The sequence below is a fragment of the Butyrivibrio sp. XBB1001 genome, from assembly GCF_000424505.1.
Lineage (GTDB): Bacteria > Bacillota > Clostridia > Lachnospirales > Lachnospiraceae > Butyrivibrio.
This window is the reverse complement of record NZ_AUKA01000014.1, coordinates 1-57,671: the sequence shown is the minus strand read 5'-3', so window position 1 is coordinate 57,671 and position 57,671 is coordinate 1. Positions and strand designations below refer to the sequence as shown.

42 protein-coding genes and 1 pseudogene (1 of these 43 running past the window's edge) are annotated in these 57,671 nt (G+C 40.9%); 30 read left to right on the top strand and 13 right to left on the bottom strand.

Annotated elements, in window-relative coordinates:
- Positions 1-1,442: the 3' portion of a sensor domain-containing diguanylate cyclase gene (locus G631_RS0112070; protein ID WP_026489667.1), read on the top strand. 358 nt of this gene lie to the left of the window's left edge; the window shows 1,442 of its 1,800 coding nt (coding positions 359-1,800); the start codon falls outside the window, past its left edge; the stop codon is at positions 1,440-1,442.
- Position 1,443: 1 nt separating this feature from the next.
- On the opposite strand, the gene G631_RS0112065 is transcribed toward G631_RS0112070, so the two are convergent.
- Both G631_RS0112065 and pta read right to left on the bottom strand, forming a co-directional pair.
- Positions 1,444-2,799 carry an MATE family efflux transporter gene (locus G631_RS0112065; RefSeq protein WP_026489666.1) on the bottom strand — a complete coding sequence of 452 codons (1,356 nt, stop codon included), beginning with the start codon at positions 2,797-2,799 and terminating at the stop codon, positions 1,444-1,446.
- Positions 2,800-2,946: 147 nt separating this feature from the next.
- Positions 2,947-3,930 (bottom strand): phosphate acetyltransferase, encoded by a 984-nt coding sequence (gene pta / locus G631_RS0112060; RefSeq protein ID WP_026489665.1) that lies wholly within the window; start codon positions 3,928-3,930, stop codon positions 2,947-2,949.
- Positions 3,931-4,129: 199 nt separating this feature from the next.
- Here pta and G631_RS0112055 point away from each other — a divergent pair, with 199 nt between their 5' ends.
- Entirely contained in the window at positions 4,130-4,369 is a 240-nt protein-coding gene (locus tag G631_RS0112055; protein WP_026489664.1) for a hypothetical protein, read from the top strand.
- 107 nt (positions 4,370-4,476) lie between these two features.
- Here the strand turns inward: G631_RS0112055 and G631_RS0112050 are convergent, their stop codons facing one another.
- Complete coding sequence (locus G631_RS0112050) at positions 4,477-5,085, bottom strand: YgjV family protein (RefSeq protein WP_026489663.1); 609 nt, start codon at positions 5,083-5,085, stop codon at positions 4,477-4,479.
- A 215-nt stretch (positions 5,086-5,300) separates the two neighbouring features.
- On the opposite strand from G631_RS0112050, the gene G631_RS0112045 reads away from it, so the two are divergent.
- The 7 genes from G631_RS0112045 to G631_RS0112010 all read left to right on the top strand — a co-directional run bounded on the left by G631_RS0112045 (position 5,301) and on the right by G631_RS0112010 (position 20,013).
- Entirely contained in the window at positions 5,301-6,830 is a 1,530-nt protein-coding gene (locus G631_RS0112045; RefSeq protein ID WP_026489662.1) for a flotillin family protein, read from the top strand.
- Between the two features lie 228 nt (positions 6,831-7,058).
- On the top strand, positions 7,059-8,537 hold the full coding sequence (locus tag G631_RS0112035) for an alpha-L-fucosidase (protein WP_026489660.1): 1,479 nt from the start codon (positions 7,059-7,061) through the stop codon (positions 8,535-8,537).
- Between the two features lie 57 nt (positions 8,538-8,594).
- Positions 8,595-11,864: an alpha-mannosidase gene (locus tag G631_RS0112030; protein WP_026489659.1), complete on the top strand. Its 3,270-nt coding sequence runs from the start codon at positions 8,595-8,597 to the stop codon at positions 11,862-11,864.
- Positions 11,865-12,160: 296 nt separating this feature from the next.
- Positions 12,161-15,880, top strand: a complete 3,720-nt coding sequence (locus G631_RS20965) for a hypothetical protein (RefSeq protein WP_051197209.1) — start codon at positions 12,161-12,163, stop codon at positions 15,878-15,880.
- A gap of 129 nt (positions 15,881-16,009) precedes the next feature.
- Entirely contained in the window at positions 16,010-16,807 is a 798-nt protein-coding gene (locus tag G631_RS19085) for a LytR/AlgR family response regulator transcription factor (protein WP_035789774.1), read from the top strand.
- Positions 16,795-18,108, top strand: a complete 1,314-nt coding sequence (locus G631_RS20300) for a sensor histidine kinase (protein WP_051197207.1) — start codon at positions 16,795-16,797, stop codon at positions 18,106-18,108. The genes G631_RS19085 and G631_RS20300 overlap by 13 nt, the downstream gene beginning before the upstream one ends.
- A gap of 177 nt (positions 18,109-18,285) precedes the next feature.
- Complete coding sequence (locus tag G631_RS0112010; RefSeq protein ID WP_026489658.1) at positions 18,286-20,013, top strand: CehA/McbA family metallohydrolase; 1,728 nt, start codon at positions 18,286-18,288, stop codon at positions 20,011-20,013.
- Positions 20,014-20,028: 15 nt separating this feature from the next.
- Here the strand turns inward: G631_RS0112010 and G631_RS0112005 are convergent, their stop codons facing one another.
- Entirely contained in the window at positions 20,029-20,931 is a 903-nt protein-coding gene (locus tag G631_RS0112005) for a helix-turn-helix transcriptional regulator (protein WP_026489657.1), read from the bottom strand.
- 35 nt (positions 20,932-20,966) lie between these two features.
- On the opposite strand from G631_RS0112005, the gene bglB reads away from it, so the two are divergent.
- The 9 genes from bglB (at position 20,967) to nagB (ending at position 32,115) form a co-directional block, all read left to right on the top strand.
- Positions 20,967-22,058, top strand: a complete 1,092-nt coding sequence (gene bglB / locus G631_RS0112000; RefSeq protein ID WP_026489656.1) for a beta-galactosidase BglB — start codon at positions 20,967-20,969, stop codon at positions 22,056-22,058.
- A gap of 9 nt (positions 22,059-22,067) precedes the next feature.
- The gene (locus tag G631_RS0111995) at positions 22,068-23,039 is read left to right on the top strand and encodes an ROK family protein (protein ID WP_026489655.1); all 972 of its coding nucleotides are present in this window, start codon (positions 22,068-22,070) and stop codon (positions 23,037-23,039) included.
- Between the two features lie 25 nt (positions 23,040-23,064).
- The gene (locus tag G631_RS0111990; protein WP_026489654.1) at positions 23,065-24,729 is read left to right on the top strand and encodes a hypothetical protein; all 1,665 of its coding nucleotides are present in this window, start codon (positions 23,065-23,067) and stop codon (positions 24,727-24,729) included.
- A gap of 126 nt (positions 24,730-24,855) precedes the next feature.
- Positions 24,856-26,937, top strand: a complete 2,082-nt coding sequence (locus tag G631_RS0111985) for an ABC transporter substrate-binding protein (protein ID WP_026489653.1) — start codon at positions 24,856-24,858, stop codon at positions 26,935-26,937.
- Positions 26,938-27,040: 103 nt separating this feature from the next.
- Positions 27,041-28,141, top strand: coding sequence for an ABC transporter permease (locus tag G631_RS0111980; protein ID WP_196803861.1), 1,101 nt, complete (start codon positions 27,041-27,043; stop codon positions 28,139-28,141).
- Positions 28,141-29,259, top strand: coding sequence for an ABC transporter permease (locus G631_RS0111975; protein WP_026489651.1), 1,119 nt, complete (start codon positions 28,141-28,143; stop codon positions 29,257-29,259). The genes G631_RS0111980 and G631_RS0111975 overlap by 1 nt, the downstream gene beginning before the upstream one ends.
- A 17-nt stretch (positions 29,260-29,276) precedes the next feature.
- Positions 29,277-30,371, top strand: a complete 1,095-nt coding sequence (locus tag G631_RS0111970) for an ABC transporter ATP-binding protein (protein WP_026489650.1) — start codon at positions 29,277-29,279, stop codon at positions 30,369-30,371.
- Positions 30,358-31,356, top strand: a complete 999-nt coding sequence (locus G631_RS0111965) for an ABC transporter ATP-binding protein (protein ID WP_026489649.1) — start codon at positions 30,358-30,360, stop codon at positions 31,354-31,356. Before G631_RS0111970 ends, G631_RS0111965 begins: the two co-directional genes overlap by 14 nt.
- A 27-nt stretch (positions 31,357-31,383) precedes the next feature.
- Positions 31,384-32,115, top strand: coding sequence for a glucosamine-6-phosphate deaminase (gene nagB / locus G631_RS0111960; protein WP_026489648.1), 732 nt, complete (start codon positions 31,384-31,386; stop codon positions 32,113-32,115).
- Between the two features lie 27 nt (positions 32,116-32,142).
- On the opposite strand, the gene pbp4b is transcribed toward nagB, so the two are convergent.
- The 3 genes from pbp4b to G631_RS0111945 are packed head-to-tail and all read right to left on the bottom strand — an operon-like array spanning position 32,143 to position 37,195.
- Positions 32,143-33,732: a penicillin binding protein PBP4B gene (gene pbp4b / locus G631_RS19075; RefSeq protein ID WP_051197203.1), complete on the bottom strand. Its 1,590-nt coding sequence runs from the start codon at positions 33,730-33,732 to the stop codon at positions 32,143-32,145.
- A gap of 26 nt (positions 33,733-33,758) precedes the next feature.
- Positions 33,759-35,399 carry an ABC transporter ATP-binding protein gene (locus G631_RS19070; RefSeq protein ID WP_035789784.1) on the bottom strand — a complete coding sequence of 547 codons (1,641 nt, stop codon included), beginning with the start codon at positions 35,397-35,399 and terminating at the stop codon, positions 33,759-33,761.
- Between the two features lie 17 nt (positions 35,400-35,416).
- A complete protein-coding gene (locus G631_RS0111945) occupies positions 35,417-37,195 on the bottom strand; it encodes an ABC transporter ATP-binding protein (RefSeq protein WP_026489647.1) in 1,779 nt (592 codons plus the stop codon).
- Positions 37,196-37,336: 141 nt separating this feature from the next.
- On the opposite strand from G631_RS0111945, the gene nikA reads away from it, so the two are divergent.
- The 9 genes from nikA (at position 37,337) to G631_RS0111900 (ending at position 49,643) form a co-directional block, all read left to right on the top strand.
- On the top strand, positions 37,337-38,983 hold the full coding sequence (gene nikA / locus G631_RS19065) for a nickel ABC transporter substrate-binding protein (protein WP_051197201.1): 1,647 nt from the start codon (positions 37,337-37,339) through the stop codon (positions 38,981-38,983).
- Positions 38,980-39,924 carry an ABC transporter permease gene (locus G631_RS0111935; RefSeq protein WP_026489646.1) on the top strand — a complete coding sequence of 315 codons (945 nt, stop codon included), beginning with the start codon at positions 38,980-38,982 and terminating at the stop codon, positions 39,922-39,924. Before nikA ends, G631_RS0111935 begins: the two co-directional genes overlap by 4 nt.
- Positions 39,921-40,769, top strand: a complete 849-nt coding sequence (locus G631_RS19060) for an ABC transporter permease (protein ID WP_051197199.1) — start codon at positions 39,921-39,923, stop codon at positions 40,767-40,769. Before G631_RS0111935 ends, G631_RS19060 begins: the two co-directional genes overlap by 4 nt.
- A complete protein-coding gene (locus G631_RS0111925) occupies positions 40,753-41,730 on the top strand; it encodes an ABC transporter ATP-binding protein (protein ID WP_026489645.1) in 978 nt (325 codons plus the stop codon). The genes G631_RS19060 and G631_RS0111925 overlap by 17 nt, the downstream gene beginning before the upstream one ends.
- The gene (locus tag G631_RS0111920; protein WP_026489644.1) at positions 41,717-42,628 is read left to right on the top strand and encodes an ATP-binding cassette domain-containing protein; all 912 of its coding nucleotides are present in this window, start codon (positions 41,717-41,719) and stop codon (positions 42,626-42,628) included. The genes G631_RS0111925 and G631_RS0111920 overlap by 14 nt, the downstream gene beginning before the upstream one ends.
- Positions 42,629-42,635: 7 nt before the next feature.
- A complete protein-coding gene (locus tag G631_RS19055; protein WP_255345415.1) occupies positions 42,636-43,430 on the top strand; it encodes a class I SAM-dependent methyltransferase in 795 nt (264 codons plus the stop codon).
- Positions 43,431-43,505: 75 nt separating this feature from the next.
- Positions 43,506-46,229: a type I pullulanase gene (gene pulA, locus G631_RS19050; RefSeq protein ID WP_035789773.1), complete on the top strand. Its 2,724-nt coding sequence runs from the start codon at positions 43,506-43,508 to the stop codon at positions 46,227-46,229.
- Between the two features lie 104 nt (positions 46,230-46,333).
- Complete coding sequence (locus G631_RS0111905) at positions 46,334-47,050, top strand: anaerobic ribonucleoside-triphosphate reductase activating protein (protein ID WP_026489643.1); 717 nt, start codon at positions 46,334-46,336, stop codon at positions 47,048-47,050.
- A 169-nt stretch (positions 47,051-47,219) separates the two neighbouring features.
- Complete coding sequence (locus G631_RS0111900; protein ID WP_026489642.1) at positions 47,220-49,643, top strand: ribonucleoside triphosphate reductase; 2,424 nt, start codon at positions 47,220-47,222, stop codon at positions 49,641-49,643.
- A 55-nt stretch (positions 49,644-49,698) separates the two neighbouring features.
- On the opposite strand, the gene trxA is transcribed toward G631_RS0111900, so the two are convergent.
- The 4 genes from trxA to G631_RS0111880 form a co-directional block, all read right to left on the bottom strand.
- Entirely contained in the window at positions 49,699-50,016 is a 318-nt protein-coding gene (gene trxA / locus G631_RS0111895; protein ID WP_026489641.1) for a thioredoxin, read from the bottom strand.
- Positions 50,017-50,173: 157 nt separating this feature from the next.
- Positions 50,174-51,931 carry a flavocytochrome c gene (locus G631_RS0111890; RefSeq protein WP_035789772.1) on the bottom strand — a complete coding sequence of 586 codons (1,758 nt, stop codon included), beginning with the start codon at positions 51,929-51,931 and terminating at the stop codon, positions 50,174-50,176.
- A gap of 131 nt (positions 51,932-52,062) precedes the next feature.
- Complete coding sequence (locus G631_RS0111885) at positions 52,063-53,523, bottom strand: serpin family protein (protein ID WP_026489639.1); 1,461 nt, start codon at positions 53,521-53,523, stop codon at positions 52,063-52,065.
- Entirely contained in the window at positions 53,520-54,080 is a 561-nt protein-coding gene (locus G631_RS0111880; protein ID WP_026489638.1) for an RNA polymerase sigma factor, read from the bottom strand. Before G631_RS0111880 ends, G631_RS0111885 begins: the two co-directional genes overlap by 4 nt.
- A 172-nt stretch (positions 54,081-54,252) precedes the next feature.
- On the opposite strand from G631_RS0111880, the gene G631_RS19045 reads away from it, so the two are divergent.
- From G631_RS19045 to G631_RS20295, 3 genes are all read left to right on the top strand, one after another.
- Positions 54,253-55,224, top strand: coding sequence for a pectinesterase family protein (locus tag G631_RS19045; RefSeq protein ID WP_051197193.1), 972 nt, complete (start codon positions 54,253-54,255; stop codon positions 55,222-55,224).
- Between the two features lie 129 nt (positions 55,225-55,353).
- Positions 55,354-55,638 (top strand): hypothetical protein, encoded by a 285-nt coding sequence (locus G631_RS0111870; RefSeq protein WP_081671344.1) that lies wholly within the window; start codon positions 55,354-55,356, stop codon positions 55,636-55,638.
- Positions 55,628-56,161, top strand: coding sequence for a DUF4299 family protein (locus tag G631_RS20295; RefSeq protein WP_026489636.1), 534 nt, complete (start codon positions 55,628-55,630; stop codon positions 56,159-56,161). Before G631_RS0111870 ends, G631_RS20295 begins: the two co-directional genes overlap by 11 nt.
- 162 nt (positions 56,162-56,323) lie before the next feature.
- On the opposite strand, the gene G631_RS21525 is transcribed toward G631_RS20295, so the two are convergent.
- Both G631_RS21525 and G631_RS21165 read right to left on the bottom strand, forming a co-directional pair.
- Entirely contained in the window at positions 56,324-57,223 is a 900-nt protein-coding gene (locus tag G631_RS21525; RefSeq protein ID WP_081671343.1) for a GNAT family N-acetyltransferase, read from the bottom strand.
- A 146-nt stretch (positions 57,224-57,369) separates the two neighbouring features.
- Positions 57,370-57,671 (bottom strand): annotated as a pseudogene (locus tag G631_RS21165) (RNA-guided endonuclease InsQ/TnpB family protein); the annotation flags it as partial.

Genomic DNA, 57,671 nt, shown 5'->3' with positions numbered 1-57,671 from the left:
TTATGAAGCCCACTGGAACGGCTGATAATATATATTTATCATGTGTAAGGGATGTGGACACGGAAACAGAGCATATCCTGATTAAAAACGATTATGTAAGGCTGTTTAATGATCTGCCACTTGCATATGCTGTAATTCAGATAGATGCTAAAAGTCCCGAAGATATTAAAGAAATGAGTGTACTTTACGCCAGTAATAGACTCGCCAAGATGATGGGAGTGGATTCAGGAGAAATAGTCGGAACGGATATATTTGGTACTTTTTCTAAGGATCTTTTAGAAGTAAGAAAGGTCATGTATGATGCTGCGTATAAGGGCATAAATGGTAGATTGATCTTTTATTCAAAATCGGCAGAAAAATGGCTCAATATAGTAGCGGACAGGGCAGCCTCTACAGGAAGATGCGCTATTATTCTAGAGGATGTAACAAAAGAGCATCTTACCACAGAATTTATAGATAGAGAGTGGCATACAGACGATTTGATCATTAGCTGCACCAAGATACTTCATAGTGGTCTTCCTCATGAAGAGGCTATCAATCGGCTGATCAAGCAGGTCGGAGAGGCTATTAGGGCAGATAAGATTTATATTATTGAGAATGTTTATGACGGCGTTTACAGGGTATCTTTCGAATGGTGCAACGATGGGATACCATCGTTTAAAGATAAACTTCAACACATAGAGGGCCAAGATTTCTGGAACTGGGAAGCAGAGTTTCCTGGTGCATTCAGCCTGGTCATTGACAATGTTGAAAGTATAAAGGATTCCCATCCAAAATTATATTCCAACCTTGTTAAGTACGGTACACGATCAATTGTGGAAATACCTATTCGTGATGACGGAAAGCTTATAGGCTATTTTGGGTGCAGCAATTTCGTTAAGATCAAGAATATCGATATAAAAGAGCTGATGGAAACAGTTTCGTATTTTCTTTCTTCTGAATTTAGCAGGCGTAGACTGATTGAGGAGCTTGAAAATAAAAGCGTATACGATGGGTTGTGTGGTATAAAGAACCGAAGCGCAATGGAAATGTCCATCAAGATGTACAAGAAGAGAAGTTTTACAGTAGGCGTTTTATATGCTGATGCAAACGGACTTAAGGTTTTAAATGATACAAAAGGCCATGAAGCAGGAGACGAGCTGCTAAAGGAAATTTGCATTATCATGAAACGCAGATTTAACAGAGATTATGTATACCGTGCAGGTGGCGATGAATTTGTTGTAATAGTACCCAAAATGGAAAAAAAGGATTTTTGTGATGCCTGTGAGGCTCTGATACAGGACTTTGAACAGGCACCTGGAATATCTATAGCAGTGGGCTACGAATGGGGAGCCAATTCTTCTGATGTAGATACTATCATGAAAGCTGCCGACACAAAGATGTATGAAGATAAGGCAAATTACTACAGAAAGAACAATAGAAGAAGGTCGGCAGATATCTGATTTACTGGTAGGAAGCGTTTACCTTGCGCTCCCAACCACTATTTTTAAAGTAGATCAGCATAATGATACTGCAGACGAGCCAGCCCATAGGGTATGCAATGGATATTGGATATATTGAGGTTGTCAGGTGAGATACAATAAAGAGATATATCTGCCTGAATACTACAAAAGAGCTCAACATGATATACATAGGAGCTTTGGCGTCTCCAACACCTCTAAGAGCGCCAGCATGCGTTTGATTACTACAGCACAAAATATCAAAGAAACAGTTCATTCTGATAAAGATAGTTCCAAATCTTACGACTTCAGGATCTGAATTGAAAAGGGATACAATCTTGGGAGCAGCAATAAACTCAGGAATAACAAGAGCCAGAGTGCATAAAGCTGCAAGGAAAAGAGATTCGCGTATTCCTTTTTTTATTCTGTCTACATTGCCTGCTCCGGCATTTTGTCCAACAAAAGTTGTTGCTGTAAGAGCAATACTCTGCATGGGAAGCATAACAAATGCATCTATTCTGCCATAAGCTCCCCAACCAGCAGTACTGCTTTCTCCAAATCTGTTGATATAGCTTTGAACAAATAGATTAGAGAATGAAATAACAGCTGATTGTATTCCGGCAGGCATTCCTATAGTGATAATCTGAGACAAAATAGATTTATCTATAGCCATTTCTTTTAATCTGAGGTTATAACATTCCTTGTTGAAAAAGAGCACAGCGATGGTTAGAATCGCAGAAATAAACTGTGAAATGATAGTTGCATAGGCTGCACCAGCAACACCCAAATGAAGGTTAATAACAAAGAAAAGATCAAGGAATATATTTAGTATAGATGTTATGATTAGGAAAATAAGAGGCCTTACAGAGTCTCCTACAGCACGTAATATAGCTGAGCCTATGTTATACATCATAAGGCCGGTAATACCCAGAAAATATATTTGCAGATATTGTGTAGCAAGAGGCATTACAGACTCAGGAGTAGACATAAATACCAAAAGAGGAGGAGTAAGGAAAAAGCCTACTATCATAAGAAAAAGACTCAGGATAAAGGTACATATCACTGAGGTATGAACTGCTCTTCTAAGACCAGGAATATTCTTGGCACCAAAATAATGGCTGATAACAACGCTAGAACCTGCGGAAAAGCCCATAAAGAAGCCTACAAGTGTGTTAATTGCAGGCGCAACACTAGTGACAGCTCCAAGTCCATCCGGACCTACGACCTGTCCTACAATAATACTGTCTATGGTGTTATATAGCTGCTGAAAGACATTTCCGGCAAGAAGGGGAATAGCAAAAAGAATCATCTCTTTCCTGATATTTCCCACTGTCATGTCCATTGTTGATGTTTTAGCCATGAAGTAACCTTACTTTCTAACATAGAATTTGAATCTCAAATTAAGCAAAATAAACCAAAAGGTCTTGAATATATTCTATCATATATTGTATGCAAAAAAATTGACCACCGCTTATTATACACGGTGGCCAAAAAGATTCAATATTTATTAAGCAAGTGATGCAGTAATGATTGACATAGAATAAACTTCTATAGCATTGCATCCACGTGAAAGATCATTGATTGGAGCGTTAAGACCAAGAAGAATAGGTCCATAAGCTTCAAAGTTGCCCATACGCTGAGCAATCTTATAACCAAGGTTACCAGCATTGATATCAGGGAAGATAAATGTGTTAGCATGACCTGCTACTGGTGAACCAGGAGCTTTCTGCTTGGCAACACGAGGAGAAACAGCTGCGTCGAACTGAAGCTCACCATCGATAGGAACCTCTGGATATCTCTCCTGAGCCTTCTTGGTTGCGTTCTGCATCTTAGTTACTGTGTCATCCTTGGCAGATCCCTTAGTTGAGAATGAAAGGAATGCAACCTTAGGCTCTACGCCAAATCTCTTAGCGCAGTTTACTGTCTCGCCACAGATTTCAACAAGTTCATCCTCGTTAGGATTGATGTTGATACCGCAGTCAGCCATAGCTATAACCTCGTTGTCCCCTGTTGCTGAAGGACGAACAAGAATAAAGCATGAAGAAACGATTGTGTTCTCAGGCTTGGTCTTGATGATCTGAAGTGCTGGACGAACAGTATCAGCTGTTGAATAAGTAGCGCCTCCAAGAAGACAGTCACCAACGCCCATCTTAACAAGCATTGTACCAAAGTAGTTTGTCTGCTTGAGCATAGGAATAGCCTTCTCAGGAGTCATTCCCTTGCTCTTTCTAAGCTCACAGAACTCAGCAACCATCTCGTCGAACTTGTCATAGTTCTCAGGGTCGATGATCTGTGCGCCTCTGATATTGTAGCCAGCATCTTCTGCTGACTTATTGATAACGTCTGGGTTACCTAAAAGAATTGGCTTAAGGAAATTACCAGCAAGAAGTCTTGATGCTGCCTCGAGAATTCTAGGGTCTTCTCCCTCAGGGAAAACGATAGTCTTAGGGTTCTCCTTAAGTTTCTGGATCATATCTCCAAATCCGTACATATATTTTTCCTCCTTGTATGTTTAAACAAGATATTATATTTATGTAAGCGCATACATTTAGTATGCAATTGGCATTATAGTCCCTTAAAAATCAAAAGAATTTGATTTCAGTCAAAAATTCCTGTCTATTTTTTAACTAACTATTTTCCTATGTTTATGGTAGAATGACTTTATTATTTAGGGAAAGGAACAAAGTACAATGAACATGAATCCAATGCTGCTAATGCAGCTTCAGCAGAGATTTGGCCTTTTTCAGCAGGATCATCCCAAGGTACTTCCCTTTATGCAGGCAGTTGGCAACAACGCTGTAACAGAAGGCACAGTATTTGCAGTTAAGGTCACAACACCAGATGGAAAGGTCCTTGAATCTAATATCAAGCTGACAGCCAACGATATTGAAACCATCAATATGATGAAGAATGTTAATCCACAGCAGTAAAATCAAGAGAAAAAGAGGCGACTTTGAATATCATATGATATCTAAAGCCGCCTCTTACTATATTCTCGTTAAAACAGTGCTGATCAGATACGGAATTAGAATCTTGATCAAAAAGTTTTTTCGTAGTAGCCACCCATGTTTACAAAGCCTGTCTTAGTAAGATAAGCCTTGTGGTTTTCGTCTGAACCCCTGTAAGTAAGAGATTTGATACCGTCTTCAGGGAGTTTCGAGAACAGGAACTGACCAATTGAGAAGTCTCTGTACTCTGGAATTGAGTAGTCAAGTAAAACCTCCATAACACCATCTTTGAGTTCACCCAGCATTATTCCTGCAGGTTTGCCGTTATGGCAAACAACATATCCAGAATTAGCAGTTGCAAAATCCATATTGATACCAGGGAAACACTTGATGATATCTTCTTTATACTTATCAATTGTGTATTTAAGAAGAGAGTCATCAGTACCAGATTTTACCAGGTCATAGTTCTTCTTGGTATTGCTCATTTTGATCAGATAATAAATATTTATCATAACCAGACAGGCATTCATGATCGCAGTAGGGTATGAATGAATGATAAAGGCATATATAGTGAAAATAATACTTCCGATGGAATTAACCACACGGAGCTTAAACACTGATACCATTAAAAATGAAACCAAAACCAGTGCAGATCCTAAGTATCCAAAAGCTTCGATCAATATTTTACTTGTTTCCATCTTGTTACCTCTTTTGATTGTTATTTCCGACAATAATATGGTAACAAAATAATGGTATTAAAGCAAACTTATATGATTTTTGCAAAAATTGAAAAATATGCTCAGTTAATCCGCAAACTCTACTAATGTACCGCCTTCAAGGGATTGGTATTATTTTCTCATAACAAATGTGTATTTCACATGTTAGGGGCCCAGCCCAGGAAAGAGAGGAAAGTATGAGTTTAGATTTTTTGCAGTTAATTCCAGTTTTTGCAATCATTTTGATTGTAATAATGGTGATAGTAGCGGGGTATGTAAAAGCGCCTCCAGATAGAGCATTTATTATTTCAGGTATCAGAAGGAAGCCAAGGATACTGATTGGACGCGCAGGCATAAAGGTTCCATTCTTTGAGAGAGTCGACAAATTATATCTTGGACAGATGACTGTTGATATTAAGACAGAACAGTCAGTTCCAACAAATGATTTCATCAATGTTAATGTAGACGCTGTTGCGAAGGTAAGAATTGGTACAAGCCCTGAATCAATACAGCTTGCTGCCAAGAACTTCCTTAACAAGAATCCAGAGCAGATCACAGAAGATCTTCAGGATTCATTACAGGGTAACATGCGTGAGATCATTGGTACACTTGCTCTTAAGACAATCAATACTGACAGAGACAGCTTCTCTGATCAGGTTATGGAAAAAGCTTCAAGAGATATGAGTAAGCTTGGTATCGAGATTTTATCCTGTAACATCCAGAATGTAACTGATGAAAATGGTCTTATCAGTGATCTTGGTATGGATAACACTGCAAAGATCAAAAAAGATGCTGCAATTGCTAAGGCACAGGCAGACAGAGACGTTGCAATTGCCAAGGCAGAGGCAGATAAGGCTGCTAATGATGCGAGAGTTCTTGCACAGACAGAAATCGCTGAAAAGAACAACGCTCTTGCAATCAAGCAGGCAGAGCTTAAGCAGCAGGCTGACACTGCAAACGCTATTGCAGACGCTGCATATGCTATTCAGCAGCAGGAACAGCAGAAATCTATTGCTACAGCTACAGTTAATGCTCAGATTGCAAAGGCAGAGCGTGAGACAGAACTTAAGCAGAAAGAAGTACTTGTAAAACAGCAGGAACTTGCTGCTGAGATTGAGAAAAAGGCTGATGCTGAGAAGTATCAGGCTGAGAAGAAGGCTGAGGCAGAGCTTATACAGCGTCAGAGAAAGGCTGAGGCTGCCAAGTACGAGCAGGAGAGAGAAGCTGATGCCAAGAAGGCAAAAGCTGAGGCTGAGAAATATGCTCTTGAGCAGCAAGCAGCAGGTATTAAAGCTAAATATGATGCTGAGGCAGCTGGTATTGCTGCAACAGGTCGTGCTGAAGCGGAAGCTATAAAGGCGAAAGGTCTTGCTGAGGCTGAAGCAATGGAGAAAAAGGCAGAAGCTTATAGAAAGTACAATGGCGCTGCTATGGCAGAAATGATGATCAAGGTAATGCCTCAGATTGCTGCTGAGATTGCAAAACCTCTTTCACAGATTGATAAGATTAACATCTATGAGACTGGTGAAGGCGGCGAAAGTGGTGCAGCCAGAATCTCTGGAAATATGCCAATTGTCATGAAGCAGGTATTTGATACAATGAGCGAAGCAACAGGTGTTGATTTTGCTGAGATCATGAGAGCTAACACTTATGACGCTAAGGTAAATAAGAATGTAAATATCAGTGGAGCAGAAGTAACTGTTGCTACTGAAGCAAAAGAAAAGTAAATATATAAAATATATAACATATATGTTACTACAGCCCACTACCTGGGATCATTTTTCCGGGTGGTGGGCTCTTATATTGCAAAGCGCTTTACTCGTTTGGATAGAAAGTGACATTTTCCTGTTAAAAATGAGCAAAATATGCGTACATTTCGTAGAAGGAGCCATTGTATAATGATTGATAGTGAAATGTATAAATTTATTTAAAAATTTTTTCAGAGGGTATAGCAGATGACAAAAGACGAATATTTAAAGGAAATTGAAAGGGTAGTTGAAAACGGAAAATTTAGAGCAGATTGGGGGTCACTTTCAGCCCATGAAACACCAAAGTGGTTTAAGAATGCCAAGTTTGGTATTTTCATTCATTATGGAATCTATAGTGTGCCAGGATATGGCAATGAATGGTATTCCAGAAATATGTATAACAGAGAGAGCAGAGAGTTTAAGCATCACGTAGAAACTTATGGAACACAGGATAAGTTTGGCTATAAGGATTTTATCCCTATGTTCAAGGCAGAGAAATTTGATGCGCACAAATGGATTGAAACTTTCAAAAAAGCAGGCGCCAAGTATGTAGTTCCTGTTATGGAGCACCATGATGGCTTTGCTATGTATGATACTGAATTTAATAGGTGGAATGCGGCAAACATGGGGCCTAAAAAGAATATAGTTGGAGAATTAAGAGAAGAGTGTGAGAGGCAGGGCCTTACTTTCTGTGGCTCTTCTCACAGAGCAGAGCACTACTTCTTTATGAATCTGGGACGCGAGTTTGACAGCGATGTAAATGACGAGAAATACAGCGACTTTTATGGGCCAGCAGTTCTTTGCCCAGAGTGGCAGAATGAGCAGTTTACAGCTAGTACTGAGAATCCGGATTCAAAGGGCGCAAGCAAGGAGTGGCTTGATGACTGGATTGTGAGAACTGCAGAGATCATCGACAGATATCAGCCTTCTATGCTTTATTTTGACTGGTGGATCCAGAATATATCCTTTAAGCCTTACCTTAAGAAGCTGGCTGCATATTATTACAACCGTGCTGCAGAGTGGGGAAAAGAAGTAACAATTTGCTATAAGCACAATGCTTTCCCACCAGATGTTGCTACTTTTGACATGGAAAGAGGCGCACTTTCAGAGATTTCACCTAGATACTGGCAGACAGATACAGCAATAGGGAACAGATCCTGGGGATATATAAAGGACAACGAGTACAAGAGTGGATACAAGCTTGTATGCGACCTAATCGATGCAGTTAGTAAAAATGGTAATTTCCTTCTGAATCTTGGACCAAAGCCAGATGGAAGTTTCACTGAGGAAGATGAGAGGGCACTTTCTGAGATGGGACAGTGGCTTTCTACAAATGGAGAGGGTATCTATGAGACCAGTTACTGGAGACAGTACAAGGAAGGTGATAGCGTGATCGCAAGCGGCACTTTTGCAGACGCTGGAGAGGTGCAGTATACAGCTTCTGACTTCAGATTTACATATAAGGGTGGCTATGTATATGCTTACTGGATGCGCCCTGCAGTTCAGGATGCCAAGATCAAGGCCTTTAGGACAGAGCCTATGAGAGGGCTTTTGGTGGATGAGGTAACTCTTTTATCAACAGGAGAAAAGCTCTCATTTGAAAGAAATGAAGAGGAAATGATAATTAAGGCGTCAGAGACCTTTAAGTCTGATATGCCGATATGCTTTAAGATAAAGCTTATGTGATCTTTAGACGAATAAAAGCCTTTGGACAAGTCAGGGGATAAGAGTGAGGGTAATCCCATGAACAGAGATGTTTACGAGCAAGATATGAATAAAAGACTGGAGCTTGTGGAGAATACTGCTAACAGACTAAAAAGTCAGATGTTTGGCAGGAAAATAGACATAACAAGTGTTATGAATCCTGCAGGAATACGGCACAAAAAAGTAGGCTATGGCCAGCGAAAAGAGCTATTTGGAAACTATCTGGAATGGGATAAATTTCAAAATGGTGATCTCTGGGGAGAACCTGATGGTCATGATCTTTTCAGAGTAAAAGTAACTATTCCAGAGGAATTTTCAGGCAGAGAGGTTTTCTTTTTCTTAAGTACTGGTGCAGATGATATCTGGAACACAGATAATCCTCAGATGCTTGTATATATAAACGGTGTAAGACGCAGCGGAATGGATATGAACCACAACTGTGTCAGTGTTTATGGAGTAAATGACTGGAAAAAAAATACTGACAGGATTGTTGATATCGCTATCTATGGCTACTCAAATTTATCCATAAATGGTAACTACCTGAAAATGGAGTTGGCAGCTTTGGACGAAGCGGCTAAGAATGCATTTTTTGACATTAGTGTCGCTTTTGACGCAGCGAAAGCAATGCTGGGATTTGACTCCAGGAAAAATGCAATTGACCTTTTAAGTGACAAAAAGGCAATAGAAAATAATCAGCCCGTAGATTCTAAGAATGCAGACAAAATTCTGAATATTTTGGTTGAAGGAAGTAGGATGCTCCAGGCCGCTGGTACAAAATACGACATTGATGCTGACTACTACACAAAAGAGTCTATGACACAAATGTCAGTTTTTCTTCATGATAATCTCTATGGCAGAGAACAATCTGCCCAAACAGTGGCCAGTACTGGGCATACACACATCGACGTTGCCTGGAAATGGCCTGTAAGACAGACCAGAGAAAAGGTTATCAGAAGCTATTCCACGGTCATGGAGCTTATGAAAAGGTATCCTGAATACCTCTTTATGGCCAGTACTCCCCAGATGTATGAATTTGTAAGGGAAGATGAGCCAGAGCTTTTTGAGGAAATCAAGGAAAGAGTAAAAGAGGGCCGTTTTGAGCCAGAAGGGGCTATGTGGCTTGAGGCTGACTGCAATCTTACAAGCGGAGAGTCCCTTGTAAGGCAGATTTTGTATGGAAAAAGATATTTTAAGGAAGTCTTTGGCGTAGATAGCAATATTTTGTGGCTTCCTGATGTGTTTGGCTATAGTGCAGCCATGCCACAGATTTTGAAAAAGAGTGGGATAAGAGCCTTTGTGACAACAAAGCTTGCCTGGAATGACACTAACAGAATGCCTCATGATCTTTTTATGTGGAAGGGGATTGATGGAACCATGATCCCTACTTATCTTATAACTACCTGCGATCTGCCAAGGGCTGACATGGTTATGAGAGAAGGCGGAATACTAAACTACACCTACAACGGTAGGCAGGATGCAAGCCAGATCATGGGAACCTGGAGAGCTTTCAGGGAAAAAGATATTACAAACGAGACACTGACAGTTTATGGCTTTGGCGATGGAGGCGGCGGTCCAACCTGGGAGATGCTGGAACAGGACAGAAGGCTTAGGGAAGGTATCCCTGGATGCCCAGTAACTGTGCAGAAATCTGTGACTGAGTTCATGGATGGACTACTGGAAAAGGTTTCAGAAAGCGATAATGTTCCTGAGTGGGAGGACGAATTATACCTAGAATTCCACAGAGGAACCTATACTTCCATGGGGAAAAATAAGCGCTACAATAGAAGGCTTGAACATCTTCTTAAGGAAGCTGAAATTCTTTTGACATATGCTCATCTGGAGGCAGGCCTTGAATATCCTGCGAAAGAGCTTATGGAAGCCTGGAAGATACTTATGCTCAACCAGTTCCATGATATTCTGCCAGGATCTTCAATTGAGGAAGTATATCAGGTTTCTGAAGAGGACTATAAGCGTGGAATTCACATTGTTGAAGAGCTAATTAAGAGAGCAATTTTGGTTTTTAATATTTCAGATAAAGAAAGTGACAAAAAGGCCGTTAAAAAATCTACTAACGGGATAATTATCAGAGGTGCTTCTGAAGGAGTCAGGGGACTAAAAATAGAAACTAACTACTATGTCATTTCTTTTGATGAAAAAGGGGAAATTATAAGCCTCTACGATAAGGAAATCGGTGGCGAGATCAGAGATATGACACAAACGTCGCTAAATAGACTCATCGCTTTTAAGGATGAACCACTTGAGTATGATGCCTGGAATATTGATGCGAATTTTGAAGACATATCTTTTGATATAACAGATTTAAGTGAGATATCTGTCTTAACATATAAGAAAGATGGCTCATTTGTGGACATTTCTGAAACAGTTTTTGGTGAGGAAAGTAGCGGCTTAGACGGGGATTTCTGTGAGCTTCACCTGAAGCTTCTGAGGAAGTTTTGCAGTTCTACGATTAGCCAGACCATAGTTATAAGAAATGATGAAAGGCGCATAGATTTTAGAACTAAAGTGGACTGGCATGAGCATCAGATCCTGCTAAAGGCGGCATTCCCTGTGAATATTGATTCTAGGGAGATTACCTGCGAGATTCAGTTTGGTGACATAAAAAGAAATCTATCAAGGGATAATAGCTGGGATAGGGCTAAATTTGAATGCTGCGCCCATAGGTGGATGGATATTTCTGATAGAAATGGAGGAAATTACGGCGTTGCTGTGCTCAACGACTGCAAATATGGATATGATGCAAAGGAAAAGATGATGCGACTTACTCTGATTAAGTCAGGAATATTCCCTAATCCTAACGCTGATCAGGGAGAGCACGAGTTTACGTATTCTCTTTTGCCACATCCAGGTGATCATAGAGAGGGCAATGTAATAGAAGAAGCAGAGGCTTTAAATGGTGAGAGCCACTATTATGTTCCTAAGAATGATCCTCTTTCTTCTATATTAAGCGAAGAAAAGAGATCTGCTTATAACCTGGTAAAAGATATAGAGAAAGCGGTAATTGATCTTGGTGATAGCCAGGGTGTGTATATTGATGCTATCAAGCTGGCAGAGGATTCTGGGGATATTATAATCAGGCTTCACGAAGGCCATGGAAGAAGCAGGCAGGTAAATGCTGTTTTGTTTTCTAATATAAGAAGAGATATTTCTATTGCAGAAGTATATGAGTGTGATCTTTTGGAAAAAAGGCTTAGTGAAGCAGCTTTGCGGTATTTTGATGCAGATAAAAAACTCAGCTTATATATGGAAGCTTATGAGATAAAGACAATAAGAATTGTCATAAATGGATAAAAATTGATAATTTCATGTCAAACAGGGGACAAAATAGAAACTGGGAATAAAAAGTATAAATCAAAAATATCACAAAATTAACTGACAATATCAAATTGTAATGCAAATATGATTGAATTATAAAACGATTCTTAAAAAGGTCAAAAACGGGTGTTTTTGGCCTTTTTTGTGACCTTTTTGTGACTATCAGGGGAGTAATGTGTTCTCAACAAGAAACACAAAACACTTTTGAAATATTGAAATTGTACAAGGTGGCTCACGGAAGAGCTTTTTGATATGAAAAGGAGATCAATATTATGAAGGAGAGAAATAATGGTAGCAAGTTAAGAAGATGGTATTACATGTTAGCAGCATCTGCTCTTTCTGTAGGACTGATGTATACAAGTTCAGTTACATCATTTGCAACAGATAATGATGATACAGAATTAAATGATGGAAACGACGGAGATACAGGTGAAAATAAAGGAAGCGGAACAGAAGGAAGCGGAAGCGGATCAGCAGGCAGTGGAGAGCAAGGCGGCACAGGCGGATCAGCAGGAAGCGGAGAGCAAGGCGGCACAGGCGGATCAGCAGGCAGTGGAGAGCAAGGCGGCACAGGCGGATCAGCAGGAAGCGGAGAACAGGGCAGTACAGGCGGATCAGCAGGTAGTGGAGAGCAAGGCAGTACAGGCGGATCAGCAGGTAGTGGAGAGCAAGGCGGAAACAACGGCGGCACAACAGCAGGAAGTGGAGAGCAAGGCGGAAGCAACGGCGGCACAACAGCAGGAAGTGGAGAGCAAGGCGGAAGCAATGGCGGCACAACAGCAGGAAGCGGAGAGCAAGGCGGAAGCAACGGCGGCACAACAGCAGGAAGTGGAGAGCAAGGCGGAAGCAACGGCGGCACAACAGCAGGAAGCGGAGAGCAAGGCGGAAGCAACGGCGGCACAACAGCAGGTAGTGGAGAGCAAGGCAGCACAGGTGGATCAGCAAATAGCGGAGCACAGCCAGGCGAAAACAGCACTCCAGCACCTAAGGTTACAATTTCTTTTGATAATTTCACAGCAGATTCTACTGCAATTAGTGATCAGACAACAGACGGAACAGGAAGACTTGCAGGATATGAGACAAGAGTTCTTCATTATATAGCAGCAGGAACTAATCAGGAAACTACTTCAATTACTTTCTGGCGTTCAGACGATAGTAAAGTAGCACTTACTATAGATGATTTTGATATTTCAGGTATTGATACTGACCTTTATGATGTTACATTTTCTCCTGAGTTTGGAATGATCAATATCACAAAAAAGGCAACATCAGCTGGAACATCTACAGGAACAGGCTCAGGAAGCGAATCCGGATCAGGAACAGATTCAGGCTCTACATCAGATGACACTACAACAACTGTATATTACAATTTTCAGCAAGTAACTACTGTTACTACAGATCAGAGTTACTATTTCGTTCCTTATACTTATGAAGATCTTGATGCAAACAGTGCAGTAATCGGAGTACCTCAGGGAACAGCAAAGCTTTCATCTCCCTCAAATTTTACTAGAAATAACAGTTATGCTTATAATCAGTTAAAAGCATATACTAATTTCTCTGGTAGTGAAAGCGATATAAAAGTAAATGTCCATGTTGATCAGGCCGGAACTGGATTTGATACTTGTAGTAACGGATCAGTTTATCAGGCTGATGGAATTAAAAATAGTACATATACACAGTTTGAAGACTATATGGCATATTGGTGCGATGCAGGTGGAGCGCAGGCTTTTACAATACCTTCTTATGGGTATCCCAATAAAGATTACATCTTTGGTAGATTATATACATATACCACAGCTCAGCTTACAGCGGCAAGCCTTCAGGCAACAGTTAATGAAGAACAGTTCGCAGGTATGAGCACAGGTTCTTTCCAGATTAGTGATTCTGATGTAGGTAAGTACCTGAACATGACAATTGATATTGGCAAAACATCATACAATGTAGGCGGATGTACATTGGTAGATAGAACATTAAATTATAGAGGTGGCGATAACACAATTTCTGTAGCATTTGGAAATACTGTAAAGACTATTACAGTTGATACAACAGGTCTTGCCAAGCAGGTTTGGCAGGAAGATAACGCAGCAATGATAAATGCTGGAACAGTTTCAAATAATGATCTTGCAAGCCTTCAGAGAGCAATTAGTGAAGGTATTGCAAACCCAGAAGTATCAGCAGAAGACGTTGCAGCTCTTAAGGATAAGCTTAATGCAGCAATTTGGCTTAAGAATAACAACGCAGCAGTTACTGCAGATCCTGACGATGTAAACAATTATGATGCAATCGTTAATGTTAATTCCAAGTATACAAAGGTTCCATCAAAGGTTCAGGCTTACATGGGAAATAACTTTGGAACAAACCTTGGAACAAAAAAGACACAGGTTACAACAAATGTAAATAACGCAGCAGATGCATTCATGAATGCACATGTAAAATTTGCTGGCGATACAAATCCTTTTGCAGACGCAACAGCAGCAAATACAGATCAGATTCTTGCAAGTGAAGAAATATATGACAATCTTGCAGACGTAGTAAAGAGATTTATCGATGAGAAGTATACAGCACAGAATACCGGAATTATGGGCGACACAGTTAATCCATGTCTCACATATGCAGATATTCTTGGCAGAGCAAAGAGCGTTAAGCAGCACGCTGACGATTTTGTAAACGAGTTCGTTTCTATTCTTGTTAGCAACGATGATGAGAACGAAGATGACGACAGACTTGTTTACGACAATACAAATAATTCAAACTATCAGCAGATCCTTAGAGGAACATATGCATGGAATAACCTGACAGAAGAAGAGCGCTTATATGTAAATAAGGCCCTTAATCTTGGACGTCAGTTAGATCCAGAAGCAGAAGGCGCAGATTTAGTAACTTTTGAAAAGCTTCTCGACAAGGCAAGATCTATTTTAGCAGCAAACACAAGACATGACGTGATTGACGAAGCCCCAGTATACCAGGGTGAAGCAAAAGAAGAAGTAGTATTTGTTAAGGCTAAAAAGACAGAGAAGAAGGCAGTAGAAGAGCCTATAGAGGAAGAAAAAGAAGTAAAGACAAAGAAGACAACTACAGCATCAACAAATAAACAGACTGGTAACAACGAAGAAGATCTTTTTGGACTTGATATCCTTCATGAGAGACAGAATAATGGCCAGTTAACAAATAAGTTGACAAATATGTACAAGACATTTGCAACAATGGCAGCTGATGTTGCTAATCCAACAGCTAAGCGCGCAACACAGACTTTTGGTGATGGTTCTATCGTCATTAAGGTTGAGTCCTGGCTTACAAACCTTATAAATGGAACTGGCGAATGGTCAACATCAAGCACAAAATATAAAGTAATATCTGACTCAGAGTCACAGATTAGCTACGAGCTTGAGAACATCAACGTTTTAGCAGCAGCTTGCCTTACAAACGCAGAACTTTACAGTGTAAATAACGGCGGCACAATGGAAATCAGACTTCGTATTACTCCTAACGAGGAGAAGGTAAGCACAGAGCATAAACAGCAGTTCGATGAGACAATAAAGTCTTTACAGGAAGCACATTCAACACTTACAAAGGGCGAGTATATAGATATTTCTCTTGAGAAGCGCTTCAATGCAGGAGAGTGGCAGTATGTGCCAGAGGCAAACAATCAGATCAAGATTACTATCGATGTTCCTTCAAACCTTAAGAAGGCTGACAGAAAGTTCTTCGTAATCAGAAATCATGACGGTGAGTGCACAGTACTCGATGACCTTGACGATGACAACACAACACTTACATTTGAGACAGATCGTTTCTCTGATTATCTCATCGTTTACGATGATAACTACAGCGAAGCAGTAGCAAATGTAGCAGTTGGAACAGTTGTAGTTCCTGAGACAGTTGAGACTGTAGAGAACGCTTATAACGTACAGAATGCACTGTACCTTATAACAATTATGATATTACTCATTATCTTTGCAATCATCGTTGATAGCAGAAGAAAGAGCAACTAATATATACTATTTTACTTTATAAAAATGTAATAATTTACAGGAGGTCAAAAACGGCCTCCTGTATTTATATGCTGCGAATTTACGGGTATAATTAAGTGGGAGTGTGTTTATAAGAGATAGGAGTAGAGGATGAATATAATTGCTGTTGACGATGAGCAATTAGCACTCGAAGGAATTGTAAATACGCTTAAAAGAATACTGCCGGATGCGACAGTAACAGGATTTTCCTATACTGATCCGGCTATTGATTATGCACTGACTAATAAAGTTCACATAGCTTTTCTAGATATAGAAATGTATGAAGTGAATGGCATAGATATAGCCAAGAAGCTTATAGAAATACATCCAGATATAAACATTATCTTTTCAACAGGATACAGAGAATACATGGAAGAAGCATTTGACATGTATGTCAGTGGATATATATTAAAACCCTGCACAGAGGGTAAAATCAGGAAAACTCTTGAAAACTTAAGACACCCGGTAAAAGACGAAAAAAGGATTGTAGATATCAAAACATTTGGATCTTTCGAGATATTTGTGGATGATATACCAATAAAATTTGGCTATAAAAAGACTAAAGAACTACTAGCTATCCTTGTAGATAAAGAGGGTAGAATGTGCACTGTTGGGGAAGCAATGAGCATTCTGTGGGAAGACGACGATGATCTGTCATCTAAATCATCGTATATGAAGAATCTTCAATCAGACTTAAGCAATACTTTTAAGAAAAACGGAATTGAAAATGTGCTTATAAAGCAGCGTGGAGCCTTGGGAATTGACGTGAGCAAGGTAAAATGTGATCTTTTCGATTTCAAAATAGGGGGGGTAGCTGCTAGAAGCGCATTTCAAGGGGAGTACATGACTCAATACAGTTGGGCTGAAAGTAGAATAGCTGCATTGGAGGAAATAAAGTGCTCGAAATAAAGTATGTTTTTAATTGCATGGAATTATGGGGAAGCTTTTTTGCTATAGTGGCTTCCATATATCTTTTTATAGGCAAGTCTGCTATCAGAGGCCAGTATAAATCCCTTGGAAGACTGGAACTTCTTGCGGGCATTATGCTTTTCTTTGATGCTTGGGCGTGGTATTTCGATGCTGTGCCTGGAGCTTTAAATCACAGTATTCTTCAAGTTTCCAACTATATATCTTTTATCTGCAATGCTCTTATTCCGGTTTTGCTGGCAGAATATGTCATTTTATCTGTTGATGAAGAAAAGAGGAGCAAAAAAGTTATTATCATTGTTTCTGTAATAGCAGTCTGCGCTGTTTTATTCCTGGCATTTTCTCAGATCAGCGGTTTTGTTTATACCATAAATCCTGAAACAAATGAATATAAGAGGGGGCTAGGCTTTGTAATCTGGACAGTGCTTGTTCTGCTGGAGGCCAATGTTGTTTTTGTCTACACGTTCCTTAAGAAGGAAAACATGGATAAAAAGAGGTTTGGCGCAATCGTTAGCTTCATTGTAATTCCTATAATCGCAACTGCAATACAGCTATTTGTTTACGGAATATCACTGTCAAATATAGCCATTATACTGGTGGCACTAGTTATGTTTGCTCAGGCTCTCGAAGACAATGCCAAAATGATTGTAGAGCAGAGGGAAAGAATAAGCAATCAGGAAAAGCAATTGCAGGATTTAAGGACAAGGATTGCAATTTCTCAGATAAAGCCTCACTTTTTATATAATGCGCTTAATTCGATCTATGTGCTGTGCGACAAGGATACCGATAAGGCAAAAGAGATGGTAAATAGCCTATCTGAGTACCTTAGAGCCAATATTGCGTCTATCGATGCAGATAAGCCGATACCTTTTGAAAAAGAATTGGAACATACAAAAGTATATCTGGAAATTGAGAAGGCAAGATTTAAAGATAGATTTAATGTAGCTTATGACATACAGGTAACTGATTTCGAGATTCCGGCACTCACAGTTCAGCCACTTGTAGAAAATGCTGTTAAACACGGACTGTGTAAAAGAAATTACGGGGCTCCAGGAACAGTTACCATAGCAACCGTAGAGGATAACGGAGTTGTAAAGGTTATTATTTCCGATAATGGTACAGGATTTGATCTTGATGAGTATAATTCCAGAGTGAGGACCGAAGGCGAACATATTGGCCTTATGAATGTCAAGAAGAGGCTGGAGATTATGGAAAATGCCAGGATGGAGATCTCTTCTAACATTGGACAGGGAACAACAGTTGAGATCACGATTCCTAGATAAAAGAGGGATGCAAAAAATGCAATGTTTTTGGAAATTTGACATAAAAACCGCGTAGATAATGCAGGTGTAAGAAAATAGAATGTATGTTATAGGACATTTGCCTATGTCATGCATTCTTTTTTGATTGGAATTGTAATGTGATTCAGGATGCGTTTTTTAGCATAAAAGGGATGAAATATGAGTAAAGAAACCAAGTTTTTGAGCATAGCGATAGGTCTTTTACAGGTGACAGATGAGTCAGTTAATGCGATGGATGCAGACAGACTCTATAGATATGTGGAATATGTTCTTAGAAAATATACAGACCCAAAGAAAAGAAGAATAAACGAGGTTGATTATTCTGACGGAAATGACAGGAACAGATTCCATCAAAATGGGATAGTAAAAGGGGAAAAACACCTTGGAAGTATTTTTATTGAAACTAGATCTGGGGGAATAGGAACTCCCGCTCAAGTTAAGTTTTTTAAGCTTCTTCCGGGCGAAGATGCAGGAGATTTTGACAGAGTAAATGGAAAGATCACCATGATCCGCGATATTACGGGATTTGATGGCTGTCTATCAAGAAAACTTCCAGTGGGCAGGTATGTGATCGAGGTGTCCAAGGGAAGCGAATACGCAATAATAACGGATGATATTGAAATTGAAGAGGATAAATATTCCAGAAAATCTTACGATTTAAGCCGATTTGTGAATATGGAGGAAATGGGGTGGATTGCAGGAGAATTGCACCACCATAGCGTATACTCAAGTCCTGTTTTTGGCGGAGATGATGATGTAGTGGATACCCCTCAGGAAATTGCTAATTCACAGATGGCAATGGGGCTTTCCTATGGAGCTTTGTCTGACCATCACATTATATTAAGTCACCCAGCCTGGAAAGCTCTAAAAAGGCATAATTTTGTGCCTATCATTTCTAAAGAGATATCTACTTCTAACGGTCATGTTATGGCTATGGGAGTCCCTATAGATGTGATATATAAGATTCCTGAGGACAAAGACAGAACTGATGAGTATCTCAGGAACGAATTTGTAAGGATCACTGATGTTATCAAGGAAAATGGAGGCCTTGCCCAGATAAATCACCCAAGAGACCTTCAGAGATCCATTTCCTGGAATCCAAATTTTAATGATATGCTGGATATTTTTGAGACCATGGAGATATGGAATGGCTCTAATCCAATGATGCCGGGAAGTACCAATGATGCAGCTATGAAGCTGTGGATGGATTGCATGAAGAGAGGACTTTTTTTACCTGCGACCACAGGAAGCGACACTCACAACATATGTGCTGATGACTACCATATTCTCTTTGACGAGGTGATGGATGTTCTAGATGCGATAAAAGCCAATGATACTACGCTTTTAAAAGAGTATCCTGAGGAAACTCATGTAATGCTTGAAATCGGGGAAAAAATTCTACCGCTATTGGAAAAATGGGCTGAGACCTGCCTTAGCAGCGGCTGTGTAAGAACCTATATAAATTTTGATGCATCTATGCCAAGGGAAGATACACATAATCCGGAGTATATTATGGACAGGCTTCGCAGAGGGAGAAGCTTTTTGACTAATGGTCCGATTCTGGTATCAAGAGTTAATGGTAAGCTCCCAGGGCACAAGGTATCGGTAAGTACAGATGGCAGAAAGAAAGGAAAAACGGGTGATTGCGGAGCTGAGCTTGAAATTGAGCTAATGATCCTTGCAAATAGAAGGCTTAAGACGCTAAAGCTGTGTACAGAGAATGGGGTATATAAAGATATTCCTCTAAAGGGCGGAAAAAAGAACGGCTTCTATGACTATAGTCAGACTATAAAAGAACCCGTTCCTGATGGCAATTACCTGTATTTCATGGTGCAGGATGACTGCACGAATCTTGCTATAACTAATCCGGTTATATTGGTACGCTAAAAAGCTAAAAAGTGCTTACTTGCCAATAGTGGAGGATTGGCGGTATTCCCTGGGGGATGCGCCGGAAATCTTATTAAAAATCCTGTTAAATTGCGAGAAGGATGAAAAACCACATTCCTCCGCTATTTGGGAAATCTTTTTATTACTGGATATAAGCTGATATTGGGCATTTTTGATCCTGGTGAGTTGGATATAGTTGGATAGGTTAAAGCCCGTAACATGCTTAAACTCTCTTGATAAGTAGCTTGAACTTATGAAAAACTGCTCAGAGAGTGCATCTAGAGATATATTCTCGTCGTAGTGGGTGTGGATGTAGGAGGATATTTCATACATCTTTTGCTGAATAGAGTTATAACTCTGATCGTTGGTGTAGATATTCTTGTTTCTCAGGTCATAGAAGGTGTACAAAAGCTCCTGAAATTTGTTGTGAATGTAGAACTCGTCGGCTGGATTTCCGTAGTAGTTGTGCTCTTTAGAAAAGATAAAGAGGTTATTTAAAATGTCTATGAGCCGTTGCTGGTCCTGAAAATCAAAGCGGTAGATAGGAAGATCAGCGTGGAAGGGCTTTAGGATTTCCTTGTAAGCATCAGCCGTTTCTGGCCTATCTAAGGGGTACATAAAGTCTATGATGACTCTTTTGCTGGGTTCACCCTTATAATAAACAGATTTATGCATAACAGAAGGCGCCAGCAACACAAAATCTCCCATGTGGATATTATAGGGAACACCTTCAATAAGGTGAGTTGCGTTGGGCGCTAGAAGAAACATCATCTCGTAATATGGATGAAGGTGCTGGAATTCCATATTTACAGAGGCATCCCTCTTGTCATAGTCAATGTAGTAATAAATGTTATTAGGGATGTTGTTGATGATTATATAGTGGTTGTCTTCGTAGTAAATATTGTCGTTTATAAGCATGAGATTAGTATAAATGAAATGGAAAGAGGTAGCAAATGAAAGTAGAAAGAGAAGAAATTCTGTCAGTTCTTGAGGTTTTGGCTCAGAGTTTTAAGAAATTTCTCTATGAAGATGATGAGAAATTTCTTGAAAACATGAAAACCAAAAACCTGGCTGGCGATGATATTTCAAGGTATCAGCACTGGGAGTGGACTCAGGGAGTGGGCCTTTATGGCCTTTATCAACTTGCCCAGGAACTTGGCAGAAAGGACTTTGTAGATTTTCTGGAGAGTTTTTATGACAAAGAAATTTCTCTTGGCCTCCCAGCAAAAAATGTTAATACTTGTGCACCTCTTTTAACCTTGGGACTGTTACTCAAGGATACTGGAAATGAATTATATAAAAAGACCTGTCATGAATGGGCAGAGGCAATAATTAAGGATTTTGCCAAGACTTGTGAGGGTGGAATACAGCATAGGACGTCAGATAGCGAGAATACCGGAGAACTCTGGGACGACACTCTATTTATGACAGTTATGTTTCTGGCTCTGATGGGAGAAATAGAGGATAATGATACGTATAGGGAAGAAGCAAGGTATCAGTTTCTCCTGCACATAAAGTATCTTGTTGATCATAAAACGGGGCTATTGTTCCATGGATGGACTTTTGAGGGACATCATAATTTTGCAGAAGCTCTGTGGGGGAGAGGAAACTGCTGGTTTACCATTGCTGTTCCAGAATATCTTTCGATTGCAGATGTACAGGGCGCTGACAGGAAGTTCCTAATAGAGGCGCTTTTGGGTCAGGTTAAAGCCCTTGAAAAATATCAGGATCAGAGCGGAATGTGGCATACTCTTGTGGATGATGACACGTCTTACCTTGAAGCTAGTGCCACTTGTGGGTTTGCCTATGGTATCTTGAAGGCAGTTAGGCTTGGGTATATTGATGAAAAATATAAAGATGTTGGGCTTAAAGCTCTTAAGCCAATATTAAAGCTTATAGATCCAGATGGGACCGTTAATCAGGTGTCTTATGGAACGCCTATGGGCAGAGAGTCCAAGGATTTTTACAAAGGGATAGAGATTAAGCCTATGCCCTATGGGCAGGCGCTGGCAATGTTGTTCCTAATGGAAGTATTGAAAGCTTGAGGGTAAGGCATGTTCAGGATTGGAGTAGATGTAGGCGGTACAAATATTGCGGCAGGATTAGTGGATGATTCCTACGAGATAGTCAGAAAGCTAAGTGTCAAGACAAGGGATGCAGGCTCTGTAGATGCAATGATAAAGACAATTGCAGATATGGTAAAAGAACTGATGTCTGCAGAAATGCTAAGTGCAAGCCATATTGAGGCAATAGGAGTAGGAGTTCCAGGGACAGCTGACCTTGAAACAGGGAAGGTCTTGTATGCCAATAATCTTGGCTTTGAAAATGTTGAATTTCTTGGGGCTTTGAAGACGGCTCTGGGCAAGGAGTTTTCCGATAAGCTGCATTTTGACAATGACGCTAACGCGGCTGCAATTGGAGAATATATTACTGGAGGCTATGACGCGGACAGCTTTGTAATGGTTACTATTGGCACTGGCATAGGTGGTGGTATCATTATTAATGGGAAGGTCTTTAGAGGTTGCAACTATGCTGCTGCTGAGTTTGGGCATATGGCCATTGATATTGATGGAATTGACTGCAACTGTGGAAGAAAAGGTTGTTATGAAGATTATGCTTCCGCTACAGCTCTTGTGGAGCAAGCCTGGGAGATAATGAATACAGCCGCTGGCAGCAACTCCTCTTTGTGGAGGAAGGCAGAAACTAAAGAGGCACTTGATGGGGAAAAAATTTTTGAGGCTGTGAGAGAAAAAGACGCCTGTGCTCTGATAGTACTTAATAACTATTGTTATTATCTTTCAGAGGGACTTACAAATATCATCAACATTCTGCAGCCGGAAATTCTTGTTCTAAGTGGAGGTATAACGCGATCAGCAGATCTTTTCCTAGACAGCGTAAAAGAGAAAGTTTCAAGAGATGTTTATTCAAGAGATAGTAGTAAAAATACAAAGATCATGATAGCAAAGGGCACTTCTGATGCAGGGGATGTTGGAGTGATTGGGGCTGCATTGATCGACAAGATGTGATAGAGAGACTTGATTTGGAGGAAAAATGAAAAAACACTACGAGTTTATATTAAAGGACACGCAGGAGTTGGTCTATGAGTCTATGTGCACTCAGATAATGGATGAGAAAGACGAAAACTTTGGGGCTTTCATGGATAGAGATTGCATCCTTGACGCCAAGTATACAATCTACAGAACTGCGTCCATGATATCGCTCTATTGTTGCAAGGATAGTGAGCTTTTCAGAGATGAAAAACTTTTTAAAAGAATAATGGCAGGACTTGGTTTTGCTGAGAAAATGCAGCTTGATAGCGGACTTTACGATTATGTGACCTGCAATTTCAGCTCAGCACCTGATACGGCCTTTTGTATAAAAAAGCTCATGCCGATTTTCTTTTTCCTAAGAGATGTTTGTGGTGATAAGAGAACTGATAAGGAAGAAGAAATCTATAAGATAATTGAGGGAATAATAAGGAAAGCTTCCAGAGGAATAATGACAGGTGGTTTCCATACGCCTAACCATAGATGGGCTATAGCGTCAACTCTTATGGAGTGTTATAAGATCTACGGCGATGAGGATATGAAGCGCTGCGCGGAGAGGTATCTGGCAGAAGGAATAGACTGCAACGAAGATGGGGAGTATGCGGAGAAATCTGCTGGAAATTATAACCGTGTCAATAATGATGCCATGATAACGCTGGCAGAAGCTACAGGAGATAAGACATACGAGGAGTATGTTATCAGAAATCTTCGTATGATGCTACATTACTGGGAACCAGATGATTCGGTATTTACAGCCAATTCCACCAGGTTTGACAAAGATCGCCTCATGTATCCGACTGATTACTATACAGAATACATGCTGATGGCTCAAAGACATGGAATTCCAGAATTTTATGAGATGTGCAATTACATCATTGATGTGTGTAAGAGGCGCAATCTTCATGGTCCGGATTGCCTTATTTACTTCATGTGGTATCCGGAATGGATTAATACTGAGCATGAAGGTATTTATAAAAATTCAGATTATCAGGTCTTTTACCAGAATTCGGGTATTTCCAGAAACAGGACTGGAAGATATACCTACACAGTGATGAAGGGCAAATCCAATTTCCTTTATTTTCATAATGGAACAATAAAGCTTGAGATGAAGGTTGCAGGAAGCTTTTGTGAGCATAGAGCTTTTAAGGGTGAAACTATGGAGGAAACTGAAGAAGGCCTCCATCTTCATCAGACAATGCATGGTTGGTACTATCTTCCCTGGAGCCAGGATAAGATCCCAGAAACAAATGACTGGTGGCAGATGGAGAATGAAAAGCGCGACAAGAAGATGGGACCTGATATGGACATTGATGTATGGGTTAAAGAGAGCAAAGGCCGCGATGGAATCAATGTACGCATCAAGACAAAGGGCGTGGAAGGCGCTCCCTGGAGAATCGAGATGTCTTTTACCGGGGCAGATTTCCTGGAAAACAGCCATATGGCAACTAACCTGAAGGGAAATGAAACTATCATCGCCAAGGATGGAGAAATCCAGCTATCTAATTCCAGGGATACACTGATAATTGGGCCTTGCTTTGGAACTCACAGATTTATGGAGGGAAAAGAGGACTCAGAAGCCACAAATTCAGGATCTTCCACCATTTACTTTACGGATTACACAGGCTTTGATCATACGATAATGATCAGAAATATGAGAAGTCAGATTTAGAGGAAATCTAGAGCAAAAAATGCAATGTTTTTTGCGAATAAGTAAAAAAATCGACTATTTAGAGGACAATGTGTCTGATAAAATATGATTATCGTAAGGTGTAGCGAAAAGCTAAAAGGAGGAATTATGAGAAGGAAAATGAACTCAAAAGCAGTATCATTAGTACTTGCTGCAGCAACTGGCATGACGATGCTCTCAGGCTGCGGTGGGGCAGCAACTCCTGCGCAGACAAGTGGGGATACGAGCGCAACTACAGAAGCTACTGTGGCAGAAGCTCAGGCTGGTGACATTGCGTCCAATACTGAGGAGGTGACAGTAGAGGGCTTTACAGAGGCACCAATGCTTGCTGACCAGGTAGCAGCTGGAAAACTTCCAGCTGTAGAAGAGAGAATTCCTGATGTAGACAATGTTTTTGTAGAGACAGTTGATGCAACAGGTGCTCCACTTGAGATCGGTACGTATGGCGGGGTTATTAACATGGGACCAGCAGGCGGAAGCTGGGGACTTTCAAGACCATCTCTTGAGTCTATAATCCGCTACAATACAGACGGATCTTATTATCCAAATGTTATTAAGGCATTTGAGCACAGTGATGACTACACAACATGGACCTTCCACTTAAGAGAAGGCATGAAGTGGTCAGACGGAGAGCCATTTACAGCTGATGACATTACATTCTGGTATTATATGTGCCATCTTACAAACTTTGACAGCAAGAAGAGCTGGGCAGCTCTTAAGGAAGAGGTAGATGGTGAGGATGCATGGGCAGATCTGAAGAAGGTGGATGACTACACAGTCACATGGACCTTCGTTAATCCCAAATATCCAGCAGATTTCATAGAAAATGGTGATTTTAAGTGGTGCTGGGCTCCAGCCCATTATTTGATGGATCTTATTCCTGATTCTGAGGATTATCCATATGTTGAGAATGAATATTATCAGAGCACAGGACTTTCAGAGGAAGAGGTTCTTGCTAATGCTCAGAAGAAGAACATTGACGCAGCTACCGTCAAGGATCTTGGTAAGGCAGTATCTTATAACTTCTGGAATGTAGCAGGAATTCCTACTGTAAATTCATTTGTTCTTTCAACAGTACCCGGCAATAGCTCCAAAGATGACACACTTTGCATCATGGATCGTAATCCATACTTCTGGAAGGTTGATGCAGCAGGCAATCAGCTTCCATATGTAGATGCTCTTCACTTCAATCAGACTTCAGAGGATGGACAGGATCTTCTTATGTTCCGTTCTGGCGAGATCGATATCATTGCAGTAGCAATGAAGGACATAGCAGCTACACTTTCAGATCTTGGAGATACAGCTTCTCTTCGTGAGTGGGGAACCACAAACTGGGGCAGCTATCAGGTAACCTTCAACTACACAAATCCTGATAAGAATTATGCTGAGCTTTTTGCTAATCCAGATTTCCGTGAGGCAATTTCAATTTGTGTTGACAGAAATCAGGCTTCCGAGCTTCTTACAGATGGCTTCCTTGAGCCAGGACAGTGCGGACCAATGGAAGGCAACGTAGGCTACAGCCAGGAATGGGTTGAAAAGTGGACAGAATATGATGTAGACAAGGCAAAGAGCCTTCTTGAGGGCTGTGGACTTAAGATGGGATCAGATGGATTCTATACATTTGCTGATGGTTCAGAGCTTATGCTCACATTCCTTGAATATGATGGTGGAATGGACGATGCATATCCTGTATTTGAGCAGTATTACAAGGCAGTAGGACTCAATTGTGCAATTAAAAATCTTGAAGTATCAGCATTCGATGAAGCTATAGATAACAACGAGTGGGTTGCTGTAATGGGACCTCACACAGCAGTTGGTGGAGCTTCACTAAAGGACAGAGCAGCTCCATTTGTTCCTATTGCACAGGCTGCTGAATGGTATGGCGAGTATGGTACATACTATGCAACCAAAGGCGCTCAGGGCGTTGAGCCTACAGGTGATATGGCTAAACTTGTCGAATTATATGATAAGTGGCGTTTGACAGCAGATGAGTCAGAAAGAGATAGCTATCAGGCAGAAATTTACAAGATCCATCAGGATAACCTCTGGACAATAGCTTATCTCAAGGCAGAGGGTTACTACGAACTCATCAATTCAAGTATCAAGAATTATGCAGATAATCTAGTATCTGCTGACTGCTACCAGTACGCTAACATGACACATTATGAAGTCCTTTTCAAGGCTGAGTAATGTATACACATAATTAACTGGATAGAGTAAAAAGAAATCGGAGACGTGCTGGGACGGGGGTTTCCACGTCTCCGATTTTTACGATTTAAAAGGGGTATTTTTTATGGAGGACAAGGTTATTAAAAAAAGCTTTGTTGATGGTCTAAAGGAATTCTTCAGAAAAGATCTTGTTCAGTACATTGTTAAGCGTGTGCTGATGTTTTTCCCTACATTGCTTTTAATTTCAATATTGGTTTTCTTTGTTATTCAGCTTCCTCCCGGAGACTATGTTTCTGCGCATATTGCTGCACTGGCAACGGAAGGAGAGCTTGTTGATGCTGACTATGCGGCATCGATGCGAGCAGATTACGGACTGGATCTGCCTGTTTGGCAACAGTATTTAAAGTGGGTAAAGGATATTATCTGGACGCCTTCAGATACTCCTTATTACAGACTTTATCACTCTCATCATAACTGGAAATATTCTTTTGCTTACGGACGTGATGTCTGGAGCGTGGTTAATGACAGACTGGGGCTTACTATTGGTGTTACAGCGATAATCATGCTGTTTCAGTATCTTGTATCTATTCCTATTGCTGTTTATGCAAGTACTCATCAGTATTCGGCTGGAGATTATATCTCAGCCATAATAGGATTTTTGGGTACAGCAATACCAAACTTTATTCTGGCAATTGTGCTGATGTATCTCTCTTATAAGTGGACAGGCAACGCGAATGTAGGTCTGTTCAGCCAGGAGATGCTTAAAAACGGCGTTCATTTATATAATTTCGGGGAATTTTTAAAGAGAATGATAATTCCTATCATTGTAATAGGAACCAGTGGAACCTGCGGAATTATCAGATCAGTGAGAGCGCAGATGCTCGATGAGGTTGCACAGCAGTATACTCTTACAGCAAGAGCCAAGGGTGTATCTGAGGGCAAGATCATCATGAAATATTGCTTCAGAGCAGCTATAAATCCTACAGTGTCAGGGCTTGGCGGAGTTCTTTCAAGTCTTTTCTCAGGCTCAACTGTAACTGCACTTGTTCTAAACATGCAGATCCAGGGGCCGGTACTATATAAAGCACTTCTTTCCCAGGACATGTATCTGGCGGGTGCTATCGTTATGATACAGGCAGTTCTGGTTGTTATCGGAGTTCTTTTATCCGATATCGCTTTAGCCTTCCTTGATCCAAGAATACGTTACTCAGGAGGTGGCAGATAATGGCTAAGAATAAAAAGACAAAAGAAGATTATTATCTTGCCTCTCAGTGGACTTTGATGGCAAGAAAGCTGCGCAGACACAAGCTTGCACAGATTTCACTTGTTATTTTACTTGTGCTGTATCTGGGAGCTTTATTTGCAGATTTCCTTGCACCTTACGGGCTTGATGAGTTTGATGGATTATACAGAAACTCAGCTCCAACTAAGATTTATACAATCTTTGAGGAACAGCATGTTGGACCACATGTTTATAAGCTGGAGAAATCAATTGATAAAAAGACTTTTGAAGTAAGACTTGAGCCTGATTTATCAGAGTATTACAAGATTGAGTGGTTTGTACATGGCACAAAATATAAGATTCTGGGCCTTGTTCCCTGTGACCTGCATCTATTTGGGGTTGGAACGGGATCAAATGGTGGAACTGGGGCCAAGATATTCCTATTTGGAGCAGATTCCCTGGGAAGAGATATCTTTTCCAGAGTTCTGCTAGGAGCAAGGATTTCACTGTCAATTCCTTTCGCAAGTGCTATCATCAGCTTCTTTTTGGGAGTTGCTATTGGTTCAATTTCAGGATATTTTGGCGGCGTTATTGATATTATTATCCAGCGTATCATCGAGGTTATCGGTGCTGTACCTCAGATTCCTCTGTGGATGGCGCTTTCTGCAGCTATTCCTGCGGGAATTTCTACAGTTAAGATGTATTTTTACATGACAATTATTCTGTCCTTTATCAACTGGACAGGTATGGCACGCATTGTTAGAGGAAAGTTTTTGTCGCTTAAAAACGAAGATTATGTAATGGCCGCAAGGCTTGCCGGTGTTTCTACCTGGAAGATCATCTGGAAGCATCTGGTTCCCGGATTTATGAGTTACCTTATAGTTTCTCTGACACTGGGAATTCCTGGATCTATCGTAGGTGAGACTTCAATGTCTTATCTGGGTCTTGGTATCAAGTCGCCTGCAACCAGTTGGGGAGTGCTACTTCAGGAAGCAAGCTCAGTTACTGACGTGGCTTTAAATCCTCACAAGCTTATTCCTATTATCTTCGTAACGATCACTGTTCTAGCATTTAACTTCCTGGGAGATGGAATGAGAGATGCGGCAGATCCATACAAGTAATTTCAAGGAGCTGACCTATGGAAAAGGATAACATAATTGAAATAAAAGACCTCCACGTTGATATCAAGATGATGGAGGGGACTCTCACACCGGTAAGAGGGGTTAATTTTGAAATAAAAAAGGGTGAAACTCTTGGACTTGTAGGTGAATCTGGCTGCGGTAAGTCCATCACTTGTAAGGCAATACTGGGAATCAATGACAAGAAGTGCATGCCAAGAGGCGAGATCATGTTTAGAAATGAGGACGACACTGAGGTTGATCTACTTAAAATGGATCCCAAGGGAAAAGAGATAAGAAACGTCCGTGGCAAGCAGATTTCCATGATCTTTCAGGAACCTATGGTTGCTTTTTCACCCATGTATACTATCGGAAATCAGATCAATGAGGCTACACTTCTTCACATTACCAAGGACAAGAAGAAGGCAAAAGAGATATCTCTTGAGGTCATGAGAAAGGTTGGAATAGCAAACGTTGAAAAGCGATACAATCAGTATCCTCATGAGTTTTCAGGGGGTATGTTACAGAGAGCGCTTATAGCAATGGCGCTTGTCTGCAACCCAAAGCTCTTGATTGCAGATGAGCCAACAACAGCTCTTGATGTCACAATTCAGGCACAGATCCTTGAGCTTATGAAGGAGCTTCAGAAGGAATTTGATATGGCAATCCTGTTTATTACACATGACCTTGGAGTAGTTGCCAAGATGTGCGACAGAGTTGCTGTAATGTATCTTGGAAGAATTGTGGAGACAGGAGATGCAGCTACTATATACGCAAATCCTCAGCATCCATACACTCGTGGACTGATGGGCTCAGTTCATAAGATAGGAGGCAGAAAAGATGAAAGACTGTTTTCCATTGAGGGAACAGTGCCTCTTGCTATGAATCTACCTAAGCAGTGCGGATTCTATGACAGGTGTGATGCCAGAATTGAAGGCCTTTGTGACAAGGCAGAACCAGAGCTTGTGGAGATTGAAAAAGGCCACAAGATAGCCTGCTTTGCATGCCAGAATGCAGCTTGCCAGGCTCATAGAAAAGAAGTCGAGGAGAGACTTAAAAGAGAGGCATCTGTTTCAGAGCCTATGGAAGGAGGTAAGAAGCGTGGAAAAAGATAATATCCTGGAAGTTAAGAATGTTCACAAGCGTTTTACCTCTAAAAATGTCACAGTAAAAGCTGTTACCGATGTTTCTTTTAGCGCACAGAAGGGGGAAACAATCGGAATTGTTGGAGAGTCAGGATGTGGAAAGACTACACTTGGACGCTGTATTGCAAGGGCATACGAGGCCTCAGAAGGCTCTGTAATGTACCGTACACTCTCAGGGGAAGAGGTTGATTTCCTTAAAATTGATAAAAAGAAGATGAAGGAAATCCGCAAGGAAATTCAGATGATCTTTCAGGATCCCTATTCATCACTTGATCCCAGAATGACTGTACTTGATATTATAAAGGAGCCGCTTAAAGCAAATTTCCCCAAAATGCCCAAGGCTGAGATGGATCAGAGAGCAAAAGATATGGCGGAGAAAGTTGGCCTTAACCCTGCGTATCTTATGCGCTATCCACATGCTTTTTCGGGTGGTCAGAGGCAGCGTATAGGTATTGCAAGGGCACTTATCTTAAATCCCAATATCATTGTGTGTGATGAGGCGGTTTCAGCTCTTGACGTTTCTATCCAGGCACAGGTCATCAATCTTTTAAAAGATCTTCAGAATGAGATGAAACTTACTTACATCTTTATCTCCCATGACCTTTCTGTAGTAGAACACATCTCTGACAAAGTAGGTGTAATGTATCTTGGAAAAATGGTAGAATATGGTACGACAGAGGAGATTTTTGCTCATCCCAAGCACCCATATACTGAAGCGCTTTTATCGGCAGTACCAGTGGCAGATCCAACGTTTCACCAGGAGAGGATTCCATTAAAGGGAGAGATTCCAAACCCTGCAAATCCGCCAAGCGGCTGCTTTTTCCATACAAGATGCCAGTACTGCACTGAGGAGTGCAAGAAAATAACACCTGAAAACAAGGACTATGGCGGTGGACATTTTGCAGCCTGTATCCATGCAGATGAGCTTAAACTTCGCGGTTTTGATCTTCAGTAATAGTGTGGCTTGGGGGAGGAAGAAATGATCAAGATATACAGAGCACATAATTATCAGGACATGAGTAGGAAAGCGGCTAATATCCTGTCAGCGCAGATAATCATTAAACCAGATTGTGTTCTGGGACTTGCTACAGGCTCATCGCCAATAGGCATCTATGATCAGCTTGTTGAGTGGTACAAAAAGGATGACCTGGATTTTTCCAGAGTTAAGACTGTGAATCTTGATGAATATGTTGGCATTGATGAGGATAATCCTCAGAGCTACCACTATTTCATGAAACAGAATCTCTTTTCCAGAGTAAACATTGATATGAAGAATGTCCATATTCCTGAGGGAACAAACCCCGATATGGAGGGAGAGTGCCTTTCCTATGAAAGAGCGATAGAATCAATCGGCGGTATAGATATGCAGCTTCTTGGACTTGGTCCAAATGGCCATATAGGCTTTAATGAGCCCGGTGAATGCTTTACAAGGAAAACACATATAGTTGATCTGGCAGAGAGCACAATAGAGGCCAATAAACGATTTTTCGAGGATGCTTCACAGGTGCCAAGGCAGGCGATAACTATGGGCATTGGAACCATAATGAAGGCTAAAAAGATCCTGATGGTTGTAGATGGCGAAAAGAAAGCCAAGGTGCTAAAGGAGGCCCTGACAGGGGAAGTTACTCCAAAGGTGCCGGCATCTATATTGCAGTTACATCCAGATTTTACGCTTGTTGCAGATGATGAAGCACTTAAGTATATGAATGTGTAAAATAAACAAAGCCTGACGCGAAATGATTTAATCTTTATAAGTGCTTCTAAGTTTCTTAAGTTCATCTGTTACATCTATATCTTCATCAAGACCGGTATAGAGTACCTCTGGTACGAAACCAAGAGTGGAGGAGGTATAAAGGCTGCCCACAAACTTGTTTGGATCCTCATCTTTATTGATAACAGGTGTATTTATTTTGTTGGTGAGATAGGCTACAACCAGCTTTTTTTCAGGATCTATCATCAGTAAAGTTCCAGTCCAGCCCTGGTGACCTATTGTATTTGGGCCTGCTTTTGTTCCAAAATATTTGGTCCTTTGCATGTCTCCCTGTCTCCACCAGCCAAGGCCCCAGTTCTGATAGTCAGTGGATTTTGGAGCTGTGAATAGGGTAATCACATCAGGTGAGAAGTAAGTTTTGCCGTCAAATGTTCCGTCAATCATCAAATACCCAAGCCTTGCCAGGTCTGTGGCGTTTGTGAATACTCCCGCGTGACCTGAGACGCCGCCCATGCAATAATATGCCATTTCATCGTGAACCTGTCCCTGTATAGTATCAGTCCTTATCCCGGGAAAAGAGATATATCCATCCCTGGTATTTCCATTTAGCTCCGTTGCGGCAATTGAATCTGGCATAAAGCCGTGTTCAAGAGGAGTGTAGGTAATATGGGTAAGTCCAAGGGGCTCGGCAAAGGTCTTTTTTAGGTATGTATCAAGGTCCATTCCTGTCTTTTTCTCAACGATAAGACCAAGGATCATATAGTCAACATCTGAATACATGACCTTGGTTCCGGGCTCGTACATCAGTGGTGTCTTGCAGATTGCTTCTATAGTAGCTTCTTTTGCGGTCTGATCTGCAGAAACTGAAGAAAAAAGCGGGTTCTCGATTTCAGGGTCATATTCTAGAGTTTCCGGATTGATTGTAGGGTTATGATACTTGGGACTTGGAGGGAAACCTCCCATATGCTTTAGAAGGTGGGCAATTGTAAGCTCAGACTTCCAGGTGACTATGGTATCAAGATGAACATGAGCACCCTCTTCATAGTCAATATATATGGTATCTCTAAAAAATCTATCCCCCAGATAGTCGCATACTTTCTCATTTATATCTATCTCACCATCTGAAACAAGCTTCTGAAGAGCATAGTTTACCCCTACCATTTTGCTGATAGAGGCTATGTCATAGAGTGTATCTGTGGTTACAGGCGCAGAGTCAGTTTTTCTTGTGCCATCCTGGTTGTAGGCATTTACTGATCCAAAGCCCTTTTCATATACGAGCTTGCCATCTCTGACTATGGCCAGCTGAGCGCTTGGAAAGCCATTATCGATATCGGTAGTTATTATATCTTCTATAAGCTCAATGCATTCTGGATGGATTCCAGATTCTTCAAGAGAAGCGGTTGGAATTGCCTTAGAAATATCAGATTTTGCGGAATCTTCAGGATCAGAGTCGTTATTTTCATCCAGGGACGCTTCAGATGTAGTAATATTGCCCTCCTCAGCAATAGAATATTCTGATACACTGGCGTCTTTTGGCGCAGCACTTTTGCAGGCTGTGGCTCCGATTGAGAGAATGGATAATAATGTAATTAATCTAAAAGTGGTATATTTGTTTTTCATAATTACAAGTATACCACTAGATTTATTTATAAACGTATTATTTCATCCGCATCTTCAATAGTGTGCAGATTATGGGTTACTACAATGATGGTTTTACCATGTGTTAGAAGGCTGGCAAGTGCCTGCTGTACAAGCTCCTCATTTTCAGGATCCAGAGAAGCGGTAGCTTCATCTAATAGAATTATAGGGGCGTCCTTTAGGATTGCTCGGGCAATAGAGATTCGTTGCCGCTGACCGCCAGATAAGGATAAGCCGTTTTCTGCCAGAACAGTGTCATAACCGTTGGGAAGTTTACTTATAAAGTCATCGCATCTTGCAGCTGTTGCTGCAGCTATTGCAGCATTTCTTGAAGCGTCAGGATTACCTACAAGTATATTGTCTATTACAGAAGAATTAAAGAGAACCACATCCTGATCTACAACTGAAATATACCTGCTAAAGCTTATACCTGAAATAGCGTTTATATCTTTTCCATCAATCTTAATACATCCTTCATCTGGCTTCCATAATCTGCTTATCAGCTTTATTATCGTACTTTTTCCGCATCCTGAAGGGCCTACAATTGCAGTGATCTTACCTTCTGGGATGGCAAAAGACAAATCACTAAAAACATCTTTATCTGACAAAGGATATCTAAAGGATACATTTTCAAATTCAATATCAAAGTGCTCAAGATCAGCATCAGGTAGGGTTTCTTCAGGCATAGCAAGCATAGTATTTAATCTCTTCAGAGACTCGGACATGTAAGTTAAATTAGAAAGGTCCCCCAAAGCTTCTGCAAATGGCTCGTAAATTCTTAGAATTGCAGCAAGAAATAGCAGTAATAGAGGGAGAGATAACGAGTTATTTGTAAATAGATTAACTCCTACGAGGATGCATAGCCCTACTCCAATCTGCATAATGGCCTCTGCTCCAACTACAAAGATCCCAGATGTCACTTCAAGTCTTGTTGATATGCGACTTAATGCGATAAGGTCTGCTTCGAGCTTATGGAATTGGCGACCATATAGATTATAGGCCTTGATAGTGGGCATACCCTCTATGTATTCTAAAAGAGTGTTGCTGGCTCTGTGCTTGGCCTTGATCTGTATTTTGGATAAGCTTCCTTGAAGTCTTAGACTTATAGCCTGGATTAGGAATGCAGCAGGAATAACGCAAAACGCAGCAAGGGACATTCTCAGATCAAGAAAAGATAGAATGACAAAAACTACGATAGTTGAGAGAAAGCGTGAGATCACGCCAGGGATAAGCCCGCTCATTACAACTTCTACGTTGGCGCAGTCTGACATAATATGACTTACCAGATCTCCTTTATTTAAGGCGGAAAGATAAGACATAGGTACATCGATGAGTTTTTTTGAAACATTGCGCCTTAGCCTGTCCATTTCATGATAGGTGGGAATGTTATTTGCTCTGTCAGATAACCAGAAACCAAGGTAATTAAGCAGAGCTATGGCAAGACCCAGAAATCCGAGCCTAGCTATATAGTTCATATCTGGCATGGAATGATCATACAATACCGGGCATACTATAGACTCTATCAGAAGGTAAATTACAATAAAGGGAAGGAATTCACAGATGCTGCGAAAAGAACTGGCAATTACACCAATTCGCAGGCTTTTTATTCCGTCTTTTGTTAATGGTAGATTATTTCTTAAGTAAGACATTTGTTTTTCTCCATACTTTACTTTATGTGCCAATCTAGAGTTTTACGATAGGTATTCCACAGCTTTGAGTAAACTCCATTTTTTTCTAAAAGTGTATTGTGGTTACCTCTTTCAACGATTTTTCCATTCTCCATAACCAAAATCTGATCTGCATTAGATATTGTATTAAGCCTGTGGGCAATGATTACTACAGTTTTTCCATCAACAAGTCTGTTGATTGCTTCTTTTATCAAAGTTTCGCTTTCTTCATCCTGAGAAGCAGTGGCTTCGTCCATTACGATTATAGGAGCATTCTTTAAAAAGGCCCTTGCAAGGACTATTCTTTGAATCTGACCGGTTGAGAGATATGTTCCTTCTGAGCCTATAATGGTGTTATACCCGTCAGGAAGTTTTTCTATAAAATCGTGGCAATTAGCTGCTCTGGCCGCATTTATTACATCTTCAGGATTAGTGCACTCTTTTCCACAACAGATGTTATCATATATGCTCTGGCTAAAAATCCTGTCATTTTGTAGCACAAATGCTATCTGATCCATAAGAGCATTTATCTTCATATCACGAATATCCATGTTTCCTATGGTGATACGTCCATTTTCAACATCCCAGAATCTGGCAATAAGTGAGGCAATAGTACTTTTTCCACTTCCTGAAGTTCCAACTATTGCAGTAGTTGTTCCGGGCGAGACAGTAAAAGAAATATCGGAAAGAGCAGGATAATCAGCATTTTCTTTGTAGGAAAAAGAGACATGCTCAAAAGAGAGTGTGCTGTTATCTGCTGTAGTGTTACCTTCCGGCTGTGGAAGTTCTTTTGCTGCCATCAGGGTATGGTAATTCTCTACATCAGCATTAACGCGCATAAATTCTTCCATGATACGCCCGATTTTAGGAATGATCGAGGCCAAGGAAGGAGCCAGGATCAGATTGAAAAGAAATCTGACAGCAAAATCTGGCCAGGCATCAAAGGATGATGGCGCAGTTAAAATTGCTACAGGAATTAAAAACAGATATATATTCCCCACAAGTGTGAAAAACCAGGGCATATGTTTTTCCCAGTTTCTTGTGTAGGGAATGACCATGTTTGTGTAGTCACTGATAGATTTATCCAGCTTTTGGAAGGCGCTGGATTTTTTTCCATAGGCCTTTATAACGGATATGCCTCTTATACATTCCAAAGATGCGCTTTCCATCTGCTCCAGAGCATCGTAATACAAGTCCATCATATGCTTGGCGCCACCTCTTCCCATGGAAAGATAGTGGAAAACATAGGCAATAGCAATACCAAAGAGCATAGCAAGGCCAAAGCGAAGGTCAACGGCTACAATTATAAGTATCATGGCTACTGGATAGACTACAGAAATTACCATGTCTGGAAGTTTGTGAGCTATGAAACTCTGTATATTTGAAATCCCACTATCCATAAGCTGATATTGCCTGCCACTTCCGTATTCCAGATGGAAACCAACAGGGAGCTTTGCCAGCTTTTCAGCTAATAGGATCTTAAGGTCAAAAGAGGTCTCAAATGCAGCAACGTGAGACAAAATCAGGGCACCAAAATAAAGCCCTACGTTCAGTATTGCACTACAAACTGCGATAACGCTGAGACTGATGAGACTTGTTCCTGATAAGCTTTCACTATGAAGGAAAAGAACTTTAAGAATTTTATATATAACCAGATATGGGACAAAATACATGAGGCTTGAAATGGTTGCTAATAATACGGATAAAGACATAAGTAGTGGCTTTTTAAAAGAAATACCAAGTATTCTGCGAATAATTGTAAAGCGTGAGCTAGGCACAGAAAAACCTCCTGAAAATACATAATTGTAGAGAAATTCTAACATCTAAATCTAGAACATGTAACCCCCCGGGGGGCTTGCGGAGGTATTTTGCTTGCTTAAAATATATAGAGCATATTATTTTTTGAGAGGTATTTACAAATGAAAAAGAAGAGTATTTTAGGTCTTTTAATTGCTGCGTCTATGTTCGCAGGAGTGCTGACAGGCTGTGGCAATGATGCGGCACAAGTACAGGAGGAAAACAACGTAGAGACTGCGCAGGAAACAGATGCAGCTACTAGTTCTGACCATGTGTTTACAGTAGCTTCTTCAACGGATATAGGTGTATCACTTAATCCTCATATGTATCATTCTGGAGCTGCTCTTTATGCACTTAACTTTGTATATGAGCCGCTTGTAATGTATTCAAAGGGCGAGATTGTTCCAGCTCTTGCAGATGAGTGGTCAGTTTCAGAGGATGGTCTTACTTACACTTTCCATATCCGTGAAAATGCTAAATTCTCAGATGGAACTGTATGTGATGCCAACAACGTTGTAAAGAACTTTGATGCTATATTACAGGATCGCGATGCTTATGCATGGATGGGCGTTTGTGCCAATATGGATTCCTGGTATGCGGTAGACGACCATACCTTTGAGTTCAAGCTTACACAGCCTTATTATCCAGCACTTCAGGAACTTGCATCTGTCCGCCCATGGAGAATGCTTGGAGATGCAGGCTTTATGGATGATGGAAGCAGCATTAATGGCATCAAGGAACCTATCGGAACAGGAGCTTTTGTTCTGTCTGATTACAAGGAAAATGAGTATGCTGAGTTTGTAAGAAATGAGTATTATTGGGGCGAAGCTCCAAAGCTTGATAAGTTCAGAGTTCAGATTATCACTGATAGTCAGACTGCTGTAAGCGCTTTTGAATCCGGACAGGTTGATATGCTCTACGATAATTATGAGAGCTCACTTATGGGAATAGATACATTCAAGTCTCTTCAGGACGAGGGTTATGTATCTGCAATTTCTGATCCTGTTCTTACTCGTGTTATTACACTTAATTCAAGCAAAAAGCCATTGGATGACTTTAATGTACGTAAGGCAATCATCCTTGGACTTGATAGACAGACAATGGTAGATAGTATTTTTGGTGGCCTTGAAGAGATGGCACAGTCATATTATTGGCCAAATGTAATGTACTGTAATGTAGGCCTTGAGGGATATGCTTATGATCCTGAAGAGTCAGCAAGACTCCTTGATGAAGCTGGATGGAAGCTTGAAGATGGTGCTGAATATCGTACTAAGGATGGAGAGACTCTTAGTCTTGAGTATTATTATGATGCTTCACACGCAGTTCAGACAAGCTTTGCGCAGGTATTCCAGTCTGATATGAAGAAGATTGGAATCAAGGTGAATATCATGGGTGAGGAATCAAATGCTAATAGCAACAGAATCTACGGTGGTGATTTCCAGGTAGGATATTCTGTAAGCTGGGGAGATCCTCAGGATCCATACTCAACTCTTAATGCAATGAGTCTTGATGGATATACAGATGAGCAGTTCGCACTTGCTCCATGCGATGGCTATGCTGAGTTTGCGGCAACTGTTCAGAGTACCTTTAGTGAAACAGATCCAGCTGTTATTCAGGAAAAGCACGACTATCTTCTTCACTACATCGAAGATCAGTATTGCATTATTCCTATTTCATATCAGACAAACAGAGCTATAGCACAGAAGGGTGTAAGTGGTATTGAATTTGGCTATTCAAATGTAATGCCAATGACTTCAGTTTCAAGATGAAAAAATATGTATTAAAGCAGATAATACTTATAATTCCGACAATTTTACTGGTTTCTGTTATATCTTTTGTCCTTATCAGAATGATGCCTGCAGATGCAGTAGATACGTATCTTGTGACACATCATTTAGAAAAGAACGAAGAAAATATCAAACAAGCACAGGAGAGATTTGGCCTTAATGAGCCAGTGTATGTTCAATATATTAATTGGCTTGATGACACTGTTCATTTGAATTTTGGCATATCCTATTCATCTAACCAGGAAGTATCCGCCATGCTGGGGAGCGCCTTTATTAAGACGCTCCAGCTGGCGCTTTCTTCCATTGTATGGATATTAATTATCACGCCCATTCTTGGGATAGGCGCTACCATAAAGCCTGGAGGATTTTTAGATAAATTCACCAGGTTTTATTGCGTTGTAGGAACAGCAGTGCCAGTTTTTGTGCTGGGATTTATTTTTATTAGATTTTTTTGCGTAGATCTTAAAGTTTTACCTGCAATTCCGGATGGCTCTCTAAAAAGCCTGATTTTGCCATCGTTTACCCTGTCAATTTCGCATATTGCATATTTTGTTCAGATGCTTAGAAATGAAGTAAATGAGAACAGGCAGGAAATGTATGTCCTATATGCAAGAGCAAGGGGAATGCGCAAAAGAACTATTTTCTGGACGCATATTCTTAGAAATTCTTTACTCCCTTTAGTAAATACAACAGGAATATCTCTGGGCGGCCTTATAGCAGGAACAGTAATAATTGAAAATGTCTTTTCATGGCCTGGACTGGGAAGACTTATAACCAAGGCAATCTTGGCACGAGACTATCCTGTAATCCAGGGTTATATCTTAATTGTGGCTATAACCTATATTATTGCAAACACCGTTGCAGACTTGATGAGTGCAATTGTTGATCCCAGGATAAGGCTTGGAAAGGGGGATGTGTCATGATGGATGGTACAAGAAAAAGAAATCCCGCATTTATTCCTGCATTAGTTTTCCTGTTGCTAATGGTTCTGATCATTATATTTGCTGACAAAATCTGTATTCATGATCCAACAGAAATAGATCTTTCTATGAAGTTTGCTCCAAATAGCTTTGAGTATCCATTTGGAGCAGATGACTTTGGACGTTGCATTTTCTGCAGATGTATTTATGCTGTCAGAAATTCTGTCCTTATAGCTTTTACTATTGAGTTTGCATCAGTGTTTATTGGTATGTTCGTGGGGATGCTGGCAGCATATTTTGGTGGAATCTTAGACCAGCTATTTGCAGGTATATGCAACGCTCTTATGGCATTTCCGAGCACAATTCTAATTATGCTGATTGCTGCATTTTTAGGGGCGAGTACAAGAAATATAATACTTGCAATGCTGCTGGTTAACTGGATCTGGTATGCCAGAATATCAAGAAGTATCACACTGACAACAAAAGAAAGGAAATACGTCCAGGCGGCAAGACTTAGTGGTGCAAGGCCATTGACTATTATCAGAAGACATATAGCTCCATCAATCATAACTCAACTTGTGGGACAGTTTACCTTGTCTCTAGGTAATGTGGTTCTGGGCCTTGCAGGGTTTTCTTTTCTTGGAATTGGTATCCAGCGCCCCACTCCGGAACTTGGAATAATGATAAGCGATGGCTGCAACCTGATACGTACAAATTTTGGAGTTTTGCTCTGGCCGGGTGTGATTCTTTTTCTTATTGTTTTGGATTTTAATATTCTAGGAGAATATGTTAGCCACAGACTTAGAAATAAAAATACGAGGAGGGGTGTAGATGCAGGAACTGTTTAAAATAGAAAACTACAGCCTTTTCCTTAACTCTGGTGGTAAAAGACAAAATGTCATTACCTCTGCCAATCTAAAGGTTGGCAGAGGAGAGGTCGTGGGACTAATTGGTGAGAGTGGTAGCGGGAAAAGTATGCTCTGGAAGAGCCTTCTGGGCCTGGCAGATACGGTGTTATGGACTAGTACGGGATCTTTTAAGTTTGACGGCAGGGTAATAGAGTGCGGCAATGAAAAGGATTTAGCTCCACTTCGGGGCAAGGAAATTGCAGTTATAATGCAGGATACTATGAGTTCCTTTGATCAGCTCTTTACCATAGAGGAGCATTTTATTGAAACTGCCAGAATCCATACTAATTGGACCAGAAAAGAAACTATAAAAAAGGCTATAGATCTTTTACTTAGCCTGAACATACGCTCCCCTGAAAAAGTGCTTAAAATGTACCCTTTTCAATGTAGCGGTGGAATGCTGCAAAGAATTATGATTGCAATTGCTCTTATGCTAAATCCCTCAATGATCATAGCAGATGAGCCTACAACGTCTGTGGATGTTACTGCCCAAAGGGAAATCATAGCTCTTTTAAAGCAGGTAAAAGAGAAATTCGGAACAGGAATTTTGTTTATTTCTCATGATATGAAGGCGGTGGAAAACCTTGCAGATAGGGTATATGTAATGTACGCAGGCTATCTGGTTGAAAGCTTTGATGGAGAAGACTTTAAAGAAGGTAAGGTGTTTCATCCTTATACACAAAAACTCCTTCAGTCCAGACCATCATATACCAGAGACTATTTGCCTGTATTAAAAGGAAATCCTCCAGCATTATCGGAACGTCAGGCAGGATGCCCTTTTGCACCCAGGTGCCCTGAGAGCATTGATGAATGTCGCATATTTGATATGAGCCAGTCGGTAACAACACAAGGACACAGAATTTGCTGCATCAGATGGGAGACCCAAAATGAGAATACTTGAAATTGATAATGTGGTTAAAAACTATCAGGGTGGAAGCTATTTAAGACCTAAAAAAGTTCAGGCAGTAAAGGGTGTATCTCTACATGTAGAAAAAGGTGAGTGTCTTGCGATAGTTGGAGAGAGTGGGAGTGGAAAGAGTACTATAGGAAGGATAGCCATTGGTCTAGAACTTCCAAGTAGCGGGCATATTTTATACCGGGGAGAAGAATTGGATGCTCGTCACATAGATAGAAGGGCCAGACAGGCACTACAGATGGTATATCAGAACTCTTATGAAGCTACAAATCCAAGATTTACTGCCAGACAGGTAATAGAGGAGCCAATAAGGTACTTTAAGCTAAAAAGTCGCGCCCAAAGAGATGCATATATTAATGAGCTCTTGTACAAGGTAGGCATTCCTGCAATCGAGGCTGGCAAAAAGACCACTGAATTTAGCGGTGGTCAGCTTCAGAGAATATGTATAGCAAGGGCCCTTGCGGCAGATCCTGAGCTGATAGTGCTAGACGAGCCCCTTAGCGGCCTGGACATATCTGTTCAGGCCCAGATTCTAAACCTATTAAAGAAACTGAAACTTGAGTATGGTCTGTCCTATCTTATGATCAGCCATGACATAGAAGCAGTATACAACCTTTCTGACCGAGTAATGGTCATGTACAACGGCAGAGTTGTGGAGGAAATAGATGACATTGAGAAATTTGGCAATATGTGTCATCCATATACTAAGCTTCTTACTGGTGCAGACTTGTCAGTTTCAGGCTATCAGGACAAGGAAGAGGATACAGCAGGCTGCGTATATGCTAACAGATGTCAAAAGGCATGTGTAAACTGTTTCAAAACTGTTCCAGAGCTAAAAGAGATAGAGCCAGGACACAAGGTAGCGTGCCATCAAATTAATTAACAACTGATTGCGATTTGCGCAACAGAACGTACAAAGGAGATATATGAAGCAGGAAGAAATAAATAAGAACTGGTCTGAAAGTTCAACTAATTATGACAGGATAATACAGGACGAGCTTCAAAGCTTCAGGGTTGAGGCCTGGCAGGAGCAGATTTTGTCGCACTTTGATGAAAAGTCTCGCCTCAAGATCTTAGATCTTGGCTGCGGGCCAGCATTTTTTTCTATCATACTCTCAGCCAAGGGCCATGATGTTATAGGGATTGACGGAGCAGAGGGGATGATTCAAAGAGCTAGAAGGAATGTTAAAAACAACAATTCAACTGCAGAAATCCTGGAAATGAATGCTGCGAAGCTTGATTTTCCGGATAATTCTTTTGATCTGCTTGTATGCAGAAATGTTACGCACACACTTCTTGATCACGCAGGCACTTATACAGAGTGGAAAAGAGTTCTAAAGCCAGGCGGAAAGCTTCTCATATATGATGCAAACTGGCATTTTGAGTTTGCAAGGCCTGATATCAGGGAGCAATATCTAAGGGACTGGAAAGAGTGCATCAGAAGATTTGGATCTGATTTTAATGAAAACACTGACCCTGATGCAATTCCGGAAATAGAAGAGGAGCCAGAGGGTGGCCATCCTTTATTAGATCTTGTGCGCCCGGACTTTGACTATGGCGTATTAAAGGCAATCGGCTTTAGTGAGATCTCTTTTGTCAGAGATATTACTGAAAGGTTATGGGATGACAAGGAAAAGCTTCTGTATGGTACAACTCCAATGTTTGAAATCTGTGCAGTGAAATAAAGTACCTTTACTACTCCTCCGGAAAATAGTAAAATAAAGGAAAACGTTTTCCGAAAATTGGGAGGTAAAGAAAAAGTGAAAAGAGTGATCACAAGGCACGCTTTTGCGCTTATGATGGCGGCTATGATGCTGGTAACAAGCTTGTTTTCCGGATTTGGCATGTCCATTACTGCAAGAGCAGATGAGGGAGTTACGCTTAAACTCCACTATCACAGAGAGGATGGAGATTACGCAAAATGGGATGTCTGGATGTGGCCTGATGGCGGTGAAGGTGCAGGATACCCATTGCAGGATGAAAATGGCGAGATGGTTGCGACCATGGCAGTTCCAAGTGGCTCTACCAAGGTTGGATTTATCGTAAGGACACAGGATTGGGACAAAGATGTTGATATGGATCAGTTTATTGATATATCCGAGGTTGTTTCAGGGACAGTTAATGTCTACGTTGAATCTGGCGTAGAGGGAGCTACAAAGGAATATGGTGATGATGTTATGACAGGTACAAAGCTTAAAACCGCAACTTATGATGGCAAGAATACTATAACAATTGAGCTTACAGGCGAGATAGAAGAGTCACTTATGGATTCTTTTTATGTCAGAGGCCGACTTGGAGATGTGGAAGTTAAAAAGGTTTCATTAAAAGAGAAGGCTTCAGACAGCCAGTATTTCTATGATCTTAACATTGCTTCTGAGCTTGAATATAACAGAAACTACCGTGTTGGCTTTGATGGGCAGGAATATCCTGTAAATATGCCTGTTATATATTCAACACAGGAATTTGAGGACAAGTATACATATGAGGGCGAGGATCTTGGCGCTACCTATTCCAAGGACAAGACCACTTTCCGCGTCTGGGCACCTACTGCTGAGGCAGTTTCTGTAAATCTTTACGAGTCAGGTGATCCCTGGGAAAAGGATCTGAAGGAAGCTGTTGAGATGACGGCTGATGAGAAGGGAACCTGGGTAGCAGAAGTTTCTGGAGACCTTGCAGGTACTTACTATACCTATACAGCAATTCTTGATGGATTAAATGTAGAGGCATGTGACCCTTATGCCAGAACAACAGGAGTTAATGGCAAAAGAGCTATGGTCATAGATCTTGATGCTACAAATCCTGAAGGCTGGGAGAATGACAAGAATCCACACAGCAACGAGCAGATAAATGATGCTGTTATATATGAGCTTCATATCCGCGACTTTTCTGTTAATCCTGATGGAAATATGGTAAATGCAGGAAAATACACAGCATTTACTGAAACCGGAACAAAAACTAAAGGTGGAAAGGCTACTGGTATAGATTATATCAAGGACCTTGGAGTGACACACGTTCACCTTCTTCCTTTCTATGATTTTGGGTCTGTTGATGAGAATACCACAACTACTGACAGATTTAACTGGGGCTACGATCCTGTTAACTACAACGTTCCAGAGGGCTCATACTCTACAGATGCGCATGACGGTAATGTACGTGTAAGAGAAGCCAAGGAAATGGTAAAGTCTCTTCATGATAACGGTTTATCAGTTGTTATGGACGTAGTATATAACCACGTATACAGCGGTAAGGATTTCTGCATTAACCGCCTTGTTCCAGGTTATTTTTCAAGAATAAATGCTGACGGAACATATTCAAATGGCTCAGGATGCGGCAATGATACAGCATCTGAGCGTTCAATGGTCAGAAAATATATCGTTGATTCAGTTTGTTATTGGGCTGATGAATACCACATTGACGGCTTTAGATTTGATCTTGTTGGACTTCTTGATGTGGATACTGTAAATGAGATTGTCTCAGAGGTTCACAAGACTCACCCTGATGTTATCTTCTATGGTGAGGGCTGGAGCATGAATACTGATGTTACCAAGGAAAATATTACTATGGCAACACAGCAGTCGTCAGAAAAAACTCCAGGTTTTGCATATTTTAATGACAACATCAGAGATGGTTTAAAGGGAAGTGTATTTAATACAGCAGAAACAGGCTGGGCTTCTGGTTCTAAGAACGCTGAGCGTGCTATGGCAGCATCTTTCCTTGCAACAGAAACCTGGTCCAAGAACCCATCACAGATAATTCAGTATGCATCCTGCCATGACAACAATACTCTTTATGACAGGATTGCTATGGCTAGAACAGATCTTGATGAAGAATCCTGGATCAAGATGAGTAATTTAGCTGCTTCTTTCTACATGACAGCCGAGGGCGTGCCCTTCATGCAGGCTGGTGAAGAGATTCTAAGAACTAAAGTAAAGGAAGACGGCTCTTTTGACTCCAACAGCTATAGTTCAGGAGACGAGGTCAATAGTCTTAAATGGGAGACACTTGATGATCCCAAGTATCAGGAAAACTATGAGTTCTACAAGGGGCTTATTGCCTTTAGAAAAGAGCATCCGCTTTTAAGGCTCACCTCAGGTGATGAAGTAGCTGCGAGAGTCACAGCTGTAACTGATCTTGATAAGAATGTATTGGCATTTACCATGGACAATACAGACAAGGCTGTAGAGGGCGAGACTGCAGAGCAGATTTTCCTTGCATTTAACCCAAATGACGCAGCTACAACTATTACTCTGCCTGAAGGAAACTGGAATGTTTGCGTAAAGGGTACAAAGGCCGGAACAGAGGTAATAGAGACAGTTTCAGGAACACTTACCGTTGACCCTGTTTCTGCAGTAGTTCTTGTAAAAGGCGAGAACAAGGGCACAGCAAGCACTAAGGCTCCACTACTTCCTATAGTCGCTGGCGTTGCAGGATTAATTGCTATAGTAGGCGGTATCTTTGTAGTATTGAAGAGAAAAAAGAAATAAATAACTAATGTTATATTGAGCCTGCATCTTAGCAAGATGCAGGCTATTTTGATACAATAGAAACTGATGTCAGGATCAATGTAAATTTGTGTGGGGGATTTTATATGCAGATTCATGGACTTCAGAAAATGACTCTTTTAGATTTCCCGGGGAATGTGGCTTGTACCATTTTCCTTGGCGGGTGTGACTTCAGATGTCCATACTGTCACAATTTTGAGCTTGTTGATGGCAGCGCTGAGCCAATAATGGACGAGGAGGAGTTATTTTCTTTTCTGGAAAAGAGAACGGGAATCCTGGATGGAGTCTGCATAACAGGAGGGGAACCTTGTCTTAGGAGAGATCTTCCTGATTTCATAAGGCGCATAAAGGCTTTGGGTTACAAGATTAAGCTCGATACAAACGGAGCTCATCCAGATATGGTAAAAGAGCTGATGGATGCGCAGCTTATCGATTATGTAGCCATGGATATCAAGAACTGCCCAGAAAAATACGCTATTACAGCAGGACTTACCAAGCGAGCTAATAGTGATTTAAACAAGCGTTTTAGTATAGAGGCTGTTGAACAGACAGTTTCACTTCTCCTGGAAGGTCGCATAGATTATGAGTTTCGCACTACTGTAGTTGAGAGGTATCATACGGAAGCTGATTTTCATGAAATTGGAAAATGGATTACAGGAGCAAAAAAATATTTTTTGCAACAATATGTGCCTAGAGATACAGTACCAGACAGCACTTTGACAGCGCCGAGCCGTGAAACTATGGAAGAATTCATCAAAATTGTGAGGCAGTATGTACCGAGCGCGGAACTGCGCGGCCTTTAATCAAACCACAATATCTTGTGGTCGTATAATCTGAAATATCTATATATTGACGAAATATTATATTAATGATATCTTAATCATAGTTAATATTCTTATGGCGGTTACTATTTTCAGTCTTTGAATTAATAGATTGTTCATAGTAACTTTGATTTTCTCTAGGGGGTTTCTTATGTATCAGGTTGTTAAGCGCGATGGCACAATCGCAGAATTCGACATTTCCAAGATTTCAGCGGCAATTACAAAGGCATTTGTAGCGCTGGAGAAGGATTACCACTCCAGCGTTATTGATCTTATTGCACTTAGGGTGGCTTCAGATTTTGAGCCCAAGATAGTGAACGATAAGATCACAGTGGAAGAGATTCAGGATAGCGTTGAGAAGGTTTTATCTGAAGCAGGCTACACCGATGTGGCCAAGGCATATATCCTTTATCGTAAGCAGCGAGAGAAGGTTCGTAACGTTAATTCTGCCCTTTTAAATTACAAGGATATTGTCAATGATTACCTTAAGATCAACGATTGGAGGGTAAAAGAAAACTCTACAGTCACATATTCTATTGGAGGCCTGATCCTGTCCAATTCAGGTGCTATTACAGCTAATTACTGGCTTTCAGAAGTATATGACGAAGAAATTGCATCAGCTCACAGAAGCGCAGCTATCCATATTCATGATCTTGCAATGTTAAGTGGTTATTGTGCTGGATGGAGTCTCAAGCAGCTCATTCAGGAAGGCCTTGGCGGAGTTCCTGGCAAGATCACATCTGCACCTGCTTGTCACTTATCGACCTTGTGCAATCAGATGGTTAATTTCCTTGGAATTATGCAGAATGAGTGGGCGGGAGCTCAGGCATTTTCATCATTTGATACCTACCTTGCACCTTTTGTTAAGGTGGATAACTTGTCTCAGGCAGAGGTCAAGCAGTGCATTCAGTCATTTGTTTATGGTGTTAATACGCCTAGCAGATGGGGAACACAGGCTCCATTTTCAAATATCACTCTGGATTGGACAGTGCCAAATGACTTGCGTAACCTAAATGCTATTGTGGGCGGCAAAGAGCTTGATTTTACCTATGGTGATTGTCAGCACGAAATGGACATGGTCAACAAGGCATTTATTGAGATAATGATTGAGGGAGATGCCAACGGACGCGGTTTCCAGTACCCTATCCCTACATATTCAATAACAAACGATTTTGATTTCAGCGAGACTGAGAATAATAAACTTTTATTTGAGATGACAGCTAAATATGGTACTCCATATTTTTCTAATTACATCAATTCAGACATGGAGCCAAGTGATGTCAGGTCCATGTGCTGCAGACTGCGTCTGGACCTTAGAGAGCTCAGGAAAAAGTCAGGAGGCTTCTTTGGTTCAGGCGAATCTACAGGATCAATTGGTGTTGTAACCATCAATATGCCTAGAATTGCATATCTTGCCAAGGATGAGGAGGATTTTTACAAGAGACTTGACCATTTAATGGATATAGCAGCCAGAAGCCTTAAGACCAAGAGAGAAGTAATTACAAAGCTCCTGGATCAGGGACTTTACCCATACACCAAAAGGTACCTTGGAACCTTTGCAAACCACTTCTCAACCATAGGACTTATAGGTATGAACGAAGTTGGTCTTAATGCCAAGTGGATTGGCGCTGACATGACTGATAAGAGAACCCAGGAATTTACCAAGGATGTCCTTATCCACATGAGAGATCGCCTTTCAGATTATCAGGAGAAGTACGGGGATCTTTATAATCTGGAGGCTACGCCTGCGGAGTCAACAACCTATCGATTCGCCAAACATGACAAGGAAAAATATCCTGATATTATAACTGCAAACATGGATGGAACCCCTTATTATACTAATTCTTCGCATCTTCCAGTTGGCTATACAGAGGATATTTTCTCTGCCCTTGATATTCAGGATGAGCTTCAGACTCTGTATACATCAGGAACAGTATTCCATGCTTTCCTCGGAGAGAAGCTCCCTGACTGGAAGGCTGCAGCAAATCTTGTTAGAAAGATTGCCCAGAACTACAAGCTTCCATACTATACCATGTCTCCAACATATTCAGTATGCAAGAATCACGGATATCTTTCGGGAGAGCAGAAGGTTTGTCCTCACTGCGGTGAAAAGACTGAGGTTTATAGTAGAATCACTGGCTATTACAGGCCAGTTGCCAATTGGAATGATGGAAAAGCCCAAGAATACAAGGATAGAAAGGTTTACGATATTGGACGTTCTGTGCTGAAACATGAAAAAGCAATTAGTAATTCAGAGCAGATTCAGTCAGGATCCAGCTTTGCAGAAGCTGCGATAAAAAAGTCTAATAAAGATGCAAGTATAAATGCCTTAAATGTGGATGAGGCGGTAATGCTCTTTAAAACACAGACCTGTCCAAACTGCAGGATTGCCGGAATGATGCTTGATAAAGCAGGAATTCAATATAAAGAGCTGGATGCGGATGAAAATCCAGAGCTTGTAGAAAAATATAATATAATGCAGGCTCCGACACTTATAGTGTGTTCGGGAGATGTCATCCAAAAGCTCAACGGTGTTTCAGATATTAAGGGATGGCTTGGAGAGAGAATTTCATAAAAATTTAGAAGCCGGATTTACTAAAACAGTAAATCCGGCTTCATTAATTAAATCATCAAAGAAGAGAATCAAGCTTACCAGCAAGAACATCAGCAGGCATAGCTCCTGTAAGGGTTTCTACAAGCTCACCGTTCTTAAACATTAAAAAGCTTGGAATTGACATGATATTGTACTTGGCAGCAAGAGCTGATTCCTCATCAGAATTGATCTTACCAACCTTGATCTTACCATCATACTTCTCAGCCATTTTCTCAACAACTGGCATCATCATCTTGCAAGGACCGCACCAGTCTGCATAGAAATCTACAAGAACTGGGATATCGCTCTTTAACACTTCATTATCAAAATTATCATGTGTGAATTTATACTCCATAAATAAGTACCTCCGATTATTTGTAAGAAGATTTTTTGTATCTGATAATTACATTGTACACAATCTAAAATAATTGTCAACAATTAAATTGTAAATATTATCTTAAAACGAAAAAAAGGCCGCGAAATTGCGGCCTTCTTTAAGTTAACTATTTTATTTATTTCGAAGCATTCTCACCAGCAATTCGTCCAAATACTACGATGTCGGCAACGGCATTTCCGCCGAGACGGTTTGCACCGTGGATTCCGCCAGTAACTTCTCCGCAGGCGTATAATCCAGGGATAGGAGTTCCATCTTTTGAAATGACCCGAGCTTCAGTATTTATCTTGACACCGCCCATACAGTGATGTATTCCAGGGCCAACATTAACTGCGTAATAAGGTCCGGAAGAGAGGTCAGTAAGTGGAGTTCCGATATCTCTTGAAAAATCTGGATCTTCGCCAGCTTTTACATAGCCAGACCATTTGCTTACTGTATCTAAAAGGGCAGTAGTAGCATTTGCATCAAATTCCATGGCTTTTGCAAGATCATTTAGAGTATCACCCTTTACAAGATATCCACTCTTATCAAGCTTTTTGATAACTGCTGAACCTTCATACATTTCCTCGTTGGCAATCAGCCAAACATTTCCGCCAGTCTGTGCAACTTCAGCAGCAGAAACAGCATCTCTTGTTCCGGTTTCATTTGTGAATCTGACACCTTCTCTATTTACCAGGATTGCACCATCACCACGAAGAGCTTCGCCAACAAGGGCGCCATCAGTAGGTATAACTGTAGGATGAAGCTGGATCTGCTCCATGTCTACAAAGTCTGCACCAACTTCACCGAGGAAGTCGATAGCATCACCACTTGCAGTAGCAACATTTGTGGAGATAAAGCCCTCAAGATCAGGGCGAAGAGCTACGACGCGGTCCATATTGCCACCAAATCCACCAGTTGCGACAACAACTGCATTTGCATGGATTGTTATAGTTTCACCATATTCTCCTGCGGCGATAACTCCACTTGCTTTTCCATCTTCCATGATAATCTTATTTACAGAAGCGCCTGTTATTATTTCAACGCCCAGCTCATCAAGCCTTACACCTAGTGCAGATACCAGGAAATTACCTACTGAGGTTACATTTCCCTCAGCATCTGTAGGACGATGTGTTCTTTTTGCACTAAGTCCGCCCATAGTTCCAAGAGGGCCGGAAAGAGGAGCATTTTCCTTATCAAGCCAGTCGATTGCAGCAGAGGTATTCTCGGCAAGAGTTCTTACAAGCTCCGGATCATTTATTTCTTTTCCGCTCTTCATTGTATCTTGCACGAAAAGATCTACAGAGTCCTCTACACCCTGCTCTTTTTCATAGTGTGTTTCTGCGGCATTCATTCCTGAGCTGGCTCTGCTGGTATTGCCGCCTAGAATATCGCTCTTTTCAAGGAGGATGACCTTCTTACCATTTTCAGCTACAGTGATGGCTGCTGTCATACCTGCACCGCCACCTCCTACTACAACTACATCAGCTGTAGCTTCGTAGTCTTCAGAGGCACCACCGCCTTTATTACTTCCATCTGCCACAATTCCGGCCTGTGAAAGGGCTTGTCCTACAGCTTCAAGGAAGCCTTTTGAGGAGTAAGTGGCTCCGGATATGGCGTCAATGTTTACGTTCTGAGTCTTCAGAATCTTGGTTCGAAGCGCTTTGATGGCACTACCACCAATGGAAGGAGTTTCACCCTCTGTCTGATATGTAATGTCAGTGATTGTATTTCCTTCTACAAATACTGAAACTTTGATTTCACCTGCAAATCCTTGGGCGGCGCCATCATACTGATGTCCGTTTCGCTCAACAACATAGGTACTGCCCCAAATACATATAAGAAGCAGTGCTACTACAGCGAAACATGATATGATTCTCTTTGTAAGGGTATTCATGTAGCTTTTCCTTTCTATATACATAAACTACAAACGAAAATACATCTACATATTAACTATAATACATATCGGAACTTTATGCTAGAAAAAACAGTCCCTTTCGGGACTGTTTTTAGAGAAAGATAATATATTTACTCAACAACTTGACCATAGAAGAGAAGTTCTGGTGTCTCACTATCTGTAAGGATCATATACTTAAAAGGCTCGTCTGCAGTAAACTCTTTTACCTCAGGTTCAATTTCCACACATCCTTCTGTCATCATTATGACTGTTGCAGCAGCAGCTTCTACTCCGCTTTCGTCAAGCTTGATCTTGGTCTTTTGTATAATATCTGTGATATAAAGGGACATCTCATTACTCATAACTGAAAAGTCAGCATCTGTTGTAAAAGGAGAGCTGGCGCCACGAGCTTTGCAGAAGTCAATCAGCTGATTATCAGATAAAGATGTCTCGGTCTCAAATTTAGGAAGCTTTATAGCAACTTCTTCGTAGGATGCTTCTGAAATCTTAGAAGTTATATCATCCACATCACCAAGGATAAATACAGCATTTATACCGCCATTCATAGGGAGAACAACAAATTTTCCGTTTTCATCCTCATAATACTTGAATCGATCCTGCTGGTTCATGAACTCTTTTTTTACAGTTGCACCTGATATAGTGGTAAAATCATCTTCCTGAGTAGCATATTCTTCAAAGGCTGTTACCCATGAGGTTTTCAGGTAAAGAGTATTTACGAGAATCAGGTCTGTCATTGATAAGTCGTTACTGATAGAGGGGATGAGGCCGTTTGTGTTTTCATTTATCCAGCTGTTGACCTTGTCTGTGATCTTGTCTGGGCTTACATTTTCTGCAGTAGCGTCAAAGTTTTTCTCTACATATGAGATATATTTTTTTGATAGCTTACCGCTTGACCTAGTATTACGCCAAATGGAGTTTTCCAAGTCAAATACGCCGTCAGGAGCTACTGAATCGTCCCCATAGTACTGACTAAATTCTTCATAATCTTTCTTGGCATTTTCAAGCCATTTAGCATAGTCTTCTTCAGAAGCGACAACCCCCTCATACCAGGCAGTTACTTCATCCATGCTATTAAAGCCCATGGCATGCAAAAGCTCATCCTTGGTTTCATTATCTGCACCGGCAACGGCCAAGGCCAGAGCGGCTCTAAAAGATGTAGGAGATATCATAAAGTTTTGGTCTGCATAACCAGAGTCTTCTATAAACTTTATAAGTGAACTGTCAAAATCCATGTCCGCGTAATCCCCTTCATTATATGCTTGTGTTGTTTGAAACTTGTCGGATCCTTCTGTCGCTACCTTCACTTCGCTTTCTTCTGTTTCTACAGGTGCAGATTCTACGACCATTTCCTCGGCATTGGAATTATCATTTTCAGGGATTTGTTGTCTGGTTATAAGTTCGTTTCTAATAATAACTCCTGCTATTATAAAGAGAAAAAGACCTGCAGCTGCCAGGAAGTAAGGCTGCAAATAGGTTATTTTTCTTTTCTTCTTTGATGGAATCTTTTCAGCTGCTTCTATATGCTTTGGGTCAATTTCTCCAATGGCATCTAATAAATCATGTTCATTCATACTATAAATCCTCCCTCGTATAGGTAGTTCTTTAGCCGTTCACGCATTCTGAACAAAGTGGTCTTAACCTTACTCTGCGGAAGAGAGTATTTGTCACAGATTTCAGTAATGGATTCAAAATACCAGTATCTGCTTACGAAAATGTTGCGTTGCTCTTCTGGACATGCGTCCAGAAATTTGTTAATAAGCGCTGTAAGTTCTTTTGCTTCATTTTCATGTTCAACATCACTTGATCCTGCAATACATTCCTGCATTTCATCTGTGAGTTCACAGAAAAGTGCGGTTCTTTTCTGCCTGCTCTCGTGGCGCAGTCTGTCTATAGCCAGATGACGAATGATCCTTCCGACAAAAGCGAATAAGTAGGTCCTTGGCTCATTTGGCGGAATCAGATTCCAGGTCTTGAGATAGGCATCGTTTTCACATTCATCTACAGTTTCAAGGTCTGAAAGCACGTTTTTGGCTATCTTTTTTAATTTATTTCCGTATTTCTCCGCTGTTTCTGCTATAGCAGATTCATTGCGATCAAGGTAGAGCTCTACAATTTGTGAGTCATCCATAAGGAGTGCTCCTTCCATATTTTTTAGGCCTTCACTCTATATAGCGATATTAATCATAACATGGTTACACAGGAAGTCATAAATAAAAGCCCGTTAATCTTCAAATATTTAGGATATAATGAATAGAGCAGGGCAAGATGCTTTGAGTAATGATTGTTTAGGGAGAATTGAAATGTTTGAGATAACTGTGGGAAAAGAAAACGGTGATTATTCCACCATAACAGAGGCGATACAGGCAGTACCATATGAAGAGAGTGCTGTGATCCATATTGGAAGTGGAATTTTCAGGGAAAAGATATTCTGTGAAAAAAGAGATATCTCTTTTACCGGAGAGGGAATTGATAAAACCATAATTGAATATGATGACGGAGCTTTCGATACAATGGAAGATGGCTCAAAAAGAGGAACTTTCAGATCTTTTACAGCCTTTTTTGGCGGGAAAAAGGTGTCGGTCAGCAATATGACAATAGCCAATACTGCAGGAGATGGATCGCTTCGCGGCCAGGCCATAGCAGTGTATGCAGATGCTGATGAGTGTCACTTTGAGAATGTGAAGATGACTGGCCATCAGGACACTCTTTTCTGCGCTCCGCTTCCTCTTACTGAGAGGCAAAAGAATGGCTTTATGGGACCTAGAAAGCTGAACGCGAGAAAACTTACAAAACAGTATTATAAGAACTGCGAAATCTACGGTGATGTGGACTTTATTTTTGGCGGCGCAGACGCTGAATTTGAAGATTGCCTTATTCAGTGCAATAACAGAAAGCGCAATGTGATGGAATGCGGTGGAACTGATGTTGAAAGTGGAAAAGACTCAGAGAAACGCTTTGTAAACGGCTATATTACAGCTGCCTGCGGCAGCAAAGACAATCAGGGCTTCATATTTAGAAATTGCATCATCAAGGGCGAGGAAGGGTGCGATGAGGGCTCAGTATTTTTAGGACGCCCATGGCGCGACGAGGCTAGAACCGTGTTTATTGACTGCAAGATGGATAAGTCCATTGCTCCTGAGAGATTTTCGGGCTGGGGAGCCATAGATAAGGATCAGCCAGATACCTACTATGGAGAAAGAGGCAGTGTTTCCCTTGAGGATGGACAACCTATTTCTTTGGACAGGAAGAATTCCTGGGTTAGGGATATTTAGTGCCATCATTCGTGATTATTCTCATTTAGAAACACAATATCTAGGGGTTGCAAAACAGAACATGAGTTCGTATAATGTAATTGTATCGAACGTACGTTTGCAAGACTTATGATAAGTGGGTTCCTGGATATGAGTAGAGTGATAGATAATGTAGATGTTATATGTGAACATAAGGCAGATGGAAGCGTGATCCCCTTGCGTTTCAGATTGCTAAATGAGGATGGGGCTTATGAGGCCTATACTATAAAGGGCTATCGGCAGTTATATAGTAAGGAGACCTATAGAACTCCGGATGGTGTCTACGTGTGTAGTAAGGACAGGGTATTCGAATGCAGGGTACTGATATTAGATATGTATAGGACTGTGCGACTGTACTTTGACATAGATAAGGTTTCCTGGAAGATTGCAATCTGAGCTTTTGCAGCTTTCAGATCAGAAGGAAATGGCCAATGAATTTGGAAAAACGATCATTCTGGGTGCAATAAATCCCGTGGTTCTTGAGTGCAACGCTATTGCAGAATTTGCCGATAGGGGTGATCTTGAAGGTTATGCTATGCTCTTACATAACACTCAAGCCCAGGATTTGTACTATGCGGTTCCGAGAGTATATAGAATCGGACAGGGTGCATTCTTTGGCAATTACGCCGTTACCGCAACCGCAGACGCGGTTTTCCCGCTGAAAGCCAGTGAGCCTATATTATTCAAGAATCCCAATACAGGAGAAGATCTTAAGTGTGATTTTTTCACGGTATCTTTATGTTCACTTGAGAAAGATGCTATCGTAGCCAGAATCTCTTTTGATGACTTCAAAAAAGAGGTTGATCTTGACTCGTTGCCCAGGTATGATGCCGAGCACGTGATCTTGCGCGACATGACCGAGGAACGCATTGACCAGATTGTTGCCAAGAATTATCCCGATCCTATAACATCGTTTTAATATACAAAGTCCGTGGCAAAATTCATCGCCACGGACTTTTTGTATTGCAGAGCCGCTGATATGAAATATGTCAGCTAAGCTGACCAGCGGCTCGCAGACGAGTAGGAAGACTGACCGCCTTCTACTCGATTTTCTATTGGAATGACGGGTATAAGGGTTAATTTATAAAGTAAGATTCTTCTCTTTTTCAAAGAAGGCTTTCTTTAGCTGCTTATATTCTTCCTCTGTACAGACCTTTTTGCACATGGGTTCAAACAACTTTGTGACTTCAAAGCATTCCTTTATGTTGGCGCAGGGATATTCAGCGCACTCAGCACAAGTCTTTATTCCTCTTTTTTCGCAGCATTTTACAACATGATACCTGCACCAGTTCTCTGGTTTGCATCCTGTACACGATATCTCATCATTATTCACAACATGATCGCGGTATCCTATCTTAAGCCACAGCTCTGCCGTATGGTGGAGCTCTTCTTCGGTTTTCTCATAAGGATGCGCAATATATCTGGGACAGGATGCGCAGTCATTTCCACATGCAGCCAGCACTTTCACATCTCGCATAATAACTGAAACATGGGTGATTTCATTCACAGGATCAGGATATTCCTTTTCAAAATGCATCCCTATAGCTTCCGCGGTTTTGATTGATGCAATATTTGTATACTTACAATATGAGTAAAAGGCTGGATAATCTGTATTCTTGAAAGCCCAATTAAGTACTGCATTTGCAGCTTCTTTTGCATATCCCTGCCGCTGACAGTTCGCGCGTATGTGATATCCTATCTCCGGAAGTATCACCCCATCAATATTCTGTAGCGTCAGCCCGCAATCCCCTATCATTTCACCTGTATCCTTAAGGCAAACAGCCCAAAGACCAAAGCCATTTTCGCGGTAACGTTTCATGTTCCTTTCAATCCAATTACGCACCCTTTCTTCATCGAAGGCATATGGATAATGCTGCATGATATCAGAGTCTGTAAGCACCTGATATAGTGCAGAAAAGTCATCCATATTCATTTCCCGTAGGAATAACCGGTCTGTTTCAATAATTGCCTTCTGCTCCATAAGCATTATTTCCCTTTTTCTACACAAATTTCATTAAATATGTGTTTCTTTCAATGTTAAAAAACTCCCTTGAGATTATTATGAAGGAAAAAGTGATAATATAAAATGAACTACCCTCACCGACTCCACGTCGGAAAGGGTTTCTGTTATGCCGCATGGCGGCATGAACCTGTAGGATGCTCTATGCAGCCTGCAGAACAGGGCATGTCCACTATGCCTCTATCCCATTGGCTTACCTTTGGGAATACTTTCCTTAAGATGTTTGCAGCTCCATTTATGTCTGCATTTGTTATTGTACCATCGTAGTGTCTGTAAAGTCCTCTCTGTATCCTCTTTCCTGAGAAAAAGTAGTTTCCTGAACTGTTCTTTTTATACACAGGGATATAGTCTTTTGCAAGAAAGTCTGCCTTTGATGTGTAGCTTTCTTCCGTGAGAACAAACTTTATAC

Excerpts from the sequence above, each read along its gene's own strand:
- G631_RS19085 (WP_035789774.1), top strand. The coding sequence starts at position 16,010 with ATGAATATAATTGCTGTTGACGATGAGCAATTAGCACTCGAAGGAATT.
- G631_RS20965 (WP_051197209.1), top strand. The coding sequence starts at position 12,161 with ATGAAGGAGAGAAATAATGGTAGCAAGTTAAGAAGATGGTATTACATG.
- G631_RS0111870 (WP_081671344.1), top strand. The coding sequence starts at position 55,354 with ATGAGTAGAGTGATAGATAATGTAGATGTTATATGTGAACATAAGGCA.
- G631_RS0111995 (WP_026489655.1), top strand. The coding sequence starts at position 22,068 with ATGTTCAGGATTGGAGTAGATGTAGGCGGTACAAATATTGCGGCAGGA.
- G631_RS0111900 (WP_026489642.1), top strand. The coding sequence starts at position 47,220 with ATGTATCAGGTTGTTAAGCGCGATGGCACAATCGCAGAATTCGACATT.
- G631_RS19045 (WP_051197193.1), top strand. The coding sequence starts at position 54,253 with ATGTTTGAGATAACTGTGGGAAAAGAAAACGGTGATTATTCCACCATA.
- G631_RS0112055 (WP_026489664.1), top strand. The coding sequence starts at position 4,130 with ATGAACATGAATCCAATGCTGCTAATGCAGCTTCAGCAGAGATTTGGC.
- G631_RS0112005 (WP_026489657.1), bottom strand. The coding sequence starts at position 20,931 with ATGCTTATAAACGACAATATTTACTACGAAGACAACCACTATATAATC.
- G631_RS0112050 (WP_026489663.1), bottom strand. The coding sequence starts at position 5,085 with ATGGAAACAAGTAAAATATTGATCGAAGCTTTTGGATACTTAGGATCT.
- G631_RS0112030 (WP_026489659.1), top strand. The coding sequence starts at position 8,595 with ATGAACAGAGATGTTTACGAGCAAGATATGAATAAAAGACTGGAGCTT.
- G631_RS0111935 (WP_026489646.1), top strand. The coding sequence starts at position 38,980 with ATGAAAAAATATGTATTAAAGCAGATAATACTTATAATTCCGACAATT.
- G631_RS0111885 (WP_026489639.1), bottom strand. The coding sequence starts at position 53,523 with ATGAATGAACATGATTTATTAGATGCCATTGGAGAAATTGACCCAAAG.
- G631_RS0111980 (WP_196803861.1), top strand. The coding sequence starts at position 27,041 with ATGGAGGACAAGGTTATTAAAAAAAGCTTTGTTGATGGTCTAAAGGAA.
- G631_RS0111905 (WP_026489643.1), top strand. The coding sequence starts at position 46,334 with ATGCAGATTCATGGACTTCAGAAAATGACTCTTTTAGATTTCCCGGGG.
- G631_RS0112065 (WP_026489666.1), bottom strand. The coding sequence starts at position 2,799 with ATGGCTAAAACATCAACAATGGACATGACAGTGGGAAATATCAGGAAA.
- G631_RS0111970 (WP_026489650.1), top strand. The coding sequence starts at position 29,277 with ATGGAAAAGGATAACATAATTGAAATAAAAGACCTCCACGTTGATATC.
- G631_RS0111975 (WP_026489651.1), top strand. The coding sequence starts at position 28,141 with ATGGCTAAGAATAAAAAGACAAAAGAAGATTATTATCTTGCCTCTCAG.
- G631_RS0111880 (WP_026489638.1), bottom strand. The coding sequence starts at position 54,080 with ATGGATGACTCACAAATTGTAGAGCTCTACCTTGATCGCAATGAATCT.
- G631_RS0111990 (WP_026489654.1), top strand. The coding sequence starts at position 23,065 with ATGAAAAAACACTACGAGTTTATATTAAAGGACACGCAGGAGTTGGTC.
- G631_RS0111985 (WP_026489653.1), top strand. The coding sequence starts at position 24,856 with ATGAGAAGGAAAATGAACTCAAAAGCAGTATCATTAGTACTTGCTGCA.
- G631_RS19060 (WP_051197199.1), top strand. The coding sequence starts at position 39,921 with ATGATGGATGGTACAAGAAAAAGAAATCCCGCATTTATTCCTGCATTA.
- pbp4b (WP_051197203.1), bottom strand. The coding sequence starts at position 33,732 with ATGAAAAACAAATATACCACTTTTAGATTAATTACATTATTATCCATT.
- trxA (WP_026489641.1), bottom strand. The coding sequence starts at position 50,016 with ATGGAGTATAAATTCACACATGATAATTTTGATAATGAAGTGTTAAAG.
- G631_RS0112045 (WP_026489662.1), top strand. The coding sequence starts at position 5,301 with ATGAGTTTAGATTTTTTGCAGTTAATTCCAGTTTTTGCAATCATTTTG.
- pta (WP_026489665.1), bottom strand. The coding sequence starts at position 3,930 with ATGTACGGATTTGGAGATATGATCCAGAAACTTAAGGAGAACCCTAAG.
- G631_RS0111890 (WP_035789772.1), bottom strand. The coding sequence starts at position 51,931 with ATGAATACCCTTACAAAGAGAATCATATCATGTTTCGCTGTAGTAGCA.
- bglB (WP_026489656.1), top strand. The coding sequence starts at position 20,967 with ATGAAAGTAGAAAGAGAAGAAATTCTGTCAGTTCTTGAGGTTTTGGCT.
- G631_RS21525 (WP_081671343.1), bottom strand. The coding sequence starts at position 57,223 with ATGGAGCAGAAGGCAATTATTGAAACAGACCGGTTATTCCTACGGGAA.
- nikA (WP_051197201.1), top strand. The coding sequence starts at position 37,337 with ATGAAAAAGAAGAGTATTTTAGGTCTTTTAATTGCTGCGTCTATGTTC.
- G631_RS0112010 (WP_026489658.1), top strand. The coding sequence starts at position 18,286 with ATGAGTAAAGAAACCAAGTTTTTGAGCATAGCGATAGGTCTTTTACAG.
- G631_RS0112035 (WP_026489660.1), top strand. The coding sequence starts at position 7,059 with ATGACAAAAGACGAATATTTAAAGGAAATTGAAAGGGTAGTTGAAAAC.
- G631_RS0111920 (WP_026489644.1), top strand. The coding sequence starts at position 41,717 with ATGAGAATACTTGAAATTGATAATGTGGTTAAAAACTATCAGGGTGGA.
- G631_RS19070 (WP_035789784.1), bottom strand. The coding sequence starts at position 35,399 with ATGTCTTACTTAAGAAATAATCTACCATTAACAAAAGACGGAATAAAA.
- G631_RS0111925 (WP_026489645.1), top strand. The coding sequence starts at position 40,753 with ATGCAGGAACTGTTTAAAATAGAAAACTACAGCCTTTTCCTTAACTCT.